Origin of the sequence: Pseudomonas sp. WAC2, from assembly GCF_030403525.1 — a bacterium.
Lineage (GTDB): Bacteria > Pseudomonadota > Gammaproteobacteria > Pseudomonadales > Pseudomonadaceae > Chryseomonas > Chryseomonas luteola.
Window position 1 is genome coordinate 57672 of the sequence record NZ_JAUEPD010000013.1, and the last position, 56974, is coordinate 114645.

The 56974-nt window shown below is 53.9% G+C and carries 53 protein-coding genes and 2 pseudogenes (1 of these 55 running past the window's edge); 22 read left to right on the forward strand and 33 right to left on the reverse strand.

The window, feature by feature from the left end; all coding sequences use genetic code 11:
- Positions 1 to 267: 267 nt before the first annotated feature.
- On the reverse strand, positions 268 to 2658 hold the full coding sequence (locus QWJ10_RS22440) for a TonB-dependent siderophore receptor (protein ID WP_289929716.1): 2391 nt from the start codon (positions 2656 to 2658) through the stop codon (positions 268 to 270).
- Between the two features lie 221 nt (positions 2659 to 2879).
- Here QWJ10_RS22440 and QWJ10_RS22445 point away from each other — a divergent pair, with 221 nt between their 5' ends.
- Together QWJ10_RS22445 and QWJ10_RS22450 are read left to right on the forward strand one after the other, a co-directional pair.
- Complete coding sequence (locus tag QWJ10_RS22445; protein ID WP_289929717.1) at positions 2880 to 3089, forward strand: hypothetical protein; 210 nt, start codon at positions 2880 to 2882, stop codon at positions 3087 to 3089.
- A 75-nt stretch (positions 3090 to 3164) separates the two neighbouring features.
- Positions 3165 to 3320, forward strand: a complete 156-nt coding sequence (locus QWJ10_RS22450; protein ID WP_159435118.1) for a hypothetical protein — start codon at positions 3165 to 3167, stop codon at positions 3318 to 3320.
- Positions 3321 to 3403: 83 nt separating this feature from the next.
- Here QWJ10_RS22450 and QWJ10_RS22455 read toward each other — a convergent pair whose 3' ends face one another.
- The 3 genes from QWJ10_RS22455 to QWJ10_RS22465 form a co-directional block, all read right to left on the reverse strand.
- Positions 3404 to 4024 (reverse strand): LysE family translocator, encoded by a 621-nt coding sequence (locus tag QWJ10_RS22455; protein WP_289929718.1) that lies wholly within the window; start codon positions 4022 to 4024, stop codon positions 3404 to 3406.
- Positions 4025 to 4213: 189 nt separating this feature from the next.
- On the reverse strand, positions 4214 to 4801 hold the full coding sequence (locus QWJ10_RS22460) for a glutathione S-transferase (RefSeq protein WP_289929719.1): 588 nt from the start codon (positions 4799 to 4801) through the stop codon (positions 4214 to 4216).
- Positions 4801 to 5226: a VOC family protein gene (locus QWJ10_RS22465; RefSeq protein ID WP_289929720.1), complete on the reverse strand. Its 426-nt coding sequence runs from the start codon at positions 5224 to 5226 to the stop codon at positions 4801 to 4803. The genes QWJ10_RS22460 and QWJ10_RS22465 overlap by 1 nt, the downstream gene beginning before the upstream one ends.
- A gap of 113 nt (positions 5227 to 5339) precedes the next feature.
- On the opposite strand from QWJ10_RS22465, the gene QWJ10_RS22470 reads away from it, so the two are divergent.
- The 3 genes from QWJ10_RS22470 to QWJ10_RS22480 all read left to right on the forward strand — a co-directional run bounded on the left by QWJ10_RS22470 (position 5340) and on the right by QWJ10_RS22480 (position 11265).
- Positions 5340 to 6248: a LysR family transcriptional regulator gene (locus tag QWJ10_RS22470; protein WP_289929721.1), complete on the forward strand. Its 909-nt coding sequence runs from the start codon at positions 5340 to 5342 to the stop codon at positions 6246 to 6248.
- Between the two features lie 817 nt (positions 6249 to 7065).
- Positions 7066 to 10113, forward strand: a complete 3048-nt coding sequence (locus tag QWJ10_RS22475; protein ID WP_289929722.1) for an ATP-binding protein — start codon at positions 7066 to 7068, stop codon at positions 10111 to 10113.
- A 489-nt stretch (positions 10114 to 10602) separates the two neighbouring features.
- A complete protein-coding gene (locus QWJ10_RS22480; protein ID WP_289929723.1) occupies positions 10603 to 11265 on the forward strand; it encodes an HAD-IA family hydrolase in 663 nt (220 codons plus the stop codon).
- A gap of 86 nt (positions 11266 to 11351) precedes the next feature.
- On the opposite strand, the gene QWJ10_RS22485 is transcribed toward QWJ10_RS22480, so the two are convergent.
- The 6 genes from QWJ10_RS22485 to QWJ10_RS22510 all read right to left on the reverse strand — a co-directional run bounded on the left by QWJ10_RS22485 (position 11352) and on the right by QWJ10_RS22510 (position 17907).
- On the reverse strand, positions 11352 to 11507 hold the full coding sequence (locus tag QWJ10_RS22485; protein WP_289929724.1) for a hypothetical protein: 156 nt from the start codon (positions 11505 to 11507) through the stop codon (positions 11352 to 11354).
- A gap of 87 nt (positions 11508 to 11594) precedes the next feature.
- Positions 11595 to 12236, reverse strand: a complete 642-nt coding sequence (locus tag QWJ10_RS22490; RefSeq protein ID WP_354669642.1) for a glycoside hydrolase family 3 C-terminal domain-containing protein — start codon at positions 12234 to 12236, stop codon at positions 11595 to 11597.
- A gap of 35 nt (positions 12237 to 12271) precedes the next feature.
- On the reverse strand, positions 12272 to 13570 hold the full coding sequence (locus QWJ10_RS22495; protein WP_289929725.1) for a glycoside hydrolase family 3 protein: 1299 nt from the start codon (positions 13568 to 13570) through the stop codon (positions 12272 to 12274).
- A gap of 391 nt (positions 13571 to 13961) precedes the next feature.
- Positions 13962 to 15596 (reverse strand): APC family permease, encoded by a 1635-nt coding sequence (locus QWJ10_RS22500; protein ID WP_289929726.1) that lies wholly within the window; start codon positions 15594 to 15596, stop codon positions 13962 to 13964.
- 84 nt (positions 15597 to 15680) lie between these two features.
- Positions 15681 to 16937, reverse strand: a complete 1257-nt coding sequence (locus QWJ10_RS22505) for an FAD-dependent oxidoreductase (protein ID WP_289929727.1) — start codon at positions 16935 to 16937, stop codon at positions 15681 to 15683.
- A 7-nt stretch (positions 16938 to 16944) separates the two neighbouring features.
- On the reverse strand, positions 16945 to 17907 hold the full coding sequence (locus QWJ10_RS22510) for an ornithine cyclodeaminase family protein (protein ID WP_289929728.1): 963 nt from the start codon (positions 17905 to 17907) through the stop codon (positions 16945 to 16947).
- A gap of 105 nt (positions 17908 to 18012) precedes the next feature.
- Between QWJ10_RS22510 and QWJ10_RS22515 the strand changes: the two genes are divergently transcribed.
- A complete protein-coding gene (locus QWJ10_RS22515; protein ID WP_010798642.1) occupies positions 18013 to 18789 on the forward strand; it encodes an AraC family transcriptional regulator in 777 nt (258 codons plus the stop codon).
- 352 nt (positions 18790 to 19141) lie between these two features.
- Here QWJ10_RS22515 and QWJ10_RS22520 read toward each other — a convergent pair whose 3' ends face one another.
- The gene (locus QWJ10_RS22520) at positions 19142 to 20452 is read right to left on the reverse strand and encodes a methyl-accepting chemotaxis protein (RefSeq protein WP_289929729.1); all 1311 of its coding nucleotides are present in this window, start codon (positions 20450 to 20452) and stop codon (positions 19142 to 19144) included.
- Between the two features lie 324 nt (positions 20453 to 20776).
- On the opposite strand from QWJ10_RS22520, the gene QWJ10_RS22525 reads away from it, so the two are divergent.
- The gene (locus tag QWJ10_RS22525) at positions 20777 to 21154 is read left to right on the forward strand and encodes a VOC family protein (RefSeq protein ID WP_286786822.1); all 378 of its coding nucleotides are present in this window, start codon (positions 20777 to 20779) and stop codon (positions 21152 to 21154) included.
- A 99-nt stretch (positions 21155 to 21253) separates the two neighbouring features.
- Here QWJ10_RS22525 and QWJ10_RS22530 read toward each other — a convergent pair.
- Positions 21254 to 21400, reverse strand: a pseudogene (locus QWJ10_RS22530) (carboxymuconolactone decarboxylase family protein); the annotation flags it as partial.
- Between QWJ10_RS22530 and QWJ10_RS22535 the strand changes: the two are divergent.
- Positions 21398 to 21786: pseudogene (locus QWJ10_RS22535) on the forward strand (nitroreductase family protein); the annotation flags it as partial. The pseudogenes QWJ10_RS22530 and QWJ10_RS22535 sit on opposite strands and share 3 nt — an antisense overlap.
- Positions 21787 to 21872: 86 nt before the next feature.
- On the opposite strand, the gene QWJ10_RS22540 reads toward QWJ10_RS22535, so the two are convergent.
- The 8 genes from QWJ10_RS22540 to QWJ10_RS22575 all read right to left on the reverse strand — a co-directional run bounded on the left by QWJ10_RS22540 (position 21873) and on the right by QWJ10_RS22575 (position 29985).
- A complete protein-coding gene (locus QWJ10_RS22540; protein WP_289929730.1) occupies positions 21873 to 22634 on the reverse strand; it encodes a ParA family protein in 762 nt (253 codons plus the stop codon).
- 92 nt (positions 22635 to 22726) lie between these two features.
- The gene (locus tag QWJ10_RS22545) at positions 22727 to 22906 is read right to left on the reverse strand and encodes a hypothetical protein (RefSeq protein WP_010798655.1); all 180 of its coding nucleotides are present in this window, start codon (positions 22904 to 22906) and stop codon (positions 22727 to 22729) included.
- A 412-nt stretch (positions 22907 to 23318) separates the two neighbouring features.
- Positions 23319 to 26411 carry an error-prone DNA polymerase gene (locus tag QWJ10_RS22550; protein WP_289929732.1) on the reverse strand — a complete coding sequence of 1031 codons (3093 nt, stop codon included), beginning with the start codon at positions 26409 to 26411 and terminating at the stop codon, positions 23319 to 23321.
- Positions 26387 to 27802, reverse strand: a complete 1416-nt coding sequence (locus tag QWJ10_RS22555; RefSeq protein WP_289929733.1) for a DNA polymerase Y family protein — start codon at positions 27800 to 27802, stop codon at positions 26387 to 26389. Before QWJ10_RS22555 ends, QWJ10_RS22550 begins: the two co-directional genes overlap by 25 nt.
- A 10-nt stretch (positions 27803 to 27812) precedes the next feature.
- Positions 27813 to 28430 (reverse strand): translesion DNA synthesis-associated protein ImuA, encoded by a 618-nt coding sequence (gene imuA / locus QWJ10_RS22560; protein WP_289929734.1) that lies wholly within the window; start codon positions 28428 to 28430, stop codon positions 27813 to 27815.
- Positions 28427 to 28780: a hypothetical protein gene (locus QWJ10_RS22565; RefSeq protein WP_010798659.1), complete on the reverse strand. Its 354-nt coding sequence runs from the start codon at positions 28778 to 28780 to the stop codon at positions 28427 to 28429. Before QWJ10_RS22565 ends, imuA begins: the two co-directional genes overlap by 4 nt.
- A complete protein-coding gene (locus QWJ10_RS22570) occupies positions 28764 to 28952 on the reverse strand; it encodes a hypothetical protein (protein ID WP_010798660.1) in 189 nt (62 codons plus the stop codon). The genes QWJ10_RS22565 and QWJ10_RS22570 overlap by 17 nt, the downstream gene beginning before the upstream one ends.
- A 154-nt stretch (positions 28953 to 29106) precedes the next feature.
- On the reverse strand, positions 29107 to 29985 hold the full coding sequence (locus QWJ10_RS22575) for a LysR substrate-binding domain-containing protein (protein WP_289929736.1): 879 nt from the start codon (positions 29983 to 29985) through the stop codon (positions 29107 to 29109).
- A 156-nt stretch (positions 29986 to 30141) separates the two neighbouring features.
- Between QWJ10_RS22575 and QWJ10_RS22580 the strand changes: the two genes are divergently transcribed.
- The 3 genes from QWJ10_RS22580 (at position 30142) to QWJ10_RS22590 (ending at position 32109) form a co-directional block, all read left to right on the forward strand.
- Positions 30142 to 31230 (forward strand): NADH:flavin oxidoreductase, encoded by a 1089-nt coding sequence (locus QWJ10_RS22580; protein WP_289929737.1) that lies wholly within the window; start codon positions 30142 to 30144, stop codon positions 31228 to 31230.
- A gap of 313 nt (positions 31231 to 31543) precedes the next feature.
- A complete protein-coding gene (locus QWJ10_RS22585) occupies positions 31544 to 31918 on the forward strand; it encodes a hypothetical protein (protein WP_289929738.1) in 375 nt (124 codons plus the stop codon).
- On the forward strand, positions 31915 to 32109 hold the full coding sequence (locus tag QWJ10_RS22590) for a helix-turn-helix transcriptional regulator (protein WP_289929739.1): 195 nt from the start codon (positions 31915 to 31917) through the stop codon (positions 32107 to 32109). The genes QWJ10_RS22585 and QWJ10_RS22590 overlap by 4 nt, the downstream gene beginning before the upstream one ends.
- A gap of 1379 nt (positions 32110 to 33488) precedes the next feature.
- On the opposite strand, the gene QWJ10_RS22600 is transcribed toward QWJ10_RS22590, so the two are convergent.
- Positions 33489 to 33980 (reverse strand): ATP-binding protein, encoded by a 492-nt coding sequence (locus QWJ10_RS22600; RefSeq protein ID WP_289929741.1) that lies wholly within the window; start codon positions 33978 to 33980, stop codon positions 33489 to 33491.
- A 170-nt stretch (positions 33981 to 34150) separates the two neighbouring features.
- Here QWJ10_RS22600 and QWJ10_RS22605 point away from each other — a divergent pair, with 170 nt between their 5' ends.
- The gene (locus QWJ10_RS22605) at positions 34151 to 35194 is read left to right on the forward strand and encodes an IS110 family transposase (RefSeq protein WP_289929742.1); all 1044 of its coding nucleotides are present in this window, start codon (positions 34151 to 34153) and stop codon (positions 35192 to 35194) included.
- A 260-nt stretch (positions 35195 to 35454) separates the two neighbouring features.
- Here QWJ10_RS22605 and QWJ10_RS22610 read toward each other — a convergent pair whose 3' ends face one another.
- From QWJ10_RS22610 to QWJ10_RS22635, 6 genes are all read right to left on the reverse strand, one after another.
- A complete protein-coding gene (locus tag QWJ10_RS22610) occupies positions 35455 to 35805 on the reverse strand; it encodes a hypothetical protein (protein WP_289929743.1) in 351 nt (116 codons plus the stop codon).
- Positions 35806 to 35849: 44 nt separating this feature from the next.
- Positions 35850 to 36272 carry a hypothetical protein gene (locus QWJ10_RS22615; RefSeq protein WP_289929744.1) on the reverse strand — a complete coding sequence of 141 codons (423 nt, stop codon included), beginning with the start codon at positions 36270 to 36272 and terminating at the stop codon, positions 35850 to 35852.
- A 14-nt stretch (positions 36273 to 36286) separates the two neighbouring features.
- A complete protein-coding gene (locus QWJ10_RS22620; protein ID WP_289929745.1) occupies positions 36287 to 36619 on the reverse strand; it encodes a hypothetical protein in 333 nt (110 codons plus the stop codon).
- Positions 36620 to 36698: 79 nt separating this feature from the next.
- Positions 36699 to 37727 (reverse strand): restriction endonuclease, encoded by a 1029-nt coding sequence (locus tag QWJ10_RS22625; RefSeq protein WP_289929746.1) that lies wholly within the window; start codon positions 37725 to 37727, stop codon positions 36699 to 36701.
- A gap of 412 nt (positions 37728 to 38139) precedes the next feature.
- A complete protein-coding gene (locus QWJ10_RS22630; RefSeq protein ID WP_289929747.1) occupies positions 38140 to 38406 on the reverse strand; it encodes a hypothetical protein in 267 nt (88 codons plus the stop codon).
- Positions 38407 to 38481: 75 nt separating this feature from the next.
- Positions 38482 to 39198, reverse strand: a complete 717-nt coding sequence (locus QWJ10_RS22635) for a hypothetical protein (RefSeq protein WP_289929748.1) — start codon at positions 39196 to 39198, stop codon at positions 38482 to 38484.
- 540 nt (positions 39199 to 39738) lie between these two features.
- Here QWJ10_RS22635 and QWJ10_RS22640 point away from each other — a divergent pair.
- Genes QWJ10_RS22640 through QWJ10_RS22650 form a run of 3 tightly spaced genes read left to right on the forward strand, consistent with a single transcriptional unit; the run spans position 39739 to position 45416 of the window.
- The gene (locus tag QWJ10_RS22640) at positions 39739 to 40890 is read left to right on the forward strand and encodes an efflux RND transporter periplasmic adaptor subunit (protein WP_289929749.1); all 1152 of its coding nucleotides are present in this window, start codon (positions 39739 to 39741) and stop codon (positions 40888 to 40890) included.
- Between the two features lie 3 nt (positions 40891 to 40893).
- The gene (locus QWJ10_RS22645; RefSeq protein ID WP_289929751.1) at positions 40894 to 44028 is read left to right on the forward strand and encodes an efflux RND transporter permease subunit; all 3135 of its coding nucleotides are present in this window, start codon (positions 40894 to 40896) and stop codon (positions 44026 to 44028) included.
- Positions 44025 to 45416: an efflux transporter outer membrane subunit gene (locus tag QWJ10_RS22650; protein WP_289929752.1), complete on the forward strand. Its 1392-nt coding sequence runs from the start codon at positions 44025 to 44027 to the stop codon at positions 45414 to 45416. Before QWJ10_RS22645 ends, QWJ10_RS22650 begins: the two co-directional genes overlap by 4 nt.
- A gap of 51 nt (positions 45417 to 45467) precedes the next feature.
- Here the strand turns inward: QWJ10_RS22650 and QWJ10_RS22655 are convergent, their stop codons facing one another.
- The 3 genes from QWJ10_RS22655 to QWJ10_RS22665 all read right to left on the reverse strand — a co-directional run bounded on the left by QWJ10_RS22655 (position 45468) and on the right by QWJ10_RS22665 (position 47984).
- Positions 45468 to 46124, reverse strand: a complete 657-nt coding sequence (locus QWJ10_RS22655) for a response regulator transcription factor (RefSeq protein WP_289929754.1) — start codon at positions 46122 to 46124, stop codon at positions 45468 to 45470.
- Entirely contained in the window at positions 46124 to 47587 is a 1464-nt protein-coding gene (locus QWJ10_RS22660; RefSeq protein WP_289929755.1) for an ATP-binding protein, read from the reverse strand. Before QWJ10_RS22660 ends, QWJ10_RS22655 begins: the two co-directional genes overlap by 1 nt.
- A gap of 211 nt (positions 47588 to 47798) precedes the next feature.
- The gene (locus QWJ10_RS22665; RefSeq protein ID WP_289929756.1) at positions 47799 to 47984 is read right to left on the reverse strand and encodes a hypothetical protein; all 186 of its coding nucleotides are present in this window, start codon (positions 47982 to 47984) and stop codon (positions 47799 to 47801) included.
- Between QWJ10_RS22665 and QWJ10_RS22670 the strand changes: the two genes are divergently transcribed.
- Positions 47970 to 48302, forward strand: a complete 333-nt coding sequence (locus tag QWJ10_RS22670) for an STN domain-containing protein (protein ID WP_289929758.1) — start codon at positions 47970 to 47972, stop codon at positions 48300 to 48302. The two genes, QWJ10_RS22665 and QWJ10_RS22670, sit on opposite strands and share 15 nt — an antisense overlap.
- Positions 48303 to 48417: 115 nt before the next feature.
- On the opposite strand, the gene pgm is transcribed toward QWJ10_RS22670, so the two are convergent.
- The 3 genes from pgm to QWJ10_RS22685 all read right to left on the reverse strand — a co-directional run bounded on the left by pgm (position 48418) and on the right by QWJ10_RS22685 (position 50756).
- Positions 48418 to 50082 (reverse strand): phosphoglucomutase (alpha-D-glucose-1,6-bisphosphate-dependent), encoded by a 1665-nt coding sequence (gene pgm, locus QWJ10_RS22675; RefSeq protein ID WP_289929760.1) that lies wholly within the window; start codon positions 50080 to 50082, stop codon positions 48418 to 48420.
- Between the two features lie 238 nt (positions 50083 to 50320).
- Entirely contained in the window at positions 50321 to 50467 is a 147-nt protein-coding gene (locus QWJ10_RS22680; protein ID WP_010798681.1) for a hypothetical protein, read from the reverse strand.
- 94 nt (positions 50468 to 50561) lie between these two features.
- Complete coding sequence (locus tag QWJ10_RS22685) at positions 50562 to 50756, reverse strand: hypothetical protein (RefSeq protein WP_010798682.1); 195 nt, start codon at positions 50754 to 50756, stop codon at positions 50562 to 50564.
- 174 nt (positions 50757 to 50930) lie between these two features.
- Here QWJ10_RS22685 and QWJ10_RS22690 point away from each other — a divergent pair, with 174 nt between their 5' ends.
- From QWJ10_RS22690 to QWJ10_RS22715, 6 genes are all read left to right on the forward strand, one after another.
- Positions 50931 to 51122, forward strand: a complete 192-nt coding sequence (locus QWJ10_RS22690; protein ID WP_010798683.1) for a hypothetical protein — start codon at positions 50931 to 50933, stop codon at positions 51120 to 51122.
- A gap of 202 nt (positions 51123 to 51324) precedes the next feature.
- On the forward strand, positions 51325 to 52575 hold the full coding sequence (locus tag QWJ10_RS22695) for a M20/M25/M40 family metallo-hydrolase (RefSeq protein ID WP_289929762.1): 1251 nt from the start codon (positions 51325 to 51327) through the stop codon (positions 52573 to 52575).
- Positions 52576 to 52757: 182 nt separating this feature from the next.
- Positions 52758 to 52970 (forward strand): DUF2934 domain-containing protein, encoded by a 213-nt coding sequence (locus QWJ10_RS22700; RefSeq protein WP_010798685.1) that lies wholly within the window; start codon positions 52758 to 52760, stop codon positions 52968 to 52970.
- A gap of 522 nt (positions 52971 to 53492) precedes the next feature.
- On the forward strand, positions 53493 to 54959 hold the full coding sequence (locus QWJ10_RS22705) for a family 43 glycosylhydrolase (RefSeq protein WP_289929764.1): 1467 nt from the start codon (positions 53493 to 53495) through the stop codon (positions 54957 to 54959).
- Positions 54960 to 55150: 191 nt separating this feature from the next.
- Complete coding sequence (locus QWJ10_RS22710) at positions 55151 to 55345, forward strand: hypothetical protein (RefSeq protein ID WP_019366898.1); 195 nt, start codon at positions 55151 to 55153, stop codon at positions 55343 to 55345.
- 1049 nt (positions 55346 to 56394) lie between these two features.
- Positions 56395 to 56974: the 5' portion of a GNAT family N-acetyltransferase gene (locus tag QWJ10_RS22715; protein WP_289929766.1), read on the forward strand. It continues 278 nt past the right edge of the window; 580 of the gene's 858 nt are visible here — the first part of the coding sequence; its start codon is at positions 56395 to 56397; the stop codon falls past the right edge of the window.

Sequence of the window (56974 nt, forward strand, 5' to 3'; positions counted from 1 at the left end):
CTATCCCCTCATCAGGACATTGTCAGCCCTGACAACTCAGCTGCAGCCTACCGGTAGGACCTGTCGACGCATATTGGGCGACCATGTATATGAACCTTTACGCTCAAGTAGTTGGCCAGATGGCAGGCAATATCTGTTTCTTGGTCTTCAAGGTAGGTGACTCTGCCAGCTCATTACAGGTGACCTATAGCTTTCTGTCCTGATCTTGTGTCAGCCGTCGAACCGTCAGGGTGGCTGGAGACTCCTCTCCAGCCACCTCGAGATGCGTTACAAGCTCCACCTCAAACTGAACATGACGTTACGCGGGTCACCATAGACACCTGTACCGCTGGAGTTAGGTATGCCTTGCCAGTACTTTTCGTCGAACACATTGTTCAGGTTTACCTGTCCATCCCAGTGCTCATTGAACTGGTAGCCCGCCATAAGCCCGACCACGGCATATGAATCCTGAACAGCGTGACCGGTCCCAACACGGTTATAGGTTTTGCTTTGAGCGAGCACATCAGCGCCAATGCGCCAGTCGCTCAGCGCTCCGGTCAAGCGATAGGTAGTAGCCGCTTTAAACAGATGCTTGGGTTGCTCAGGGGCAAACAAGGTACCCTTATTATAGGTTTGATCTTTCACGTATTGGCTGAGCACCAAGGTGTAGGAGGCCGAAATGTCCCAGTTGGGCGTCAAGGCACCTGACAGCTCGGTATCGATACCACGACTGCGCACCTCCCCTGCCGCTTCATAGCAGGTGCGGTTCTGGTTTCGGCAAAGCGCGGGCTGATCTGGTACTGCGTAGGCCCGGTTCTGCTGGGTCATATCGAACACCGCGATAGAGGCATTCAGATTACCGTCCAGGTACTCGCCCTTCAGGCCGATCTCGTAGCTTTCCCCCGTCATCGGCTCAAGCGTGGATCCACCCAAGTCCTGCTCGGTCTGTGGCTTGAAAATTTCGGTGTAACTGGCATAGACCGAATAGGTGTCATTCAAGTCATAGATGATGCCCGCATAGGGCGTCACCTCTCGGGTTACCGTGTAATCCCCGGTATCGCTCGCACGGTTATCGTAGTCGTACCACGTCACGCGGCTACCCAGGATAACGTGCAGCGGATCAATGGGATTAAACCGGGCGACACCGTAAACAGCTTTTTCCGTTGCCGTATTTTTGCTTGAATAGGGAAGCCGGTCGCTCAGGCTGGGCTTGACAATGACACCGGGATCAAAGTTGTAGATATCAACCGGCGTTGCTGTCGGCCAGTACCCTCCTTTTTGATCAAACCGCTCTTGCCGGCGGCTGGCGCCCAATGCCAGTTCATGCTCGCGTCCAAACAACGTGAATGGGCCGGATACGGTTGCGTCCAGGTTAGTCTGTACATCCTTGCTGTGGTATTGACCGGAAGACTGTGTGTAGGCATTACCCACCGGGGGATTAAGGTAACTGGAGAAGGTATTCGATTCCGCCCAGATTCGAGCAGCTGCCAGCCTGGCACTCCAGCCGTTGTCGAAACGGTGGGTGACATCGGTGAAGGCGGTAATGTTATCCCGATCCCAATATGCCCAGTCGTTACTAAGAAAGGTCGACCGCGAAAGGTGCAGGTTTTCTCCATTGGGGCCAGCGGGCAGACTTCCCCAGTCCGATACGGCATCGTCGCGCTGTTTAGAGGCTCCCAGAGTCCAGGTGGTGGCGTCGCTGAGATCGGCTTCGAGGATGCCATAAAAGGTCTGACGCTGCTTTTCCCGCTCATCAACGAAACTGCCGTCGTCTTCGTAGGCTGCGACCACGCGCCCACGCAACGTACCACTTTCGTTCAGCTTGTTAGATGCGTCCAGCTGGGTACGATAACGGTCCCAGCTGCCAGCACTGGTGGTAATACTAACCTGCGGAACAGCGGTGGGACGCTTGCGCACTAGATTCAGTGTCGCTGAAGGGCTGCCAGCGCCAGTCATCAGGCCTGTAGCACCGCGCACGACTTCCACGCGGTCATAGATGGCAAGATCAGCGCCGCTGATGGTATCGAGCGTAAACGTGCTAATGCTAGTGGGCAAGCCATCGTACATCAGGTTGTCGATGGTGAATCCACGCGCGAGAAACTGCTGGCGGTCTCCACCGAGTTTACGCAGTTGTATGCCGGGTGCATATTTGACGATGTCATTGAGTTCATTAAGGGCCTGGTCGTCGATACGCTGGCGCGTCATTACACTTACCGATTGAGGCGTCTCGCGTATCGACAGGGGCAACTTGGTAGACGTACTCATGCTACCTGTCGTGTAGGAGCCGGACCCTTCTGTTGCAGCCATATCGCTGGTAATACTGCCTGAGCCCTCTGCGACTACCTGAGTGATACCCAGCTGCGCCACTTCCTCACCCGCAGCCGATCCTGCCTCGGCGATAGTCAGCACGTTACCCTGAATACTGCCTACCAAATCACTCCCGGCCAACAGCGCCTGTAGTGCCACTGCAGGCTCCATCTGGCCCCGTACGGCAGGCGCTGTCCCGGCCACTGCTGCCGAAGTATAGGAAACCTGAAGACCACTGGCCTGGCCCAGTTGTCTCAACGCATTTGCCAAGGGCTGGGACGCAAGATCAACTGTGATCGGGGCGGCAAGTACTGTACCGGTAGTCAACAGCGAAACGGTGAACACCAACGGCCGCAGAGGAAACGCTTTCATTATTCAGAAGTCCTTGAAAAGTGCGAGCACCGCTATACCAGGCCGAACGATGTCGATCTGGGACGTTTTGTACATATGAAAAACGGCGTACAGGCAAAACTGGCAAGATGCTATAAAAGCGACCTATTAATGTAAATGATAAATATTAACAATTAATAATCAATTACAGACATGTGACGGATGCCATGGTGACTTCATGTTGTCCATGTAATGGAAAACGCTTGAAAAATCGCTATCGACATTGGATCAACGTCATGATGACCAATGCAAAACGGCATGAATGCGTATGGTTTGAAGTAACGGAAGGATTATTCTGGCCGCAGGCGGGCGAGTTGCCGGTTATATCCGCTGGTGCGAGATTGGCTTGTGACTCCAATCAGATAGAGGAACGGCAGTTGGACCTTAACGATGCCACAACAAAGCCGGTTTGAGATAAATGCCAAGCGCCTGTCGACGCAACGCCTGACCTTGTCTTTGTTTCGCTCGTTGTCTCTGCCCTGATAATTATGGAATGTTGGCAGGTATGGACAGGCTACAACGAAGCGCTTGAGCAAGCCGAAGCCAATACATTCAACCTGACTCGCTCGATTGCGCAGCATGCAGAAAACAGTATCAAAGAAGTCGATACCCTGATCATAGGTGCCTCTGCTTTGTTTCAGTAGCTTAGAACACAATAGACGAGATCTAGCCTCAAGATAGAAAGGCTACCTAGTAAGCCGCTCTGCATCGTTAAAATTAGAGACCTTCAGCGCTTGCTGAGCGCCAGGCGGGCGGCAAAGAGGAGGAAAACGCCCCCAGTGAGTCGGTCCATCCACTGGATCACTTTTTCACGACGTAAAATCTGGGCCAATGGACGAGTCGCACCGATCAACGCCATGGACCAGATGAATCCAATCACCACGTGAATGCTTACCAGGCCAAAGGTCCAGAGGATCAAGGGGTGTCCCTGCGGAATGAATTGAGGCAGGAAGGAGACGTAGAAAATTCCAACTTTGGGATTCAATACGTTGCCCAGCATCCCTTTGAGAAACCATTTCGTGTTCTGCACGCGGGTAGTGTCGTTGGCGACCATTGAGTTGCGGGGCCGCACCATCATGTTCAAGCCCAGCCAGCACAGGTAGGCAGCGCCACAATACTTGAGCACATCATAAGCCAGCTCGGATACGGCAATTAAAGCCCCAAGGCCAAAGGCAACGGCGGCGCCCCAGATCAAACACCCCGCATTGATGCCCAGTGCCGCCCGGATGGCCTGCGCTCTTCCCTCAACAGCCGCTGTGCGTAACACCAGGGCAGTATCAAGCCCTGGCGTTAATGTAAGTAAGGTAGCAGCCAGGGTAAACGCAACGACGTTATCAATGATGGGCATGGCTCAAAGAACGGTAGAGATGAAAACCAAACCTTAGCGCGTTTTAGCGTAACCCGACCATACCGCACGTGGAGTAATTCCTTTTCGGGAGCGCAACACCTCCATCATTGCGGTGTGTAGCGCCCCTGCCTGACTAACCGATCCTCAAAGGCAAACTCCTACCTCATAGGTGCCACGCTCATAGATTGATCAAGGCTTTTGCAAATAGCCGGGCAGCGCTTCCAGCCGCCTCATCCACCGTGCGACATAATTATAAGGCTCTAGATCCACATCGCCTTCTGGCGCCAGCACGACGTAAGGATAGACCGCGCAATCTGCGATGGTTGGGCGGCCCATTGCAAGCCAGTCGTTGTGTTCCAGATGCTTGTCGAGTAGCGAGAGCGTTACCACCGCTTTCTCAAGCGCCTGCGATTTATCCAGGTCGTAGCCAAATTTCTGCACCAGCCGTGCAGCACATACGCTGTGCTGCACTTCATTGGCAGCAAACGAGAGCCACTGAACGATCTCGGCTTGGCCTTGCGGATGCGCTGGCCACCATGCCAAACCACCATATACACCCGCCAGATAGACCAGAATGGCCTGCGAGTCTCTGACGACCTGCTTGCCGTCTTCCAGGATAGGTAACTGGCCCAACGGATTCAGCTCCGACAGCGGCGGCTGCTTGTGTGCTCCGCTCAGAAAATCCACTGGCACACGTTCAAGCTCGATATTGGCCAATGACGCAAAAAGCCTCACCTTGTAGCAGTTTCCGGAAGCCTCCAGATCATACAGTTTCATCATGCATCCTTTTTAACAAGCTGATTGAACTCGAGAACGTTACCATCGGGATCGCGGATAAACAGCGCGACGCGTCTAGGACCAATAGGATGCGGCCCTTCCGTAATCATGATCCCCTGCTCGTTCAACCAACTCTGGAGTGCCTCAAGGTCATCTACAATAAAGGCAGGATGAGTCATACCCGGCAGCTTTATCGGTTCATCCAGTAAAACATTGTGAGCATGGGGTATACGGGTCCCGTTAAAGATCAGGTTTATACGAACCCCATCAGGGCTGAGCATCTCATTGGCCTCATACCGAGGAAAATGTGCGCTCTCCATAAATCCGAGGGCCTGATAAAACGATATCGCTCGGTTTTTATCACTGACACGAATCCCGATGTGGTCGTATGAGAGAATTCGTGCAGGACTTGGTTGCTGGTTCATAGGTTGCACTCCGGTTGACCTCAGGCGTTCTAGTTTCTGTTGATCCATCCGTTTCACCTATGCCGTGAACCTGAGAAGACTTATGCAGTAATTGCACAGATAAAGGCGCAGCAATGGACAAGCTCAAGGCGATGGCCAATTTCATTCGGATAGTGGAAAACGGCAGCCTGAGTTCAGCGGCAGAGGCAACCGGCCAGTCGGTGGCGTCGCTTGTACGCTCACTGGCGGCCCTGGAGCGTCATCTGGGGGTTCGGCTATTGAACCGCAGTACGCGCCGTATGGCCCTTACCGTCGAGGGTGAGGAGTATCTTGCCTGGAGTCAGCGAATGCTGGCTGATGTCGACGACATGGAGCAGCGTCTGGAAGCTCGCGATGGCGTAGTTAGAGGTGTGCTCCGGCTAACGGCGCCTGTCGAATTCGGACAACGCTACGTTGCACCTGTCCTAAACGACTTTCTTAAGGAGCATGAAGAAGCAAGCGCCGAACTGACGTTAAGCGACGAGATCCTCCCGCTGCTGGATGAGCGCCTCGATCTTGCCCTGCGGATCGGCCACCTTCGTGACTCAGCCATGATCGCACGAAGAATAGGAGGTACCCGCCTCGTTACCTGTGCCAGCCCTGATTACCTTCGCGCCTCACCTGTCATTGATAACCCAGGCTCATTGCGTGAACATGCTTGCATCCTGTTGTCATCACAAGGCCGGCACTGGTACTACCGGCACAACGGAAAGGAGCTGGCCGAATCCATCACACCTCGGCTGGTCTGCAACCAGGTTAGAGCAGCCACCCTCGCCTGCCTGCAAGGCTTGGGTATCACACGGCTGATGCATTATCAGGTTGCCGATGAGCTTGCTGAGGGTCGTTTGATCAGAGTCCTCGAATCGTTCGAACCTGCGGACTTGCCCATTCATCTGGTCTATCCGCACGCCCTGCAGCTTTCGCCCCGTGTGCGCGCCTTCGTGGACTGGGCTTGCCCGCAGCTGGAAAAACGTACACCTGATCCGCGGGTACGCCGCCTGTAAAAACCAGGCGGCCTCAGGTTTTCACACTTTCAAACACGCAGAATCAGAGGCATAACATAACGCTACCCGCTCAAGCGATACGCCTTGTTGTCCATACACTATTGAGTTTGGAGCTCGGCCTTGCAAAAAGGACAGAGCCAGGCAAGCGAGTCGCTCTCCGGATGAAGCGAATAAATACAAGCCCGGAGCTCACCGCACTCTTCGCACTCGACACGACGGTTCAGTTGGTCATCGTCATCATCAGGCATGCCAGACATAAGAACATCCATTTAATATGAGTCGGTTGTTACTAGAGGCAGACAGCATGGAATTCAGGACGGCCTCATGTCCTGAAGGCTTTTCTAGAGCCAATCAAGCCAGCCGACACTAGTAAAAAGGTAAAACGCGTAAAAGGGAATAGCCGTTTGCCACCTTGATACTGCGCTTATCAAGCCAAGCCGTCTATTACCAAGAGGTATTAAGGAAGGTATAAGGCGGGGCTCAAGGCTGCGAAGATTGAAATGCTGTGCAAGCTACCAGTGGCCATCCACCCCGCAAATGGTTTTCATCTAGGTAATAGACTCCTGCTCGACTAGCTTTCCCTTCTATTGCATGCTCCGCTGCCTGTTTCCATCGCACCCCTTAGTAAAGAATGGCCGCCTGCGCTTCAGAAAAAAGGAGTCGTGTGTTTCTACCTCTTCGAATAGTTTGTACATGGCCGGATGATCAAAAGCACCGGCCGCTGCGCTAGATGTCGTATCATAAAAGGGCTTCGTCTAGTCAGCCTTGGCTGGAATGCTCGTGCGCAGCAGGCTTTACCTTTGTTGAGGATCTACCCTTGGCTTTACCCGGCAAGCCCACCCCCAAGGTTCGTCTACGCAGACGTCTTCTGACGCTTTCATTGGCAGGCATTGCGCCAATTGCGCTGATTGCCGGGCTTGGTCTGGTGGCCATCATTCATGAGCAGAAGTCGATAGCCGAGCAGCGGAGCCTCGAGGCCACGCGCCTGACAGCAACGGCAGTAGACGTTGAAATTAACCGCTCGCTGGACCTGCTACAAACCCTTTCGCAGTCCCCTTTTCTCGATGATGGCAACCTCGACAGCTATCAGGAATTGGTCCGACGCGTCGTCCCGCTGGTGCCCGGTTGGAAAACTGTCATTATTGCTACACCGGATGGTCAGGTACTGAGGAGGATTGCCGCCCATCATGTGAGCGCAGACGGCCCGTTGGCAGAACCGGAAAGTTTTATGCAGGTCGTAAGCACTCTCAAACCTGCGATCGGCCAGTTGGCGGCAGGCCCCTCAGGCACATTGGCCATCCCGCTGCGTATGCCGGTCATGCGCAATGGCAAGCTGGTTTATGTCTTAACGGCGGTGCTCAAGCCTGAGGTGATCTTTAACGTTATCAACCTTCGACGTCTGCCCAGCGATTGGGTCGCCACCGTAGTCGATGCCAATGGACGCCGCATTGCGCGTACGCGCGACCATGAGAAAACCTTGGGCAAACCTGCTGCCCCTTCACTGATGGCAATGGTCAAGCAAAACACAAACGAAGGCAGCGGGCTGACACAGACGGTAGAAGGTATAAGGGTATATTCCGCCTATGTGCATTTGAAGCAGAGCGGATGGTTTGTCGCGACGGGCATTCCCGCACACGATATTGCCAAGGGAGCCCTCAAGGCGTTTGCCATTTATGGTGGAGGCCTTCTGTTGTCCCTGATTGTCGCGCTGTTGGCTACACGATACGCCTCGCGCCGCATCAATGACCCGATGCGCGCCTTGCGGCATGCTGCATTGGCCATGGGTCAGGGCCAGGCACCTCATCTACCGGAAACCGAGATTCGGGAGATCGATGACGTGGCCCAGGCGCTGATCACATCGGCGACGGCACGCCAGGAGAGCGAGCACCAACGTGACCTTTTAGTATCACGCCTGCAAAAAGCCCAGACGGCTCTCTCACAGCAAGTCGAAGATTTGGAAGGACTCTATGCGCTCAGTCAAAGCCTGCTGCAGTTATCGTCGCTGTACGACCAATTAAGTGCGATTCTGAACTTGGTCTGCGAGCTGCTGAACGCACCTGGAGGGTTCATCGGCTTGGAAGGTACAGCACCAGCGCCCGATCGGCTGGTCAGTAAAGGAATATCAAATGCTGCCCTACCGGTGTCATGTCTCCATGATCAGGTGCAGGGCAACCTGGTAGAGCACTCAAGCCGGCTGCGCGCTGAGGGTTTCAGAACGCATCACGATGTAACGATACGGCGTGATGGTCAGGACACACTGGGCTGGCTAACGGTGCTGTTCAGAGAGACCCATGAGCTTTCACCACGGGAGATTCGGCTGGTCGAGATCTGCGCAGCGACGGCTGCCCTCTTTATAGATCGCGCCAGCCAGCAGGAAAAAGCCCGGCGCTCCGAACAGCAACTTCATGTAGCGCTTAACTCTTCAGCTATTCCCTTCGCCATTCTCTCTCCTGCTACAGAGGCACAAACATCGGTTGAAGACTTCACCCTGGTCTATATCAATGACGCTGGGGCGACGGCCCTACGCTCCCGTGCAGCGGCGCTTACAGACAAGCCTGTCAGCAAGGTGCTGTCTGGTTGGGCGCAGGGCGACATCTATCATGCGCTGCGTGAAACAATGATCAGCGGCGAGCCTAGATCGCTCGAGTCGCTGGTACAAACGAGCACCTGCGAAGGCTGGTTCCATATTGTAGCCACGCCGTTCCAGAACAATATTGCCGTCTGGTTTGCCGATATCAGTGAGCGCAAACTTCAGGAGCAGCAGCTTCGCGAGGCTGATCGTCAGAAAGACGAGTTCCTGGCGACATTGGCCCATGAATTGAGAAACCCACTGGCGCCTATTCGTCAGGCAGTCAGCCTGCTGGAAACAGGCCAAATCAGCGAAGAGCAGCGCCGGTGGAGCCAGGACGTCATCAAGCGTCAGGTGACCCATATGGGGATGCTATTGGACGATCTGCTTGATGTTTCCCGGATAACCCGCGGCAAGATCGAACTGCGTAAGCAGCCCACGCAGCTAGCCTCTGTGCTACGTGCCGCCGTCGAAACGACTAAGCCTCTATTCGAGACGAAGGGGCACACGCTGACTGTCGAGCTCCCTTCAGACTCTGTCGCTCTGAATGTGGACCCGTTACGACTGGAACAGATTCTGATCAACCTGTTGAGCAACGCAGCCAAATATACGCCCCAGAAAGGTCGGATTACGGTTACCACAGCCCTTAATGGCAACGAGGCACACATCACTGTTTCGGATAATGGGATTGGTATTGAGCCTGACGCCCTGGCCTCCCTGTTCGAGATGTTTGTACAGGTTCCCAGATCCAGCGAAGAAACCAATAGCGGATTGGGTATTGGATTGGCACTGGCTCAATCCCTGGCTCAACTGCATGACGGCACGCTTACTGTTGCTAGTGAGGGCTCAGGCAAGGGCGCCTGCTTCACCCTCAGCCTGCCTTATGATGAGACCCTGGAGGCACCGCACGACGTCGTCTCATCGCCTGCCGTCTCGACAGCGGACCATCGCCGCATCGTAGTTGCCGATGACAACCCTGACATAGCGGAAACCATGGCCGAGCTACTGCGCCTGGAAGACCATGAGGTGTCATTGGCCTACAACGGCTTTCAGGCACTGGAGCTGTTCAAAACGCTCAAGCCCGACGTGATGCTGCTGGATGTAGGTATGCCCGGCATGACGGGGCATCAGGTCGCTCAGGCTATTCGGGCATTGCCGGAGGGCAGACGCACGCTGCTTATCGCGATCACAGGATGGGGACAGGATCAGGACAAGGAAAAGGCCCTGCAGGCCGGCTTCGACTACCACTTTACCAAGCCGGTAAGCATTGCCGATATTTATGCCCTGCTCCAATAGCCAAACGTTATCTGGAAAGAACGCATGGCTCATAGCATGACACTTTCAAACCCTGCTCTGGAGCACCGGCGGGCCATATCGCATCGAAGGGTCACCATCGACGAGATGCTCAATGGCGTTGCTCTGGGTTGTCATGAAGAAGACTAATGGCTGTGCCATCGCAGAAGCCTGGGGTGACCTGTATTACCTGGAGCGGTCAGCGAAGGTACAGATACGTGCAATGAGCACAGGCAGGTAGGCTCCTTGCTCGCGTGGCCCTGCGATCATACGTAAGACCGCCGAGCAGATGCGCGAAGGCGACCTGGAAAGCGCTCGTCTGCACCTTGCCAGCATCAAACAGATGCTGGATCGTCATGAACCGGACTATGCAACGTAGCACCAGCAGAGGCCGGCTCCGGCGATGCAGATCGGAACACATCTACTGACGCACCGGGGACGGGTTCGGTACTATGCGGTACGCCACTCATTCACTTATCCCGAGAGCTACGGATGACATTGCCCACGCGACCCTATTCTGCCTTTCTTTTTGATATGGATGGCACACTGCTGACCAGCATCGCCTCCGCTGAGCGTGCCTGGACGCAGTGGGCATTGGGTCATGGCCTTGAACCGGCTGACCTTATTGCCGTCATGCATGGCGTACGCGCCGTGGAAACCGTTCGCCGTTTTGCGCCACCCGGCGCGGACATTGAGGCAGAGACGCGGGCCATTACCGAGGCCGAGATAGCCGACACCTCGGATGTAAGGGAAATTGCGGGAGCGGCAGCCTTTCTTGCCAGCCTGCCGGAAGGCCGCTGGGCACTAGTGACCTCAGCCTCACGTCGTCTGGCTGAAGCACGCCTTGCCGCTGCGGGTATGGCGCTGCCTGCCGTCATCATTTCGTCTGAGGACGTTGAGCATGGCAAGCCCGCCCCTGACTGCTTCCTGGCAGGCGCCAAAGCCCTTGGGGTCGATATCAGTGAGTGTCTGGTATTTGAGGATACTCATGCAGGCATTACAGCGGCGCAGGCTGCTGGCGCCGATGTAGTGGTCATTACGGCCACTCACAAAACACCACTGGATGTCGCCCATCCTAGCCTTGCGCACTACGCGGACGTGCATATCGAGCATGAGGCGGAAGGCCGGTTCCGGCTGGTTACGGCGAGCAATTGAGATAACGGGGCACGCCTCCAGATATTACTGTCAGGCCCACCCGTAACTGGCAGGCGCGCCGCAGCACAGGCTACGGCGCTTACCTCTTAGGGTGCCAGATAACGCTCGTCGAGCCGTACGCGCACCTTGTGCGGACGATCCATCGCATTAGCGCCTGCACTTACGTTGTAACTCCCTGCATGGATATGCCAGCTGTTGAACCGCTCATCGAACCGGGCAACCAGGCGCGGATCAACCATCACTTTTACCCGCTTGGTATGCCCTGGCTTGAGCTCAGCGCGATCCCAGCCTACCAGGCGACTCGTGAATCCGTTTTTCCTGGATGGGTTTTAGATATAGAACTGCGGCGTATCGATACCCTTAACCCGCCCACGGTTGGTGATGTCCATGCTCAGCACCAGCTTGCTGCCACGTGTTTCGGCATTGAGGTTACTGTATTTGAACTGGGTATAGGACAGTCCATAGCCGAACGGAAATAGCGGCTTCTTGCCCTCTCGCTCATACCATTTGTAGCCCACGTCAGCACCTTCAATGTTGTAGTTCTCTGAGAAAAACTCATCAGGTACTACAAAGGGACTGGAGGTTGTAGTTGAAGGGTCACGCATGGTAGGCCGTGGCAGTTGGCTTTCATCCTGGGGAAAGGTAACCGGCAAGCGGCCAGACGGGTTGACACTACCAAACAGGACACCCGCAATGGCCTCACCGCCTTTGGCTCCGGAATACCAGGCCTCCAGTACTGCTGGCACTCGGTTGAGCCAAGGCATCTTTACGGGTCCGCCTGTCTCAAGCACAACGGTTGCTCTTGGGTTGGCCTTAGCAACCACCTCAATTAAGGCATCCTGATTATCAGGCAGGCTTAAATCAGGAACATCGACTCCCTCGGTTGCCCATTGCTGAGCGAAGACGATAACGGCATCTGCGCCTTTGGCCAGTCTGGCAGCCCGCTGAATATCCTCTCCGCTGTCATACACAACCTGGGCGCGCGGCGCTTCAGCCTGAATAGCCTTTAAAGGTGATGAGGGATGATAGACCTGGCTGACATAATCAGAGCCCGCTGGCAGAACCAGGCTTCCGATGGTGTCACCTGGGCAGAGCCGCCACCTGATAAAACACCGGCATCCGCATGGCTACCTATCACAACGATACGTCTTAACGTACGTGAGAGCGGTAACTGATTACGGTCGTTTTTCAGAAGTACGATACCCTGCTCTGCCGTCGCCTTGGCCACCTTGGCATGAGCCTTGAAGTTTATGTCGATCAGCTTGGGCGGATGGTCAACGGCGCCCACAGCAAACAGGCTGCGCACCACGCGCATGGCCATATCATCCAGCCGCTCCTGGGATACACGTCCTTCCTGCACAGCCTTCTTCAAAGGCTCGCCAAAGTAGATGACTGGGTCCAAATTTTCACCGGACTCCTGATCCAGTCCTGCAAGTGCTGCTTTCTCAGTACTGGCAGTAGCGCCCCAGTCGGACATGACCCAGCCCTTGTACTTCCAGTCACCCTTCAAGACCTGATTGATGAGAAAGGCATTTTCCGAGGTATAGGTGCCATTGTATTGGTTATAGGAAGTCATCACCGAGCCTGGCTGACCTTTTTCGATAGCCAGCTCGAAGGCCAGGAGATCGGACTCACGTGCGGCCCCTTCCTTGATATCGGAGCTCACCGCCACGCGACCGGTCTCCTGGGCATTCAAGGCATAGTGCTTGATCGTCGAGACAACGTGCTTACTCTGTATCCCTTTGATGGAGTAGCCTCCCATGATGCCTGCCAGTAGAGGATCCTCTCCCAGATTCTCGAAATTACGACCACTGCGAGGTTCCCGAACCAGATTGACGCCGCCAGCCAACATGACGTTAATACCCTTGGCGTGCGCTTCGGTGCCGATAACCTTGCCACCTCGGTAAGCCAAATCAGGGTCAAACGTAGCAGCCAGCATCATGCTGGAAGGCAAGGCTGTAGCGTTATCGTTTGGGCGGATGTTTGAAGGGTTAGCCACCCCCATGCTGGCGTCACTTTCCTGCAATGCAGGGATGCCAAGGCGAGGGACGCCGGGAGCATAGCCTGCCGAGCCGACAGCTCCGTCTGGCTTGGGTGTATTGCCGATTGGAAACGGAAAGCCCACTTGGGTGTGCAAGAGCGAAATCTTTTCGTCGATGGTCATCGCCTTGACAGCTGCCTCAGCACGACGGTCTGCTGAATCTTTATGGTCAGTTGAGTAGGCCGCCCAACCATGCTCAACGTTAAATAAAGCAGCACCCACTATTGCAAGCGAAAAACAACTACGCAGGTTTGTTATTTTCATGTCTTATCCCGAGCCGAGCGATTACCTTCTTATTGAATGTGCTTGGGATGTATCACTGCTCAAAGACCTATCCTAAATACGTTTGTCCGGAGCGTAATGAATGGGATATAGGGAATAGATGACGATGACGCCGAGCCCTCACTGATCCTTGAATTCAATCCTTCTTCTCTGTCCTTGATCGATACTCAACCGGTCGGCTCAGCTTACGTTTCTTTAACACACCGCTCTTCCGTCTAGAGGCTGAAAGACCCTCCTCCTTCTAGCCGAGGAGAGCCGGCCGGCATGACCAACCGGGAGACAAAGGACAGGATAACCAGGCGATCAAATCCATGATGCTGCTTATAACGCTCAGGCAATACAGGTGCGATACCTTACAGAGGCTCAGCATCAACTACCGTAACGGCATAACAGGAATATTCTTAGCCGGGCCGTGTTCTTCGACGACTGCCGCGCCCGCATTCGATTCATCGCTGTCCAGGCCCACTAGATGCGAAGGCACTCCGCTAGCGGCGCCCCAGTAGTAGATGACCAGCGCAAACAAGGCTATGACTGCGATGTCGTAGGGATGGGCCAGCCAACCAGTGCCACCAAAGCTTCCCTGGTAGGAAAGGCCAATCATTCCAGCATAAAACGCAACCAACCAGGCCGTGCTCTTTATCTGCTGCTTCAGGCTTACGTCACGAGTCGGCGCCCACTTTCCACAGAACACATAGATCAGCGCCATTACCATTTGCAGCCCCAGCAGCCAGACTATGGTACTCCAGGCGGACCAGTAAACGATAAGCGCCGCAACCATGAACGAAACCGGCCCGATTACTCCGAACGCCCGGACCTTGAAAGGACGTGGCAAGTCAGGCGCGTTACGGCGTAAGGCTGCCACTGAAAGTGGTGCGATGGCATAGCTCAGAACCAGCGCTGCCGATACCACATTGATCATGGCCTCCCAGGAGGGAAACGGCAGTGTCCAGAGCAGCGATAGCCCGAATGTCAACCACAGCGCTGGTCGAGGAATGCCCGACTCGGTGTCGACCCTGGTAAAGAGCTTAAACAGTGTTCCGCTCTTGGCCCAAGCATAAACGACCCTGGGAGAGGCGTTCATATAGATATTTCCGCATCCAGTGGGTGAAATTACCGCATCACATACCACCAGAAAAGCCAGCCAGCCCATGCCAAGCAGAATCGCAATATCCCTGAAGGGAAGACTCATTTCCTGGCTGACCGCTTGCCATCCCTTGCTTAACAGTTCGGCAGGAACACTTCCCAGAAAGGCTATCTGCAACAAGACATAGATCAACGTAGAAAACAGAACCGACAGGATCAGTGCAATCGGTATGGTTTTCTGCGGATTATTCACTTCGCTTGCAACCGAGATGATCGGTGTCAGGCCCAGATAAGCAAAAATGATCCCACCTGCCGAAACCGCCATTTCAATCCCTGAAAGCCCAAAAGGCACAAACCCTTGTGTGCTAAAGTTCTCAGGTTTGAAAAACGCAAACAGCACCACGATTACCGCCAGCGGCACAAAGAACTTGAACACACTGATAAAGTTGTTCGCTCTTGCAAACGTCTTGACGCTTGAATAGTTGAGCTTGAAGAAGAGACATAATAACGCGAATTGAACCAGCCATCCGAGTAGTGTTGGACTACCCCCTTGCACCTGGGTGAGGCTGGGAAACCAGGCAGACGCATATTGGCGCGCAGCAACGACTTCGATGGCTACAAGGCTCGTGAAAGCAATCACCGTGATCGAGCCCATGAGGTACCCCATCAGCGGTCCGTGGGAATATACCGGATACCGGATGATCCCTCCGGTTCTTGGCAGAGCAGCACCCAGCTCACAATAGACAATGCCCAGCAGCAGCACAGCAAAGCCACCAATAAGCCAAGACAGAATTCCGGCCGGCCCTGCGATGGAGGACACGTGACTGGCCGCAAAGAGCCAGCCGGAGCCAAAGGTTCCGCCCAACCCTATGAGGGTCAGATCGACAAGTGACAGGTTCCGCTTGAATCTACCCTGAGAAGGCATAGTTATTACCCTTTATAAGTTTTATAGGCAGGTGTTGAAACGCAACGGTGTTATGGTTGCGAGGGCGGCCGATCCGCTGGCCGCTTAGAATCGAGTTATTCGAAAGGGCTTGAGGTTGAGGTCACAAGGCATACCCATCAGCCGCTGACTAAGCAACCGCCCCGTAATGGCAGCCTGGGTAAGACCCAAATGCTGGTTACCAAATGCAAACCCGAGATGGGCATGATCCGGATGTACATCGATGACCGGAAGCGAATCAGGAAGCGTAGGCCGCTTGCCCATCCACTCACTGGCCTGATTGATCAACTCGCTACGGTGTGGAAATAACTGACGGGCATGATGGCGTAATGTTTCGAATCGAGCCGGCTGGGCCGGCAAGGTCAGCCCGCCCAGCTCGCTGATACCGACAACTCTGAAACCGCTATTTAGCGGACTTAAAAACACCCGACGATCAACCGAACAGACTGGGCGATTCAGAAAAGTTTCAGAGCTTTGCACGCTCAGGTGATAGCCCCGTTCAGCCATCAGCGGGACGCTCATGCTTAGCGTTTTTAGCAGTTCACCGCTGCTTGCGCCGGCACAAAGGGCCACCTTGGAGAACATTCGGGTTTCCAGGCCAAGCTGAAGCTCGATACGGTGAGCATCAACTACCCGTATCGCAGCGACTGGCTGCTGCATAAACACGCCGCCTGCTGAGGTATAGGCCTCAAACAGCGCCGCACCCAACCAGGCGGGATCACGTACACGGTAGGCTTCGGGAAAATGCAGGGCATGGCTCATACGGCCCGCTAGATTAGGCTCCATATCGTCCAATTGCTGTCTCTCGATTAGCTCTACAGGCTGATCCCATGCCTGCAGGTGCTTAACCTCGCGGCGAGCAGCCGATAGGCCCGCAGCCGACTCCCAGGCCAGCAAATAGCCGCACCTCACCAAAAAATCGGATTGCCCAATGGAGGAAAGGCACGCTTGCCAAGCCGGTACTGCCTGGCGATTCAAGTCGGCCAGGGCTGTTCGGGAAGCATTGACCATGGCGGGACCGGCTGCCCGAGTAAAACGTGCAAGCCAGGGCAAACTGGCAGGAAGGTTCGCCTTGGGAATAACTAATGGCCCATGCCTGTCCAGCAGCAGACGTGGCGCACTTTTGAGTGTGCCCCAAGTGGATAATGGATCAATCGACTCCGTCGCAAGAAACCCGGCATTTCCCCAAGATGCGCCCTCACCCGGCCTGCCAGCATCTATTAACGTGACCTTACGGCCCTGCCGTTGCAGCGCTAGCGCCGTGCAAAGTCCAACCAGGCCAGCCCCAATAACTGCACAGCGCAACGAATCTAAAGCCTCCATGATGCGCCTACCTGTTTGCCGATGAACGTTCATAGGCCAGTATGGCGGCAGCCAAGTCCTCCACAGAGGCGCCGACAGACTTGAACAATGTCATTGCAGCATTAGGACTCTCCAACGCAGCGCGCCCCTTGTGCTTACCGTTACAGAGGTCGCTGAATTCGGCTTGAATGGACTGCGGTGTGATAACGCCTTGTTTGATGGGAGTGATCAAATCACCCGTTTCGGAAAGTGTACCTTCGCGCGTATCGACAAAAATTGCACAGCGGCGAACCACATCATCATCTGCCTCACGCATCTGAGGAGTAAAGCTGCCCACCAGATCCACATGCACCCCGGGGCTCAACCATTCGCCCTTGATCACAGGCTCATTAGCAAGCGTTGCACAACTAATGATGTCGGCGGCTACGGCAGCCTGCGCAAGTTCATCCGGCCGTACTGCTTGCGCTACTATTCCCTGCTGGATGAGTTCCTGGGCAAAACGCTCGGCAGAAACCTCGTTTCGATCGTAAATTCTGACCTGCTCGATCTGCCTTACCGAGAGATGGGCAGGAACAAGATAATGTCCCATACGCCCAGCCCCAACCATCAGCAGTGTTTTCGAGTCGGGCCGGGAAAGATACGTTGATGCCAGTGCCGAAGCTGCTGCGGTGCGGCGTGCCGTCAGTTCATTTCCGTCGAACTGACCTAGCGGGAGACCTGTCTTGCCACAGCTGAGCAGGTAATGGCTACTCAAGCCCGGCTTGCCTCGAGCGTTGTTACCAGGAAAGACATTGACCTGCTTGACGCCCACATACTCACCTTCGATCCAGGCGGGCATCAGCAACAGCATGGCAGCAGGATCTCCAGGTACTTCGATACGGTGATGATGGCGCACCGGCGAGTGGGTCGTACGCGTGAAGATTCGGGAAAGGGCCTCGATAAGCGCAGGCCAAGGCAAGGCCTCAGCCACCTGTTTTGCGTCTAGATACATAGTAGGTGCTCGACATCAAACGAGCCCCCAGCCTAGTATGCTAATGCAAGCCTATGTTGACCCAGATTATGACAGCCTTGTCTCAAACTATTAGGTTTACGCGCTGTGCAGACTTCCTTCCGAACTAATCTCATTGCGACCAGCCATGGCGTCCATACCCATAGCTATCCCCAGATACTGATTGGTCAACAAGGAGTTATGCATTGTGAGCTGCCTGCCAACAGCGGAGAGGTCGCGCGTGGCGCCATTGGCCTCTTGCCCTGCGATACCGAACACCGGTATCGCGGTGCCTCCGAGCGGTGCCAGTTGCTGGTAATCGACCTCAACGTCGAAGACGCCTTCATCAAGGCCTTTGAGGAGGCCTGCACGGTCTCTATCGAATCGCGACTGCTGAGCGAGCCTGCTCTACTGCCTCCAAGTCCGGGTGTGCTAAATCTGCTAAGCTGGACGGACTATCAGGTTCGCCACCTGAACAGCCATACCATGCCGGTACTTCAATATCAGTTGATCTCGGCTTTTCTAGGAGAATTGATACTACAGGGAGCATATACACCCGTTGCCTCTCTGAAATCAGGCAGGCTCGAAAAAGCCCGCCTTGATGATTATATAGATCATCATATGCATCGGCTTATAGAGAACGAAGAACTGGCCAACCTTTGCCATGTCAGCACAAGCCATCTGTATGTGTTGATCAAACAGCTCTCAGGCCTGAGCCCTCAGCAATACATAGCTGCCCGACGCATGCTCAAGGCACAACAGCTGATCAACGAACGAAAGTTTAATTTGATTACTATTGCTCACCGGGTGGGCTTCTCGGACGGCGCCAGTTTCAGCCGGGCCTTTCGCCGCCATTTTGGCCATGCTCCCAGCGCAGCGAATTAATGTAGCAAGGGGCTTTAAAACTGATCTGAGTCAAACATCCAATGTTAGCCAAGACTCCTACAATTAATCCGGCCTTTCCTGTGCGACAGACTTTTTCTGCTAAAGCGAGGCTATTTTGTAGGCAACAAAAAACCCGCCGAAGCGGGTTTTTGCTGACCGTGCTCGATATCCGTATCAAGCTGCCATCCTGGCTTGGTCATCATCCTTGACCTGACTGAGCGCGTCCTGCGCTCCATCCAATATGTGTAGATTAGGACATGACTTAGCTGAGTAATAGCGCTGCTTTTCCCACGCTTGTGTAAGCCTTTTGCTATAGATAAAGCAGCTTGGCCCTACACCAGACTTATACCGACTAGAGCTCGCTGGCAAACCGTTTGACTGCTCCCACGACCTGTTTTGCCCCATCCTGAATCTCGACGATCGCCGTACCGGCCTGTGCAGCCAGATCCAGTCCCCGCGCGGCCTGTTCACGGCTACTGGCCATGCTACGTACGGCGGTTTCGGTCATCTTCTGATTTTGCTGCACGACGTCTACAATTTCTTCAGTCGCCGAGCTGGTACGCCCTGCCAGTTGCCGTACCTCGTCAGCGACCACGGCAAAGCCTCGCCCCTGCTCGCCGGCACGAGCGGCTTCGATTGCGGCATTGAGCGCCAGCAGATTGGTTTGTGCAGCAATGCCACTAATCGTCTGGACGATGGAGTTGATCACCAGTGACTGACGGTCCAGCGCTTCGATCCCCTCGGCAGCAGCTTGCATTTCAACCGAAATCTGCTGCATGGTTTCGACGGCATTATTCACGACCGCAGCGCCCCGCTGAGCGATGATGTCTGTTTGCCTGGAGATATCAAAGGCTATTCCGGCCGCTTCGCGCACCTCGGCCTCCCGAAGTACCTGATCCGTCACGACTGTTGCGAATTTCACGACCTTGTAAAGCCGGTTATGTGAGTCATAGACCGGGTTGTACGTGGCCTCGAGCCAGACTTCGACACCATGGCTATCGACTCGCCTGAAGCGGCCGGCAACAAATTCCCCCCGGTTCAGCTTGGCCCAGAACGCCTCATACTCTGCAGAGGATGCTTCTTGCTGTGTGCAGAAAATACGGTGGTGCTTACCTGCTATCTGCGGCTCTGAATACCCCATCGTCCTGAGGAACAAGTCGTTGGCTTTGATCACCGTACCGTCAAGGTTGAATTCAATGACTGCAGTAGAGCGCAGCAACGCATTGATAAAATGCTCGTTCTCCTTGGCTAGTTCGATGGTTTTGGTCACTTCCTTGCCAAAGCCCTGGATATAGGAAAGCTTATTCTCTTGGTCGCGGACAGGTTGCCAATGGATGTTTAGCCAAGCGAGCGCGCCATCCTTGCGGATATAGCGATATTCGTCACTGACCGGGAGCCCTTTGGCAACGGCTGCACGAAAGTTTTGGAAGCATGGCAGCGTCTTCACATAGGGAGGCACAATATCTGCCATTGGACGTCCTATCACCTGGTCAGCCGAGTAGCCCAGCGTCTGAAGAAATTTGCTGTTGGCACTCTGAATACGGAACTCAGGATCAAGGGTTAAGGCAACCATGGAATCGTTCATTCCTTTGACGATCTGACGTAACGCTGTCAGCTCTTCGGCCTGGACTTGCAAGTCCTTTTTCAAGCGAGCATTGAACATGATGCACCGGCTAAACCAAGAAAGGGTCGATGGTTAACGGCAGGGCTGGAGTATTTCTTGAGTAGCCAAAGGCAACTTTTTTCTTAATATCCAAGGTACATCAAATCGCTCTAGCTGAATGCTTTCAGCATAGAACTCATGAGCAACGGCGGCTAACTTGGTTATCTGTTTACTTTGCTCAAATGTGTCTTTCAAGTATGTACATATATATGGGCTGGTATTATAGCTTGATAAGTCTATTGAATGCGCCGTTGTTGGACGAGGCCACAGCAAAGGCTCTATAAATCGCACCATTGTCAGCGTCCAATGCACAAGAGACAGGCCATGCAGATCGACAGGATCGACCACCTTGTTTTGACCGTTCGCAACCTTGAGCGGACCTGTGACTTCTATACTCGTGTGCTGGGCATGGACGTCATCACATTTGGCGAAGGACGTAAGGCCTTGGCGTTTGGCGAGCAGAAATTCAACCTGCATGAAGCGGGAAAGGAGTTCGAACCCAAAGCCGAGAAGCCGACACCGGGTGCCGTCGACATTTGCCTGATTACCCGTATGCCTATTGAGGATGTCGTGACCCATCTGCATTCGACAGGCGTTACAGTGATTGACGGACCGGTACGGCGTACCGGTGCCACCGGAGCAATCGTCTCGGTTTATTTTCGGGACCCGGACGGTAACCTAATCGAGGTATCGAATTATTAGTTATCGTCAAAGGTAACTTTTACAAACGCATCCGGCAGCGAATCGATATCGTCAAAATTCGATCAGCGGCCAGGAGTGCTGCAAGGAGATCCGCTTTCGCTACACGGAAGTCTTGGCCGCGTATGCATCCATTACACGGGCTAAATACACCATAGCCGCACCCGCATTGATTGCTACCGCTACGCCCAGCGCTTCGGCAATTTCTTCTTTACTGGCGTCTTTCTTAATAGCGGCATCGGTGTAGACAGTACCGAAGAGCATCTTGGCGCTATCCTGGAGCAGGAGGAGCGCGCTGGTCGCTTCCGGTCTGAAGAAGCCAAGGCCACACAGGACAAGAGCCGTCGTCATTACGTGAGTCTGCATCGCTACGACCAGAAGGATTTGCAGCATTGGATGGAAAAACAGACCTACCTGGCCTTGGGAACGCTATTGCTGGGTGCTGCCAGTCTGGGTGTCGACGCCACCCCATGGAAGGTTTTGACTCTCGCAAGCTGGATGAAGAGCTCGGCCTTCGTGAACAGGGCTTCACGAGTCTGGTTCTGGTAAGCCTTGGCTATCGAGCCGATTCGGATTTCAACGCGAGCCTGCCCAAGTCACGCTTGCCAGCTGAGCGCCTGTTCACTTACGTGTGAACAAGCCAGGCGCCAGACAAAGAAACTGTTTGGCGCCTACCCTTTTGGATACAGGCATGAGCAGCTTGCCTTGATCATATATGCCGCTATCGCTCCAGCCAGTCGAACAACGCCTTGTATTGTTGGGTCAACTTATGGCCAGGGTCCAGATGGATAAGCGGCTTGCTCTGCTGGTGGGACTCTTTCATCTTGACCGACCCCATAAGGTACGTCGGGATAATCGGCATGTCCGTCTTTTCCAGTTCACCTAACAGCGCTCGAGGAACACCGGCATTGGCCTGGAACTGATTGACGACGATACCTTCCACACGCAAACGATCACTGAAGTCCTCCCTGATCTCTTCAATATCAAGAAAGAGCTCACGTAACGCATTAAGCGAAAACGTATCGCAATCAAAAGGAATAAGGCAGCGGTCAGCTGCAATCAAGGCCGATACACTATAAAAATTCAAAGCCGGTGGTGTATCGAGATAGATACGATCGTACTCCTCGATCAACTTCTCGAGGTATTTTCCCAGCTTCTGGATCTTATATTTGGCTTCGAGCTTCATCTGAATATCTTCCAGCTCGCGGGAAGCCGTTATGATGCTCAGATTATGAAAGGGCGTCTCGAGAATAGAAGCCTTGGCTTTCTTGGCGGAATCAGAAACCGTTTGCTTGAAGAAGTCGGCAATACCGGCCGGAATCTCGTCGCCTATAAAGCCTGTCAGATAATGAGTGGAATTGGCCTGTGGGTCCAGGTCAATCAGAAGTGTGCGAAAGCCCTCAGCTGCGCTGATGGCGGCGAGGTTGCAGGCAATACTGGTCTTGCCCACGCCTCCCTTTTTGTTGAAAACCGCTCTGATCATTTGCTTTGAAAACTGCTCCTTGCATGGTAAGACGGTAGTGAGCACAACACGTTTAAAGCGGCACTCCTTAACCGGAGTCCCGCTTCCGCGTTTTACACTGCCTCGGCCAGACTTTCCCTGGTCAGCCGGACGTCTTGCAGCGCATCAATGCGTGTCGAAAGCGTCTGAGCAAAAGCATCGGCTTCATATTCCGTATAGAACTTGACCGGAATATTATTCAGCCAAACAACCCATGTGGATTCAGCTTGTACTTTTTCTATGCGTATATCCATTTCACATGCTCTAAGCTTTAAAGAAATCGACTTCTCGTTTTTGCGCCTACCTTTTAACCTTCAAGAAATAGATTGTCTATATTTCTATAATAAATAAGTAAGCAAAGCTTAATATTCAGTTGTTTTATTACACTATTATTTCAATAGCATTAAAATTAAGTTTCATTGCGTCTTTATGAGATCATAGTGCTATCAACATAGCTATTATAACGCCTTGCTTGATTGGCTTCTGGCACGCCCTTACGTGTATCAGCATTCACACTGACGCATTGGGTTAAAAAGGTTGTGCCAGACCCGGTTTGCAACTAGGCGGACGGCTCTCGTATAAAAAATACGACAGTGCTCAAGGTCAGCTAGGCAAGCGCGACGATAGGCTTCAGACCCAACCGCACCTTACCCGCAGTTAACCTCACTATTTGAAATCCCGGCTCCGGGTATCCAGTCCGTCAAGCAGCTCGCTCAGGTCTGTAAGACGACCCGCAATGAGATGAAGCACTCCTTCTTTTCGCTCAACCGTACCATCGATACGCAGCAGCCTCGACTGCAGCAGTTCGCGTCGCTGCCGCTCGGCAAGGTCACGCCATACGACCACATTGACCATTCCATACTCATCTTCAAGCGTTACAAAGGTGACGCCACTGGCAGTACCAGGGCGCTGCCGACCCACAACGAGGCCGGCAATGCGCGAGAGCTGCCCATGATATCGCTCGGCAAGTTCGCGCGAATCAAGCAGCCGGCGAGTCCTGAGCTCAGCCCTAAGCAGTGCTAATGGATGTGGCCCCAGCGTAGTACCTGTAGCGGCGTAGTCGGTATACAGATCGTCTGCCACAGTAGGCTCTGGTAATTTGACGTGTTCCTCGCTCACCACTGCGCCCTCTGTGAAGAGAGGCAACTGCGGCTCGATAGCTGCCATATTCCAGCGGGCCTGATAGCGATGCCCCGCCAGGCTTTTGAGCGCGCCAGCGTCTGCCAGACATTCACGCGCTCTGGCATCGAGCCCTGCTCGCAGACAGAGATCGGCCACACTCAAAAACGGCTGTACCGCACAGGCTTTTTCAATAGCGCGTCCGGCTGATTCCGAAAGCCCTCGAATCATTCGCAAGCCTAATCGGATTGCAGGCTGGTCGGTGTCTGCCTGCTCCAGACTACAGTCCCAATGGCTGTGACAGACGTCGATTGGACGCGTTTCAATACCGTGTCGCCGGGCATCCTGTAACACCTGATCAGGGCTATAAAACCCCATGGGCCAGCTATTGATCAAGGCACAGGCAAAAGCGGCCGGCTCATGGCATTTCAACCAGCAACTGGCATACGTCAGTAACGCAAAGCTGGCTGCATGGGATTCAGGAAATCCATAACTGCCAAAGCCCTGAATCTGCCGAAAAACACGTTCGGCAAACTCCAGGGTATAGTCATTGGCAAGCATCCGCTCGGTCAATCTTTGCCGATGCGGCTCAAGGCCGCCGTGGCGCTTCCAGGCAGCCATGGAGCGACGCAATTGATCGGCCTCGCCAGGCGTGTAGTCTGCAGCCACAATTGCCAGCTCCATGACCTGCTCCTGAAACAGTGGAACCCCCAAGGTACGCTCGAATACACGCTTCAGGCGGGAGGGATAAGCGATAGGCTCCTCGCCGTTACGGCGGCGCAGATAGGGATGGACCATATCACCCTGGATAGGCCCGGGACGAACAATTGCCACCTCGATGACCAGATCATAAAACGTTTGTGGTTTGAGCCGTGGCAGCATAGCCATCTGGGCCCGTGACTCGATCTGAAAAGTGCCAAGAGTGTCTGCACGACTGATCATGGCATAGGTCTTTCGGTCTTCCTGGGGAATGGTGGCCAGGGTAAGTTCACGTCCCTTATAGTGCCCAATCAGATCGAAGCAGCGGCGTAGCGCGCTAAGCATGCCCAGCGCCAAGATATCTACTTTTAGCAGCCCCATGGCGTCCAGATCGTCCTTGTCCCACTGAATAACGGTACGCTCGGCCATCGCTGCATTTTCTACAGGTACAAGCGTCTCCAGTGATTGCTCCGAAATGACGAATCCACCTGGGTGCTGCGAGAGATGCCGTGGAAAGCCAATCAACTCACCGGCCAAGACGAGCACTCGCTTGAGCAACAGGCTCTCCGGGTCAAAGCCGGCCTCCTGCAGGCGATCCGGAGGCGGTATGCGATCGCTCCAGCGACCGCAGCATTCAGCCAGGGCATTGATCTGATCCGCCGGCAAGCCCAGCGCCTTGGCCACGTCACGCACGGCGCCAGCCGCGTGGTAGGTATTGACCACCGCCGTCAGGGCTGCACGTGTGCGCCCGTAACGTTGAAAGACATACTGGATGACCTCTTCACGGCGTTCGTGCTCGAAGTCCACATCGATGTCTGGCGGCTCGTTTCGCTCATGGGAAATAAACCGCTCGAACAGTAAATTGATTCGCGTCGGGTCAAGCTCGGTAATCCCCAGGGCAAAGCATACCGCCGAGTTGGCTGCTGAGCCCCGACCCTGACAGAGAATGCCTTGCTCTCGTGCAAAGCGGACGATGTCATGCACGGTCAGAAAATAACTCTCGTACCGCTTCTGGCAGATCAGCTCAAGTTCACGATCCAGCTGTTTCGTAACAGTGTCCGGCGCACCTTCCGGCCACCGCCAGATACTGCCCTGCTCTACCAACCTGCGTAGCCAGCTAGTGGGCGTATGCCCCTGGGGCACCACCTCCGAAGGATAGTGATACTGTAGTTCGGTAAGCCTGAAACGACAGCGCCGGGTAATCTTCACCGACTCGGCCAGCAACGCTGCCGGATAGCACTCAAACAGTGTTTCCAGCGTACGCAGGTGGCGTTCGCCATTGGGGAACAATCGCTGCCCAGCTTCGGCGACCGTTACATGATGCCGAATGGCGGTCATGGTGTCCTGCAAGGCCCGTCGACCTCGTGCGTGCATATGCACATCGCCACAGGCGACCAGAGGCAAATCCAGGGCGGCGCCTAGCGCCTGAAGCCTTACCCATCTTTCGGCATCATCCGGACCATAATGTCGCTCGACACCTACCCATAGGCGCCCGGGAAAGCACTCGCTCAACCAGCTGCCCTGCGCATTATCGTCTGTGTCAGGCAGCCAGATCGCCAGAAGTCCCAAGCAGTGATCGGTAAGGTCCTCCTTGAATAGACGATAACGGCCCTTTTCGGCACGGCGCCTCGCTCGGGTAATCAGTCGGCACAGATGTTGGTAGCCGATTAGGTCTTCCACCAGCAGCACAACCTTAGGACCTTCACTGATACAGAATTCAGCACCCACAATCAGAGGTAGGCCATGTGCTTGTGCGGCTTGCCAGGCGCGTACGATACCGGCAAGCGTGCACTCATCCGTAATGGCCAGCGCCTCATATCCCAGGCGTTTGGCCCGTTCAAATAACTCATCGGCACTGGAGGCGCCTCGCTGAAAACTGAAATGGGATAAACAGTGCAGCTCCGCATAACCAGTGCTCATGCAAACCACCCATGCAACCACCAACCCGGCCGCTGTGCGATTGCCTGATAAGCCCAGGCCAGGCGGCCATTGGGAAGCTCCACCAGATAGTAGTCCCGGCGTATATCGCTGCCGTCCCACCAGCCAGACTCGATCCGCTCGGGACCGGCCAGAATATGGGGTGCCGCCTCGCCCAGTGGAATAGGCTCACGTAACAGCCACGCCGGGCGCTTCCCTTGCGCAAGCATCTGTAGATCACATGATTTGGCATCCTGGCGCCAGGATGCCTCCGGCCGATGATCCCCCTGGCCGCCTACCGCATAGACGGCCGAATCACCAAGGCGTGTTCTGAGGCGTTCGCGTAACTGCTCCCACGATAGCGTCTGCTGCGGTCGCGGTTCAAACAAACTACGGTGCTCCGGTACAAAGGCTGGAAGTTGCTCCGCGACCAGCCGCAACGCCAGAATGGGCGCCGTGACCTGCTGGATTTCCAGCCGCCCACGGGCATATTCAAACAACAGGCCCGCATCCCGTTCGGGTGTCAGGAGTCCTACCGTGATCAGGCTATCCGGTTGCGCACGGTGCTCCAGATACAGCATGAAGCGCTGCACACCACTGTCCCTCCCGGCCAGGTACATGGCCAGATCCAGCGTCAGGCGACGTAACGGAAACAGGAGTTGCTGGTTCGACTCCACTTCAAAGTTAAACTCTACCCGCGTATCAAAGGTATCAGGCGGCCGGTAGAAGCCCAGCGCCAATGGCCTTCTACCCAGTAACAGATCGAGTTGGTTCAGCAAACCGGCGGGAAAGCGCCTGGCTATTTCGGCTCTGGGCAGATCCATTACCTGCCTGAGTCGTCTGAACCCCATACGGCCAAGCGATTGCACCAGAGCGTTATCCAGACCAGCCCGGTCCAGTGGCAAGGGGCCGAGCCTTTGCCGCAACTCCGTATCGTTCGCGATAACCAGGTCATCCGAGACATTGGCCATGATGCGCGCGGATACAGGATTGGGCGCCAGGGTAATACGATGGCTGAAGCCGAGCGCCGCCAACTCGTCACGTAGGCGCCTGGAAAACGCAGGCCAGGGGCCAAACAACGGCATGCTCGATTCAACTTCAAGCAGAAGCGCTCGTGGATAATGCAGACTCACCTGGGCACTGAAGCCATATGCCCAGGCAGCCAGAAGATTCTGGTTGCGCTCGATATCGTCCAGATCGTATTCGGCTGTTGCAAAGCCTGGGCATAAGGTTTGTGCAGCAGCGAGGGTCAACCCTGGCGCCAGCCCCAACGCCCTGGCACGGGCATTGACTGCACGCAGGACGCGCCGTTGTGGCGTACCTCCGAGCAAGACCAGGGGTTCGGTACATTCGGGACGGTGACGCAGCACACCGTCCAGCGCCAGTTGTGGCAGCAGGATACACGCCCATTTCATAGCGGCCCCCTTAGCGCCAGGCAGCCGCAGGAAGAGGAAGTGCTATCGGTTGACCGCCACGGCACTTGAGGATGCGCAGCTGTAGCGGGCTGGGCTCTATCACCAGCCGTAGAGCAGCAGGTGATGGATTGGCAGCCTCTTCAAGGCTGCGGTAGACAAATGCCAATGTCTGTCCGGTCTCGGCCGCCACTTGTAGCCTGCGTAGCGCCTTGTCATCCGCACGTTCCGGCCAGCACAGTACCGCACCACAACTGCCCGAGCGAAGGCATTGCTCTGCAGCCCATAAGGTTTCCCGCCCCTTGGCTTCGACGATACTTACCAAGCCCATATCGACCCCAGCGGCGATCCAGGCCTGGGGATAGGGCACGTAAGGGGGTGCAATCAAGGTGACTCGCTCACCGCTTTGCGTCAGCCGGGCAAGCGTAGGCCAAAGCAGCTTGATATCCCCTATTCCGGTATAGGGCAACAGGATCTCAGTCAAGGCAGCCTCAGGCCAGCCGCCAAAAGGCAATCGCTCATCCAGCTCCGCATATCCGGTTGGCTGAGTGCCTATTCTGACCTGAACGCCGTGGCCCTTCCAGACCCGACGACTATCAAGCAGGCCCTCGAGCGCTACCACATTGCTCATGGCATGCCTCCCGCTTTGCGCAGGGCATGGGTCAGCTGGAGATTGTCTCCGGCCAGCGGCTTGAGCAGTAGCCTGAGCAAAGCCAGGCGCGCATGCCGAACCGAATTAAATGCCTTAAAGCGGGAGATGTGCCGATGGGCCTTGACCAGACCGTTGTAAGTATCAACGAGGACTGGTTTGTTATATGGCTTGCCTTGCAGGTGATTGGCCTGCTGGGCTTTTGCTAGAACGCCACGTAACCTATCCAACGTCTCGTTGAGTAAGTGATCATAACGAAGCAGTGATGATTGTGGTCGGAACAGAATGACTTGCAGATCAAGCGAGTCGATCGTTTCACTGAGCTTGTCCATGTGGCCCTACCTTGAGCACGACAACGTTTTCAGCATCCTTGCAAGCCGCTGGTTGGAATGTGCTCTCGGAAAGCCTGTGCGCCAGATGAAGATAATCTTCCTGCGCCATCCAACAGACAGGGTCGATCTGTTTTTCAGGGCTGAGTCGTCGTAAAAGGGCAAGCATGAACATGGGTGAGACCTCCTTTGCTATTACTGTATAAATAAACAGTAATAAGACAAACGGTATCTCGCAATCTTGACTCCGACGAACGGTATATCAAAAGGCTTTTATTTAGCACGCATTCTTCTTACCTCATCACTGAACCCATACCATGCTCTACCCTTCAAAAACTGTTCAGACGATTTCCAAGCAACTCCAGGAAGACCTTTACCCTAAGTGGGATATAACGCCGCGTCGGTAGCAGCGCCCAGATAGACAGCGCCTGCGGCTGTACATCATCCAGGCTGACCTCTATCAACGAACCGGCTGCCAGCGCTTCATGCACATCCCAATAGGTCAGCTGCGCCAGACCCAACCCCTGAAGGCAGGCAGTACGAATACCTTCAAGGCTGCTGCTGGAAAGCCGCCCCTCCACCCGAATCGAGCGCACCTGCTGCCCTGCCATGAAAGGCCAGTGCTGAAGGCCGTTCAACAGGAGACAGGCGTGACGGGACAATTCACTTGAGTTAACAGGCGTGCCGTTGAGCCGCAGGTATTGTGGGGAGGCACATAACACACGTGGATTGACTGCCAGCTGACGTGCGATCAGGTTCGAGTCTCGCAAAGGTGCAATGCGAATGGCTACATCGATACCGCTCCCCACGATATCGACAATGTTATCACTCAGATTCAAATCCACCTTCAAGGCAGGATGCTCTGCCAAGAGCTGGGGTAATAGAGGCGCAATCACCGTGCGGCCAAAAACCGCTGGCGCGGTGATCTTCAGCACACCGCGAGCAGCAGAGGCCTCTGGAGAAAGCGTAGCACGTGCAGCTTCCTCAGCCTCCAGCATGGTCTGGGCATACGGTAAAAACGCCTCGCCTTCGGGCGTCAGCGATACGGAGCGGGTCGTGCGGTGAATCAGCCGAACCCGCAACTCACGCTCCAATGCCGCCAGTCGACGTGAAACGGACATAGGAGTCATGCCGAGGCGGCGGGCCGCACCTGACAAACTCCCCGCCGCTGCAATGGCTGCCAGGACGCCAACATCTTTCATATCCATAGACTTTAACGCCTACCGTTATACCGGTTACTCACTTGTGCAGACTACAGAAGCACTCAAGATCTCGCTATCGTAACCACACGACCCCTCTTCAAGCCTATCGATAAAGGCTTGGCAAACTTCTCTTTGCATTAAAGCCTTTGGAGACATCATCCCATGGTCAAGACACTTTTCACCCATTTCGATATAAACGGCGTATCGTTAAACAACCGCCTCGCCGTGGCGCCCATGACACGTGTCAGTGCCAATGAGGACGGGACCCCGAACGACACCATGAATCGTTACTACGAGCGCTTTGCACGTGGTGGGTTTGGGTTGATCATCACGGAAGGCTTGTATACCGATCAGGCTTACGCCCAGGGTTATGCGTATCAGCCTGGGATGAGCGATGACGAGCAAGCCCAGGCCTGGAAACCTCTTGTGGATACCCTGCATGCCCAGGGCAGCAAGGTCTTTGCCCAACTCATGCATGCCGGTGCGTTGACTCAAGGTAATCGTTTTCGCAACGACACCCTCGCTCCCTCGGCCCTCCAACCCAAGGGCGAGCAGATGACGTTCTACTGTGGCCAAGGCCCTTATCCCCTGCCAAAGGCAATGACCGAAGCAGACATCGCTGATGTCATCAGCAGCTTTGCCCAGGCAGCCAAGCGGGCGGTGGAGGTTGCGGGATTCGATGGCATAGAGATCCATGGCGCTAATGGCTACCTGCTCGATCAGTTCTTTACCGACTACACCAACACGCGTGATGACCGCTGGGGTGGCGATATTCGCCAGCGTCTCTCGCTGAGTCTTGAAGTATATAAAGCGGTTCGCTCTGCAGTTGGGGCTAACGTGCCCGTGGGAATTCGTATCTCCCAAGGCAAGGTGAACGACTTCGAGCATAAATGGAAAGAAGGCGAAGCCGGTGCAGAAATCGTGTTTGGTGCATTGGCCGAAGCGGATATCGACTTCATCCACGTGACCGAGCACGAAGCATGGCAGCCCGCCTTTGGCGAAGGGCCCAGCCTTGCAGCCCTGGCACGCCGCTATGCACCCGGTGTTACAGTCATTGCCAACGGCAAACTGCATGACCCGGAGCGGGCAGTACAGGCGCTGGAAGACGGCGCCGATCTGATTGCCATTGGACGCGGTGCGCTGGCCAACCCCGACTGGCCGCAAAAAGTGGAGAATGCACAGGCACTGGCCGAATTCGATCCTAGCCTGCTAGGCCCGATTGCCCATATCAAAGAATCCGAAACGCTTTGATATCCAAGTCTATTACTTCTCTACCAAAGTAATATTCAATCGATACAGCCACCCAAACGGCCAGACATTTGTCTGGCCGTTTTGCTTCAGCTCTACGTGCTACCGCCTTACGCTACTGGACAACAGCTCGCCCTTAACCCTTATTTTTCTGCCTTAAATGTCAACGCGATCAGGCTCTTCGCCTCTTAATGTATCTTCCCATAAGGTCCTTGTAGCCGGGCCAATCAAAATCCGGTTATTTATGTAAAGCTTGCTTTATATATCTCATAAGGTGGTCAATGATGGAAAGTAGGCTTTACATCAGGAGCATTACATGTCCCGGTATCACTATGAGTTAGGCGCTGCACTTCTTCTTTATAGTACCGTTCTGGTCGCATCCCTGATCCTGCTGCGGCATCTTGAAGGTGCCAGCCTGGCAGTACAGACAGTGGTTTCGTTATTGCCCATCGCCCCGGCCGGGTTGATGTGTTGGGCGATCGTCCGGCAGCTTCGCCGCCTTGATGAGATGCACCTGCGCATCCAACTTGAAGCGCTCGGCTTTGCCTTTGCAGCTTCCGCCCTGCTGACCTTCAGTTATGGGTTTCTTGAAAACGTAGGTTTTCCCCATATCAGCTGGCACATGGTGTGGCCAATCATGGGACTCATGTGGATGATAGGTCTAAGAATAGCGATGCTACGTTACCGATGAAAAACAGACTCAAGGAGCTGCGCGCTGAACGTAACTGGTCCCAGGCCGATCTCGCCTCGCAGCTCGACGTTTCCCGACAAACCATCAACGCCATCGAAAACGGCCGCTATGACCCTAGTCTGCAACTGGCCTTTCAGATATCACGAATTTTTGCCTTGCCTATCGAGGCAATCTTTGATGATGAACAATAAGGGTTACTAATACATTCACTTAGTATGGCTCTACCGCCTCTGCCCGAACGACTTCCACATATTTCGAGCGCAGCTGGCTATTGAATTTAATCTAAGACTAACGCCTATCTGGCTCGCTATACGCAGGATCATGTGATGCGGTAGCTCAAAATTCTTGTGCGATTTGAGCGACGTTTATGCTGTCTAGTTGATACATAACTGGCAGGCTTTAGTAGGCCCCGTCACCCATTCAGAAAGGGGCTGGTTGGATAAAGGTTGTGTCTGCAAATACTGTAATTGCACCAAAGTCTCCTTCGAGAGTATAGCGACCCTTACAGCATGAAACTGACTCTATTTCCCCAAAAGTGGCGAAACCATCCACTGTGTTAAGTCCTGTCCTTAAAGACAATGCGTAAAACCGAATCTTTATCTTTGAGGTATCCCGATTATGAGAAAAGACAGCCACTCTTTCATTAGCCGGAGTAAGTACCGTAAGTTGTACAAACAACTCGCCAGCCTCTAAATTAATCCCAAGAAGCTGGCCCTCTTCTAGCTCTGTTAGCTCCATACAACTCTCACACTGTTTGGTAAGGCTGGACTTTAGCCAAGCCCGAGTAAGCAGAATCAAGTGAGCTTAACCATTTATTAGATCGCGAGACAACTGCCCACAGACTCTTTTAGAATATCTACGAGCTCAGGGTCCATATATCTGTACTCATCTGGAATTTCCAGTACATGAATAGGTTTATGATCCAATAGACGAGTAAAATCCGCTACTAACCTGCTCTTATGCTTCTGCTCCATCACAATAATGATATCCGCCCAGCGTATATCCGCAGGACCTACTGTTTTCCGAGCATTTGGGCTTGTACCTGCAGACCGAACACTGATGCCTGGATGCTTACGCCAGACTGTTTCAGCTGTAGGACTTCGCCACTGATTACGACTACAGATAAATAATATATTCTTCATAAGTCAATTAATTTATAAAAATTGTTTGTCATCATGAGTCTTACGTATTTTATTTACTGGATAGAAACTTCTAGTGTTTAGCTCTTATAAGTTATTCAAGCTGCTATATTAGCCTCCGACTCTTCTCGGACCTTATTTTACTTTTTAGAATAGGCATCGTCTTTATACTTTAAAATTAGTGTTATTCAAATAGATAATCAAAGGATAGCTGCTAGAGCTCTAGCAATAAGCTTGCTTGCGAACAATATCAGAGTGGTTCAGCTTCTTTTACTTCCAGCGATGCATTGTTTGGAATTTTTGTCATTCATTGGCGATAAACGCGACTTGTTCTGGGGTAGCCAAAGATCAATTCTGCCTTTTGCGATTTTGTCATCCAGATCAGTCGGGTCCATGTGACCTGCATTTGACGTTAGGTTAAGAAGCGGGTTTTAGCTCGCCCCAAGCCGAACCACGTTGAACTGCTCCTCCGGTGTTGGCGGCGCGAAGTAGGCCAGTAGGGCATTAAACGTGGCGTCATCTTGCAGCGGGTCACCGCCATTAATGGACCGGCGTTCCCTAAGCTGCCGTCTGCATGTCTCGTCCGATACATCAAGGTAGTGCAGTTGATGGTGGGCACCTGAGCTTTCAATGAGTTCCCGGAACCAGGCCCGCTGATTCACAGTATTGCCGGGAAAGTCCAAGACAACAGACATACCCTGACGTAGCAGCGCACAGATATGGCCAGCCAAGGCGTTCTTGATGCGGCTAGACAGCGTCATGTAGCTGCCTAGATCGGTGACCTCGCCGGGATAAAGACCACGCAGCAGATCGTCTTCCGATAGGAGAGCTGCACCCGAGGACTCTGCGAGCGATTTGGCAAAAGTGGACTTGCCAGCGCCCATTTTTCCGCACATGAGGTGAAGGGTTGCTCTCTTAGTCATTAAAAATCTCCTAAGTGCACCTAACGTTTGGTTAGGGGAACTTTAGCCCGCCCCAGCAAGCGAAGCGAAGCGAAGCGAAGCGAAGCGAACGGTTTGAGGGCTGTAATGGACTCTCCCTGCACCACATTTCTTCTATAACACAGTGGTGACTGTTCGCTGGGAGAGGTGCAATGAAACGCATAGCGGTTGATTTGGCCAAGTCCGTTTACCAGGTTGCCGAGAGTGTTCAGGTCGGTCGGGTGGATCGGCGCAAGCGGCTCGACTCCAGGGCATTTGCGCAATATGTACAGGAGCAGCTCGAGCCTGTCGAGTGGGTGATGGAAGCCTGTGGCACCGCTCACCATTGGGGCCGGTTGATGCAGGAGAAAGGGCATAGTGTCGTGCTCTTACACCCTCGTTACGTGCGTCCGTATCGGCGACGCAACAAGACAGACCGCAACGACTGTGACGCCATTCTGGAAGCAGCGCGCTGCCAGGAAATCCGCCCGGTTCCGGTCAAGAGTATGCAGCAACAGCAGGTGCAGCAACTCCACAAGCTGCGCGAGGGCTGGAAGAAATCCCGTGTTCAACGCATCAACCTGTTGCGCGGCATCCTGCGTGAGGCAGGGGTTGACGCACCGAACGGCATCAAGCCTTTTCTGCGCCAGGCGTGCGAGCTGATCGAGCGGGCCGAAGTACGTGCCTTGCGCGGAGCGCTGCAAGTAGTGCTGGCTGAAATCAATCTCTATGAACAGTCGATGCGCGAGTGCGAGGAGCAACTGGCACGCTGGCATGCCGATGACGAAATAGTCCATAAGCTCGACGAAGTCAGTGGTATTGGCCTGCTGACAGCCAGTGCGTTGAAGACCGTTGTTGGCAAGCCTGAACGTTTCGCCAGCGGCCGACACCTCAGCGCCTGGCTGGGCATGACGCCGAACGAATACAGCAGTGGGGAGCGTCGCAGGCTTGGACGGATCAGCTGCAAAGGAAACGTCTACGTCCGCACTTTGCTGATTCATGGTGCGCGAGCCGCGTTATTGGCAGCTAAACGCTGCAAGGCGCGAACACTTGAGCGGCTGACTCATCTGCAGCGTTGGGCCTTGGACACCGCTGAACGCATCGGCCATAACAAGGCCGCCGTGGCATTAGCCAACAAGCTGGTAAGAATCTGCTGGGCGGTGTGGTGCCATGAACGACAGTTCAGCGGTAACTGGCACAGCATAAAGCCTGCCTGACGGCGAGGCTAACAATGAAGTGAGTTTCTAGTGGTTGTGGTGAGAAGCGAGACTGTCGGAACAGGCGAGTCCTGCAGCAGAGCAAGGTCGATAACTATGATGATCTTTGTGATCGCTTGAACGCTTGGCCCCTGCTGCGCGAACTACAGAATGGCCAGGGTAGTGCCCAGTAAAGGCCGGATATACGAATGCAACCGCGCTGACGACAGGATCGAAAAAGCCATCCTCACTGCTTGTGGGGAGACTCCATATACGCATTGTTATGTGTGCTGCATGGCGAGTCCCGAGGTTAGCCATTGTAAATAATCAGCAACACTTAGTCCTGCAAAGTGGATGGCCGCTAGTGAACCTATAAAAGCTAAGAATACGGAGCTCAGAGGCTTGGCAAGCTTGATTTTATTTACTCTATTTTCAGCATCTTGGCCTGCTTCGCCTAATGATTTGAAAGTCAGAATAAGTGAGATGGCACCAAGAGCTACGCCCATTGAAGCTGAAAGTAAGCTCCCGGTATGCGATGCAAAATATACGGCTCTGTATATCAATAGGCCGGACGCTGTAAGTGCGAGAAAAGCACCAAGAACCAACAAGCCTGCGATTACTTTATTTCTCATTTTCTGTCCTGGATATTATGGTCATTTGGCAAATAACGTTTGACTTAAGCGGCGCCGTCAGGCGTCCGCTTGAAGGAGGGGTTAGGCATCGGACTGCCTCTCCGAAAGTAGGATGCGTAGAAGTCATCGGCGTCTTCCCAGTTTTCCTCGAACGCCTCCAAGTAGTGCCGGTAGATCGGCTCTGTGCGCCAGTCGTTGCGCTCAACGGCTGCCCTACATCTGCGCTCGTATTCGCTCTTGACCGCACTCCATCGGAGAGCGTGCATGCAAACTTCAATGAACTCTGTGGGAGCGTAGGCTGGCATTTCCAGAAAGAGGTTCTCAAACTCGGCTTGGAGATGCGGATGTTTAGCTATTACCTCCAGCGCCTCAGACGCAAACGGAAGTACATCAGGCGCGTTGAACGAAGCGCTCAGCTTGACATCGGCTTGCTTTGCTAGCCGGATGACCTGCTCGGTGGGACTCATACGATGCCTAACGATTAAGCTAAAGGGCGGGCTTTAGCCCGTCCCAGCGAGTGAAACGAGCGATTTGAGCGACTTGTTAGAGGATTACCTGCGTAACCTGATTTTTCGAGTTGTTTATCTGTGGCTGAGCTGAAGCTAACAAAACTAACAGCGCTGCACTCCATGCAAAGATTAGCTGGCTGCATAGTGAAACTCATATTTTTAGGCTCTAGAAAAATAGTACCGTTTTCCAGGCAAACCAAAGCAACATGCTCGCAGTTAGGGCAGGAAATAAATTCTGGGCTTCCTTGGCCGCAACAAGGGCAGACTTTACCTTTGAGAAACCAGCTCGGAGCTGCGATTTTCATGCAAGCCTCTAACGTTTGAATTCAGCGGACGGCAAAATGCGCAGCATTTTGACGATCCGCTGGAATGAGTAGTTAGAACTCATCTGGGCAGTGTCAGTAAGAAGTTATCGGCAATTTCAAAAAGGCAGTCTGTGGGGTCTTCGCCGCGCTCCTTCATGTGAAGCATCTCGCATACCTTCTCGTCGTTTACGATAAGCATCAGCTTGCCCTGTTCGCGCATGGCTCCCTGTGTCATTGTAATCGCATGAGGCTCTGCACCGACTCTGGTCATGATAATTGCCATGCGCCGGAGACCGCGTTCCAAAAGGTACTTCTCAGTGGTGAGGATTTGCCCTTGTTTTATTCTTCCAGAATAGTTCTTGAACTCGAAAAGCACATAACGACTATCGAGGTGGTCGATGACAAATTTCCAGAACTCGGTAGTCGGCCTCACTCGACATACATAGTCGTAGCGATTTAGTCCGTCATCGGTTCGCTTTTGAGAATGCCAGCCATGAAGATCGTTCGGGAAGAGGTACTTGAGAATTTTTTCGCATACCTTTTCGTACTGTGCCCAGGACACCTTTCCCTTTTTAATGCTTTTGAGTTCCTGACATAGTTCAGTTCCTCTCGTGTCGCGAACTTGAGATGGTACGCCCCCAAGGGGTTTACTGCTTCGCATTGGATCATCACGTGTTAGCCGTGTCGCCTGAGGCTCGCTTGGGCTAGCCTCTAACAGCGCATCCAATTCCTCCGCAAGTTCGGGATGCGAATTGCACCAGATTCTCAGATCAACCTGATCTACAAAGGTGATACTGAATTTTTGCTCAAGTGACTCTCTTAGCTCTGCTGGAAGAATGCAAGAAACTACTAGCATCCCTTTTTGAACCCGTGCTGCTACCCCATTACTCGCCACGCGGACAGCAGCAGCATCAATGAGGGAAGGCTGAGCGCGCGCCGTGCGGTAGTACTTAATCTCAATTGCCCAGCGCTCATTTCCAAAGTCAGCCAGTAGGTCGAACCCCCTATCCCCCCTGATGTTGTTTTTCGTGACGCTAAAGTTGTTCGCCTCCAAGATGCGGCGAACGAGATCTTCAAATAACTGCCATGTCGGTACTGACGGATTCATATTTATGAGTTCTAACACCTGAGTTAAGCCGCGCCGCGAAGCGGCGTCGGCTTGGACGAATTGTTAGGCGCCACGACCGTAATGGTGTCGCCTGACTGCATCTCGATCGCGACGCCACCGCCAGCGAGTTCCTTAGCAGCCAGGACTGAACAAGACGGCCCCCACGGTTGCGTGGCCGGGACAACGAGTTCGGTGACTCCGGAAAGCGTAAGGGAAAACGGCTCTAGGTGCGACGGCGCTCCCGCAAAGTCAATGCGACAGGTACGCGCTTCCCAGTCGAGGCAGATGCCGACCAGAGTTGCATCGTGGAAATCAGTGGCTGACAAATCCATTTTCGTGACGCCTAACGATTAAGCTAAGGGGCCGGCTTTAGCCGGTCCCAGTGAGCGAAGCGAACGGTTTGAACCTGTTGTTAGGGTTGTCCAACAGCGCCTCCCCAGTTTGCATATAGCGTTTCATTGGATAGTACCCAATTCTTAAAGTGCTCAATTGCCTCGGGTAGCGAAGCGAAAGACACCAGGTCGAATTTTCCACCACGCTCAAAGTAGAAGCACTCGATCTCATCGCCATAGTTGAGAATGCAAAAGCAACAGTCTTGGGGTGTTTCGTTGATGCGGATTTGCCCCATGCGGATTCCGGCAGATTTAAGCTCGGTGGCTAGGTTTGCGAATGGCGGCATGGGAACCCTAACGATTAAGCTAAAGGGCTGGCTTCGCCAGTCCCAGTGAACGAAGTGAGCGATTTCAGCGCATTGTTAGGGCTTACGCTTACACAGTACAGCATTAAGCAAACTCCCAATTTCAACGACCAATTCTGAACAGCGTTGATACTCGTCCTTAAGAAACTCATCAGCGGAGACCTGCGGATAGCAGAAGCTTTCGTAGGAAAATGCAGGAAATATGAGTAAATGCGGCTCCTTGCGCTTGCCCGTCCAGTCTTCGCTTAGTGATGGGAAGACAATACTTCTGTGTTTTGCTTGGTTTGACAGCGCCGATAGATGGACGAAATTACCGCCCTTAATAAATTCGATCAAAAGATCACCGAGAATTACTAGCTCTATGTTGGCTTTTAATAGCTTACTTACAGAAGCAGCCCCTATATTGCGAGATTTTAGCGCAGCGGAGCTGATATTAAGTCCTAGTGAGTAATAAATAGCATGAGCCAAAATATCAGGTAGTGCATGCATGCTTTGAATGCACGCAGTTAGATGTGCACCAACCTCACGAACGAAAATATTAAATTCTTCCCACGCTTTGCCCCTGTCACCGAATGCGACTTCTAGCAGGGAAGTTTCTTGCAACTCTGATCGTATATAAATGTCAGTCTTTGAGCGGGCATCTTGGTAGTGAATTCGGGCATATACCTGGCGATCAACGACAGACTGAATGCACGGCTTTGCCAGCTCAAGCTGGTGCCGCCCGTACAGTCTAGCAATGTGCTCGCGCGTTTCCTCAAGATTCCAACGATCCATATTGACCCTAACTATTATTAGACGTCACGTGACGCATAACACGCTGAACACATCTGACGCATAACCTTCCTTGTCATTTCTATTTTCCTTTCTAAAACGGCCTTTCCGAGGAGCAGTGACGGTATAAGCGCGTTATACATCATCCACAGGGCGGCACGGCTGCGGGAACAAATCGAGCTCAGACATTAGTCGATTCGCATGGAGCGCGTCTATTACAGGTAGGTTTAATTTTCAAGCAGAAGAAACGAGATCCAGTTCATGCCCTTCGCTTACACTGATGTCTATGCCAGCACTTCATGTCATAAGCATGTAGCGTCTAAGGCCAATGCCTGCTTTTCGGTTTTCCTCAAAGCGCCAGCAAGGTATCAACCAGCCGCTCGCCTATAGGTAAGTCATGCCTACTGGCGGTGTGAACTGTTTTTTAAAAGCCTGAGGGTAGACTTAAGGCGGAGGCCAAATCATCCATAAGGCGGGTGTCCGCCCTCTTCTCAGCCGCTACCTTGGCGCACATTTTTAGTTTGGAAAAGTGTGCGTCTACACATGAAATCGAAAGCCTTTCTGTATCTGGCTGTGCTGTGGCTAGCCGCCTGCAAACCTGAAGCGCCTGCCCAGCCACCTGCAGCACCGCCGGTTGAGGTGGCGGTGGTAACGCTGAAGTCACAACCTGTCCCCCTGGTTGCCGAGCTTAACGGCAGAACCGTGGCCCATATGGAGGCTGAGGTTCGCCCACAGGTGTCAGGCATCATTACACAGCGTACCTTTGAAGAAGGAACACTCGTCAAGGCTGGGCAGGTTCTCTACCGCATCGAACAGGCGCCCTACCGTGCCTCGCTCAACCAGGCCAAGGCCTCGCTGGCTAATGCCCAGGCCACGTTGCAGGCCGCCAAGCTTAAAGCCGAACGCTACAACGACTTGATCAAGATCGAGGCCGTCTCCCAGCAGGAGGCAGACGATGCCAAGGCCAGCTATCAGCAAGCTCTGGCTACCATTGCCGAGCGCAAGGCGGCGGTTGAGTCTGCACAAATCGATCTGAATTTCACGCAGATCACGGCGCCTATTGCTGGACGGATTAGCAAGAGCAGCATCACCCCAGGTGCTCTGGTAACAGCTAATCAGGAGACCGCGTTGGCAGTTATCCGTACGCTGGACCCTATCTATGTGGACATCACTCAATCCAGCGCCGCGCTGCTCAGGCTCAAAAAGGCCTTGGGCAATGGCGTCGCCGCTGGCAGCACCGATGTCAGCCTTCGCCTGGAGGACGGCTCGCTCTATCAGCACGCAGGAGTACTGAAGTTTGCAGAGGTTGCCGTGGATCAGGAGACCGGCTCTGTCACGCTTCGCGCGCTTTTCCCTAACGCTGAAGGTCTTCTTCTGCCTGGCATGTATGTGAGAGCCCTCTTGCAAGAGGCTGTTGCGCCTCAGGGACTCCTTGCGCCTCAACGAGGCATTACCCGAGATGCGAAAGGCAATGGCATGGCCCTGGTTGTAAACGCCAACAACACGGTTGAAGCACGTGAAGTGGTTACAACCCAGGCTATTGGTAGCAGCTGGCTGATTCAAAGCGGGCTGGCGGAAGGCGATCGTCTCATCGTTGAAGGCACCGGCAAGGTCAAGGCGGGGGCGACGGTACATGCGGTTGAGTTCAAACCGGCAGGTTCCGGTGAGGCTCGCGCCACGCAGCAGGGACAGTAACCGATGTTTGCACATTTCTTTATCAAGCGACCGGTCTTCGCCTGGGTCATCAGCATCGTCATCATGCTTTTTGGCCTCTTGGCGATACGTACTCTTCCCATCGCCCAATACCCGGATGTGGCGCCTCCCGCTATTTCGGTCAGTGCCTCCTATTCTGGCGCCTCGGCCGAGACCATGGAGAACAGCGTTACGCAAATCCTTGAGCAGCAGCTCAAGGGGCTGGATGGCCTTCAGTCATTTTCCTCCAGCAGCAGCTCTACAGGGCGAACCAGCATTACTGTCACCTTCAACCAGGGGGTTAACCCTGATAACGCTCAAATTCAGGTCCAGAACAAGGTCCAGCAGGCGCTTACACGTCTTCCCTCCGAGGTACAGCGGCAAGGCGTCTCGGTGACCAAGGCACAGAATGATTTCCTGCTGATTATGGCCCTGTATGACGACACGGATCGTTCATCCTCTACTGATATTTCCGACTATATGGCCAGCAACCTGCAGGACCCTATCTCACGGGTTCCTGGTGTAGGCGATGTACAGATTTTTGGCTCTGAATATGCCATGCGCATATGGCTTGATCCTTCGAAGCTGGCTACCTATGGATTGATGCCCTCTGACATCACTGCCGCTGTGCAGGCACAGAACACTCAAGTTTCTGCTGGACAGATTGGCGGATTGCCTTCTCCACCGGATCAGGAGCTCAACGCCACCGTCACCGCACAATCGCGACTGCGTACACCCCAGCAGTTCCAGGACATCATCCTAAAGAGCGATTCGTCAGGCGCGCATGTACACCTGGGCGATGTAGCTCGGGTGGAGCTGGGCAGTGAGAGTTACGGCATTGTCACTCGCTTGAACGGCCATCCTGCCGCGGGGCTTGCGGTAAAGCTTGCGCCGGGAAGCAATGCGCTTTCCACAGCCGAAGGTGTAAAGGCGCTGGCGCAGGAGCTGTCCAGCAACTTCCCTGAGGGCTATCACCTGGAGTTCCCGCTCGACAGCACGGAATTCATCAAGCTTTCGGTTCATGAAGTCATCAAGACACTCTTCGAAGCCATTGCCCTTGTTGTCGTGGTGATGTTCATTTTCCTGCAGAGCTGGCGCGCGACCCTTATCCCGGCGATTTCCGTTCCGGTGGTGCTGTTAGGCACATTCGGCGTGCTATGGATTGCAGGATATTCCATCAATACGCTGACCCTGTTTGGCGTGGTGCTGTCCATTGGTCTTCTGGTAGACGACACCATTGTGGTGGTGGAAAACGTTGAGCGCTTGATGACGGAGCGCAAGCTGTCTGCCCTTGACGCCACCATGGAGTCGATGACGGAGATCAACAGTGCGTTGATCGGGATTGCCATGGTGCTGTCTGCCGTTTTTCTACCCATGGCTTTCTTTGGCGGGTCGACAGGGGTTATCTATCGGCAGTTTTCCATCACTATCGTAGCGTCTATGGTGCTGTCGGTGTTTATTGCACTGACCCTCACACCCGCCCTGTGCGCAACATTGCTCAAGCCAGCCGAGCATCGGGCGCACTCTGGTTTCTTTGGCTGGTTCAACCGCACCTTCAACAAGAACCTCAACCGCTATGAGCATGGAGTAACGGGCGTACTCAAACGCCCGGTACGGTTCATACTCATTTATGGGTGCCTGGGCGCCGTACTGGTCGTGCTGTATATGCGTTTACCCAGCGGCTTTCTGCCTACCGAAGACCAGGGCTCGAACATGGTGCAGTTTACCTTGCCGGTCGGAGCCTCCCAGAAGCGCAGTCTGGAGGTTGGCAAGACCATTGAGCGCCATTATCTGGAAGCCGAAAAGGACAACACCAAAGCAATTTTTACCATTGTCGGATTTGGCTTTGGCGGAAGCGGCCAGAATACGGGCCTTGCGTTTGTTGCCCTTAAAGATTGGAGCGAGCGCACCGATGAGAAAGATCGGGCCGATAGTATTTCCAATCGCGCCATGGCCACCTTTTACCGTTCCCGCGATGCGCAGATCTACGCCCTGACGCCACCTGCGATCCAGGGCCTGGGCCAATCGTCTGGCTTCACGTTCCAGCTACAGGCATCAGCCACAACGGACCGTGTTCAGCTCCTGGGCTTTCGTAATCAGCTGTTAGGGCTGGCCGCAGCAGAGCCGTCCCTGGCAGCCGTTCGCCCAAGCGGCCTGGAAGAAACTCCACAGCTCAAAATCGACATTGATCAATCCAAGGCGGTTTCCAGCGGGCTAGCGTTGAGCGATATCAACTCGACGTTAAGTGCCGCCTGGGGCAGTACCTATATCAATGACTTTATCGACCGGGGTCGCGTCAAGCGGGTATACATGCAGGGTGACGCCCCGTTTCGCTCGCAGCCTGATGATTTGTACCAGTGGTATGTGCGTGGTCAGTCTAACGCGATGACACCTTTCTCGGCCTTTGCCACTACGCATTGGGAGCGCGGCCCGGACAACCTTGAACGCTTCAACGGCCTTGCCTCATACGCGATTCAGGGTCAGGGTGCTCCGGGTGTCAGCTCGGGTGAAGCCATGGACACCATGGAGCATTTGGCCAACCAGTTGCCCCAGGGGACGACCTTTGCCTGGAGCGACCTGTCCTATCAGGAGCGCGAATCCAGCGGGCAGGCTATTCGCCTTTATGCCCTGTCCATCCTGATTGTTTTCCTCTGCCTGGCAGCCCTCTACAACAGCTGGTCGATTCCCTTCTCGGTGCTCATGGTCATTCCGCTGGGTATTGTCGGCACCATTCTCGCGGCTACCTTGCGAGGGCTGGAAAACGATGTGTTTTTCCAGGTTGCGCTCATTACCACCATCGGCCTGGCTTCCAAGAACGCTATTCTGATCGTCGAGTTTGCCGAGGCGGCCGAGCAGCGTGGGCTTTCTATCTGGAATGCGGCGCTTGAGGGTGCTCGCTTGAGACTTCGCCCGATCGTTATGACCTCGCTGGCCTTCATGGCAGGTGTGCTGCCTCTGGCCGTTGCTACCGGTGCAGGTGCCAACAGCCGCATCTCCATTGGCACCGGCATCATTGGCGGTACGCTCACCGCAACAGTGCTTGCGATCTTTTTCGTACCGCTGTTCTTTGTGCTCGTCCGCGGCCTCGCTATCCGCTTCCAGAAGAGCAAGACCCCATCCACTTCGCAGGAGACACCATGATGCACCTGAGATGTTTAGCGCTGCTCATGCCGATGGCTCTGCTTGGCTGCACTCTCGCTCCCACTTATGAGCGCCCCGCCGCCCCGGTTCCTTCGACGTGGCCGCAGGGAACTGGCTACACGCCCTCTGTACAAGCCTTTGTGCCAACCACTTGGGAAGCGCTTGTGCTGGATGCCGATCTACGATCCGTTATAACGCTTGCGCTAGCCAATAACCGGGACCTGCGCAAAGCGGCGGCCAATATCGAGTCGGCTCGGGCGCAGTATCGTCTGCAGCGCTCCGAACTCTGGCCCCAGTTAAACGCCAGCGCCAATGCTTCACGTTCACGCACTCAGGTTGAGACGTTGGGCCAAAAACAGACCGTCTACAGCAAAAGCGTTTCGGCAAGCGTTGGGCTTAGCGCCTATGAGCTGGATTTGTTTGGACGCGTGCGGAGCCTGTCCGAATCAGCGCAGCAGAGTTTGCTGGCTACAGAAGAGGCTTCCCGCGCCACCTATATCAGTTTGATCGCGGAAACAGCCAATGCCTACCTGACACTTGCATCTGACAGGGCACAACTCAGGATCTCGGAAGAAACACTGGAAAGTGCCGGCCGCACGGTCAACCTGATCCAGGGGAGACTCTCGGCAGGCATCGCCTCCCGCGTAGACTTGCGACAGGCCCAGACGATCTATGAACAGGCACGCGCGGATATTGCTAACTACCGGACGCTTGTTGCTCAGGACCGCAATGCACTGGAATTGTTGGTCGGGCAGACACTGGATGATGCGGTGCTACCCCAACCCTTGGAAGCAGATAAACCATTGTTTGCCGAGGTCTCGCCTGGGTTGTCTTCCAACGTCCTGCTCAAGCGCCCGGATGTGCTTCAGGCCGAACACAATCTGCTGGCCGCCAACGCCAACATTGGTGCGGCCCGGGCGGCATTTTTCCCGCAGTTGAGCCTTACCTCCTCCGTAGGCCTGAGCAGTCATGGATTGTCATCGCTGTTTTCAAGCGCCAACAAAATCTGGTCATTCATGCCCTCTGTTAGCGTCCCGATCTTCACCGGCGGCGCCAATACAGCCAATCTGAACTACAGCAAGGCCCAGCGGGACTATTACGTCGCTGACTATGAGCAAAGCATCCAGACCGCTTTTCGTGAGGTGGCTGACGCGCTGGCCAGGCGCGGCACCCTGGAGGAACAGCTTTCTGCGCAGGCGGCCCTGCTGGAGGCTGCCAGCGAAAGCTATCAGCTCTCCGATGCACGCTATAGACGGGGCATTGACACCTTTCTGAATGCGCTTGATGCGCAACGTACGCTCTACAACGCCCAGAAATCGCTGATCAATGCCCGTCAAATCGCGGAGGAAAATCGCATCGAGTTGTACAGAGTGTTGGGTGGTATCTAATAAACAAAGGCCCGGCCGAATACCGGGCTGGGCCTTTACTAAACTGCGCTTTCAGGACCCATGATGCGTCATCAATCCTTGCTTCCAGGCGAAGGCAACGGCTTCTGTACGGTCAGCCAGGTCGAGTTTGGAGAGCAGGCTGCTAATATGGGACTTCACTGTTTTCTCACTGATATTCAGTGCAGTAGCAATGCGCACGTTACTGCCCCCAGAGGCAAGCTCGCGAAGCACGTCAAGTTCACGCTCGGTCAGCTCCTTGAAGGGATCGACCTTGGGCTCGCGAATTCCCCTGACCACTTTGAGAAGCTTCGACGCGATAAAGGGATGAATAATGACCTCACCTCGCGCGATCCGGCGGATCATATCAATCAGCTCATCACCCAACATCGTCTTGACCAGAAAGGACTGAGCACCCGCCTCGATGGCAGCAAAGGCCAACTCATCCTCTTCGGTAGAACTCAGGACAGCTATCTGGCTACCCGGACTTACCTCCAGCAGTCGCTTGATGGTCTCCACACCGCTCAACCCTGGCATCATCAAATCCAGCAAGACAAGCTCAGGCTTGGACGCCTGGGCGAGCTCAATCGCTGTCTGCCCATCTCCCGCCTCGCCTATCACATCGAACTCGCCGGTAATGTCGAGCAGACTGCGGATGCCCTGTCTGACAATGGCATGGTCATCAACCAGCAACACGGTGGTTTTCATCATTACCCTTCTGTGGGTTTAAAGGAGATTTCAACGGTGGTTCCCTGGCCGGGCTCGCTGCGAATATCAATACGCCCTTCCGACAGCCAATGAGCTCTTTGACGCATATTGCTCAGACCCATTCCCGAGCTGGTGTGCCCCGGATGAAAGCCTTGACCATCGTCCTCAATTTTAAGGACAAACCGCTCTCCCTGACGAACGAGGGATATCCATAGTTGCGAGGCGTTGGCATGTCGAAGCGTGTTGGCTGCCCCTTCACTGGTAATCAAGAGCAGCTCAGTTGCAACCGCATCCTCCTCATTCAACCTGTGCATTACCTCTTCCTGAATATCGACAGACCATTGGATGGCGCTGCCCTCAAGCAGGTTTGCCAGGTTCTGCTTCAAGGCGCTATCCAGGCCTAGTTCGGCCACTGTAGGTGCCGAGAGGCGATGGATAACATCGCTCATGTCTCGTTGAAGATGCTCAACAAGCTTGAGTGATGAGTTGACCAGCTTGGCCTGCTCGGCATAGGTACTGCACAGACGGCGTAACAGACTAAGCTGTAGCCCAAGGGCGAAGCACCGTTGCTTGGCGGTATCGTGCAGCTCACGGGCCAACCGATTGCGCTCATCTTGGGCAGCAATAGCCTGCTTGACCTCAATCACGCCTGCCACTGCATCAGCCATATGATCGAACCGCTGGGCCAGCCGGCCAAACTCATCATGCCCTTCGTCATTGATACGAATATCGAGTTGGCCCTGAGCCCAGGTATTGGCTACCTGCTCGGCATGACGAATCCTATTCAGCAGGAAGAAAGCCAGCAGCAGTGCGGTGCAACAATTACTGATCAGCATGTAGGGCCAAAGCCAACCAAACTGACGGCTCGTATCCGCCCAGAAGGCTTTCCATGGATCAAACCCTTCCATACCCAGAACAAGCCTATCCGCCTCTTGTGGGAGCTGAACAACCGCCGTGCTAAACCAGATATCACTGGTCGTACGCGGCTCATCGCTTTCAACCTTGATACTGTTACCCTGGCGGCTAACTGTCTGCATTCTGGCTTGAAGCGGCTCCGTCAGTTTGGCGGGGTAATGACATTGCAGCCCTTGCTCATTGCGGTACAGCGCTGCAAGACGCCCTTCCCCAAGAGACTGGCTAAAACTATTACCAGCCTTGCCTGTTAATACACCAGAACCAAAGACACGATGAACCAACAATTCAAGCAGTGCCTGGCAGCGTTCAGGCGTAGCGGCGGCTTGCAGCAGCTCAGCCACCACCCTGCCCTCTACCGCAACACGGTCGTGCAATTTATCTTCACTTAGCGCCTCTTTAAGCTCAACCTGACTTTTCCAGGTACCGAAGCCGATGATTGCAACTGTAGAAGAACCAGAGATCACGAACAGACTGACAAAAAATTTGATGAATAGTCCGCCTAGCCATCGCTTGGGCGTGAATAACAAGGCGAGCCTGGAAAGAATAAGCAAGGAGGGCGTGAATCCTGATCATCGGGTTATATGATCATTTTGCCATGAACCCTTCGGCAACGCCTGCAGCCTATCTGCCGGATTATGAAGACTAAGATCGGAAAGCCCACCCCTCTATGGCCTGATACGTCAGGCCTTACCGTCAAATGTGGAACGAATAAGACTCTGTGTTTCTCTTTTGCTGCCGCAGGTAATCATGAAGACTCTGCTGTTAGGATTGATGATTCTCGGCCTTACGTGCCAAGCCGCAGAGGCGACCTGTCAGCGAAATGCCACTGACTTTAGCTATCTCTCTTAGCGGCTGGATGAAGCGATACAGCAGCTTGCCCATAGCACCGGCTGCCCTGTTACTGTAGACCTTGCCCGTTTCGCCGACCGTAAAGTGCCTGCGCTTCATGGTCGCTATACGCCTGAAGAAGCCTTATGGCAGCTGATCAAGGGAACGGGGCTTGAGGGTTACCCTACGGCTGATGGGTTGGAAGCGAACCCTCGGGAACAGGATGCCGTCGGGGTCAAGGCAAAGGCTGTACGTAACCTCATCAATGCTAACAACGGCTCGATTACCAAGGCCAAACAGAAGCATTACGAACAGCAAATCAAGGAAGTAGAAACCAGCTCAGCGGACCTGGCTCGCCAGCAGGGTTTTATCAGTGCCGGGGAGCGCAGCTCATTTCATCGCAGCCTGGACGAGATGCTCAACGAACTGAAGCGCTAGGTCATCTAGCCTATCCAGGTCGCTTTGAGAGCAGGCGGCTGACTTCTGTTGCAGACACCTGCTGGCCTATAAGAAAAGAAGGCTGCCTAGGGCTTTTTACCCAGGCAGCCCTTGATCAACCAGCCAGTACGCTATCAACTAACGCTTTGGCTTCTTCCTGGATACGCTTGAGATGCGTCTCCCCTTCAAAGCTTTCAGCATAGATCTTGTAAACGTCTTCCGTACCGGAAGGACGTGCGGCAAACCAGCCGTTTTCAGTCACAACTTTGAGGCCGCCGATTGCTGCACCATTGCCAGGCGCCTCGGTCAGGATCTGTGTAATCGGCTGACCGGCCAGCTCGCTGGCAGTTACCTGTGAAGCGGAGAGCTTACCAAGCTTGGCTTTCTGCTCGCGATCAGCTGCAGCATCGATACGCTGATACACCGGCGAGCCAAACCGCTCGGTCAGTGCCTGATAGCGCTCACCAGGGTCCTTGCCGGTAACCGCCGTAATTTCCGCCGCCAGCAGTCCCAGGATGATGCCGTCCTTATCGGTCGACCACGCACCACCAGTCTTGCGCAGGAACGATGCGCCCGCGGACTCCTCACCACCAAAACCAAGGCTTCCGTCCATGAGGCCATCCACGAACCACTTGAAGCCCACTGGCACCTCGACGACCTTCCGATCGATACCCTGAGCCACACGGTCGATCATGGAAGACGACACCAGCGTTTTACCGATACCCGCGTGAGCGCTCCACTCGGGACGGTGAGTAAAGAGGTATTCGATCGCTACCGCCAAGTAATGGTTGGGATTGAGCAGCCCGGTCGAACGCGACACGATACCGTGGCGGTCATGGTCGGTATCACAGGCGAAGGACACATCGAAACGGTCCTTGTTTTCAATCAATCCAGCCATCGCATGAGGCGAGCTGCAGTCCATACGGATCTTGCCATCCCAATCCAGGCGCATGAAGCGGAAGGTAGGATCGATACGGGTCGACAGGACCTCAAGCGGCAAACCAAAACGCTCGGCAATGCGCGTCCAGTAGTGCACGCCTGCCCCGCCCAGAGGATCCACGCCAAACTTAAGGCCCGAATGCTTGATGGCTTCGATATCGATGACCTGCTCAAGGCCACCGACATAGCTTTCGATAAAGTCGAATCGCTGCGTCGTTGGCGCTTTCAACGCACGGGCATAGTCCATGCGCTCCACGCCCTTCAGTCCTGCCTTGAGCAGCGCATTCGCACGCTCCTGAATCCACTTGGTTACGTTGGTATCGGCCGGACCACCGTTGGTGGGGTTGTATTTGAATCCACCATCGGCAGGCGGATTGTGTGAAGGCGTAATGACAATACCGTCAGCCAGGCCGCTGGTGCGGCCTTTGTTGTATTCGAGAATGGCATTGGAGATGGCGGGCGTTGGCGTATAACCGGGCTCGCCCTGGGTCTCAGCACAGCCTGCATCGATACGGGTCTCAACACCATTGGCAGCCAGCACTTCCAGTGCTGAAACAAAGGCAGGTTCGGACAGCGCATGGGTATCCATGCCGACAAAGAGCGGACCATTTACGCCCTGCTCTTTTCGGTAATCACAAATAGCCTGGGTAGTTGCCAGGATGTGCCACTCATTGAAGCTGACCTTCAGCGATGAACCGCGATGCCCGGATGTACCAAATGAAACCTGCTGCGCCGGATCATCAGGGTTGGGCCGTTCACTGTAATAGCGCGACACCAGGCGCGGTAGGTTGACCAGGGTATGCTCATCGGGCAGGCGTCCTGCGTTAAGGTCGATGCTCATCTGACGTTCCTTTGATGGATTGAAATTACTGCCTCAAGTAAACCATGCGGCGATTCAAGAAGCATTCGAAAGCGGTATGACACTGGTGGGTGTCATTCATTCGCGCTTCGACCCAAGCACTACCACCCAGGGTTCCCTTTTCGTTTCGCTTATGTGCTGCGGTGCTCGGAAATAAGCAGTGAAAACGGCTCGCCAAAAGAAAACCCGGCATTAGCCGGGTTTTCGATAACTGTTTGCGTTACAGCGGATGATCTACCTCATCATCGCCAAGCGGATTATCAGGAATGATATCGGGACGCAGTGGATCGAATACGTCACTGCCAATGCCCGCATCGTCCGGCACCACAGGATCGGAGCCTTGTGCATCTAAGGGCGCATTGCTCATACAGATCTCCTCCATTTATAGCCATTAGCACCAAGCTTTGGAGGTATAAATCCACCCGTTGTTTATACCGGTCATCCGAACCTTTTGCAGCAGATTAAAGGTGGGTATAGATGTAACGGGCCGTCATCACAAGCGCTGTCACTCCAACCATAATCCCGATAAGACCAGACAATGCCAGTGCCGAAAAATGATAGAGATGACCCGGTGCACTGGCCATGATCAGTATCGCCGAAACACTGATCAACGAAACGATAGGCCCCACAGTCAGATAGCGTTTGAACACTGCCATGAACATGCCTCCCCAAGCAGCTCTGCAGACAGGCATCGTTGATAACACGGAATTATGAAGGCTATAAGTCATCACCAGACGGTTTGCCACTCGCGCCGGTCATCAAACGACGAAAGGTATAAAGTTTTTCTGATTTCGACCGACAACGCAGCCACATCAATCAAGTAGATCCCTATGAAAAAGGTCAGCCAAACCTTGCGGACTCAAGCGTCCATCATCGAGGCCTATTGCGTTTTGGAAGAGAAAGCTCGTCAGCATCCCGAGCTACGCGTATTCCTGCCTGAACTGCTTGATCTAAACGAACAAGCCTGCACGCTCATTGAGCGCTATATGGCCAAGGCAGCCGTTAAAGCCGCCACTGAATGAATCCAGCAATCCAGCGGATGCGTTTGGGCGCGAGCCTGACATACGTGCTCACTGGCATAGCACAGGACAAAGGCTCACGAATGATGCCATTGAAGTCAAAATCGTAGCGACCTTGAGCCGCCGGTTATGGCTTACACGAAGCGAAATGCAGGCTGCCAGGGAGCGTCTATAGTGTCTGGGCACATAACAAAAAGGACGCCTCATGACTGTTATGCTCCGCCGCGCCACGTACTCTCTTTCATTGGCAATCGCTTTTGCCTTTTCTACCGTTTCCACCGTACAGGCTGAACCGAATCACCCCGTTCAATCCCATGCCGAACAGTACAAGGAAGAAGCACTCAAGCTACTCGAGCAACTGGTAAATATTGATTCGGGCTCGGGTTATGCACCTGGTCTGATACAGGTAGGTCAGATTGCAGCTGATCAGTTGAAACAGCTGGGCGCTACGATCGAGACTGTTCCAAACTCTCCACCTGATAAAAGTCATCATATCGTTGCCACGCTTAAAGGCACAGGCAAGGCCAAAATCTTGTTGATGGCACATATGGATACCGTTTTCAAAGAGGGCTCAGCCAAGGAGCGGCCTTTCCATATAAAGGATGGGCGAGCCTACGGACCCGGCGTGATGGACGATAAGGGCGGAATCGTAGCGGGCATCTATGCGCTCAAAATATTGAAAGACCTCAACTTCAAGGATTACGCTCAAATTACCTTTTTGCTCGATGCCAGCGAGGAAACCGGTTCCGATGCTGCTACTCAGCTGATTCAACGGGTGGCCAGGGAGCATGACGTTACCCTTAATCTAGAGCCAGGCCGGCCTGCCGATGGCCTCGTGGCTTGGCGAAAAGGAAGCGCGACCGCAACCGTTGACGTTACCGGTAAGGCCGCTCATGCGGGCGTAGCGCCGGAGCTCGGCCGAAACGCTGCCATGGAAATCTCGCATCAGGTCCTCCAGCTTGGCAAACTGGGCGATGTCGAGAAGAAAACCACAGTCAATTTTACTGTAATCGACGCTGGCGATCGCACGAATGTCATACCTGACAGAGCGACTGCCAAGGCAGACGTTCGTGTAGCCGTTCCAGAGGAGTTTGATCGGGTCGAGCAAGACATGGCGCGCATCTCCGCCAACAAGCTGATCCAGGACACCGAGGTCAAAACTCATCTGCATCGGGGCTTGCCGCCTATGCCTCAAACCGCCGAAACGGATAGGCTCGTGTCGATGGCTCAAAACATCTACGGTGAAATTGGCCGCAAGCTTACGATCGAGGGCAGCGGTGGCGCAGCTGACGCCAGCCTTGCTGCAGGTGTGGGCGTACCAACGCTGGATGGCTTTGGCATCGTAGGCGGCAATATCCATACGCCAGAAGAGTACGCCGAGGTGGAAAGCGTCGCGCCGAGACTTTATCTACTGGCAAGAATGATCATGGAGCTGGCGCAGCGTGATAAAGGTTAAGTCTCTCAATGAAAAGGACTTTTCATCGGACGTATACAGCACGTGAGGAACGATAAGGAAGACTGGGCATCCCTTCTTATAGTCCTGTTGCAATCATGCAGGTAGATACTCAAGGCCTACGGCCTCTAAGTCAGAAAGCTCGGCGCCAGACTGCTGAGCCACATCCGATAGGAGGATGAGCGATGGATGATCTGGAACAACGCATACGTCAACGCGCCTACGAAATCTGGGAAGCCGCAGGCCGTCCGGATGGACAGGGATTTGAGCACTGGTTTCAAGCCCAGAGAGAAGTCGACTACGACACCGCAGGGGATCCGCTGTCGGGCGGAATAGAAACCAGCGTGGCGCAGCCCATGCCAAAGCCAAAGCGAAGCCGCACCAAGAAGACAGCCTGACCACAGGTCTTTGCCACTACGTAAAACGGCCAATCCTATTGGCCGTTTTATTTTAGTCGGCCTCAAATGCCTAGAGCGCTATCCACCCTACTCTTATTGGCGTTAGCCGAAAACATGTTCTGTAAGAGTGACTTCGATGAAGTAGCCTTCAGCCTGATCGCGTCATTACGTCATTAATAAATCGGTACACCTCTTTGATTCCGCAAAGGCCGCCTCGCCTGATCAACCAAGCTGCCAAACCGCCTATTCATCATAACATTAGCTCGCCACCACTAGACGTATGAGCGATGTAGGCTATAAATAATCGGGCGATCCCGGTAATAGTCATACCATTATCATGGCTTGCGCTTGAGCTATCTCTGCTGTCGGGCTTGGCGACCCTGCCTTATGAGGTCACCCGTCTTGCAGGGTTCGGCTTGAGGAGCTGCAGTTATGGGCCGTTTTCTTCAGCCTCTAAATCTGTGGCTCACACTGCTCGATAACAACCTGTGTTCTTGCTAATAACAACAACGGAGAAACACCATGGTTCTAGAACTGTGTGCTCAGGTAAGGCGTCTCAAGCGCAACCTTACCAATGCCGCCTGGTTTTCCCTCGCGGTCGCTGTAACAGTATTGATCAACCCGGCCTCCTCTTTGGCGGCAACCCAGTACGACAATCCCATCATTACGCAACGAGCCGATCCGTCTGTTTATAAACATACCGACGGGTATTACTACATGACTTATAGCGTACCGGAGTACAACCGGATCGCACTCAGGCGCGCCAGGACCATTGCCGGTCTTGCAAAGGCCCAGGAACAGGTCATCTGGACCAAGCACGACAGTGGTGAGATGAGTACCCACGTCTGGGCACCCTGGATCGATTACAACAACGGTTCCTGGTACGTCTATTTCGCTGCCGCTCAGGAAGGCACCCCGTTCAATCACCGCATTTATGCACTGTCCAACAATGCAGCCAATCCGGTAACAGGCTCAGGCTGGATCGAGCGTGGTCAGATCAAGACAAACTGGGAGTCATTCAGTATCGATACGACTACCTTTGTGCATGCAGGCAAACGTTACATCGTCTGGGCCCAGAAAGACCCGAACATCGAAGGTAACAGCAATCTCTACATTGCCGAGCTGGATGGCCCGTTGGCTATTAAAGGCAAACAGGTAATGCTATCGCAACCTGAATACGACTGGGAGAAGGTAGGTTTCTGGGTCAACGAAGCGCCTGCTGTCATGGAACATAATGGCAAGGTGTTCATTGCCTATTCGGGCAGTGCTACCGATGCGAACTACAACATGGGCCTGCTTTCCGCACCAGCCACGGCGGATCTACTCGATCCTAGCGTATGGACCAAATCACCTGTTCCTGTCTTCAAGAGTAGCGAGCGTAACGGGATCTACGGCACAGGCAGCAATACCTTCACAACCGACCGGGATGGCACCATCCTTCACATCTATAATGCTCGCAACTACAAGGGCATCGTAGGCGATCCGCTGTACGATCCCAACAGGGCCATTTATGTGCAACCGCTCAGCTGGGATTCAAACGGCAATCCAGTCTTTGGTGTTCCAACAGGCGCAGACAAGCCAGTGACGCTGGTCAACCAAAACAGCAGCAAGTGCTTGAATGTAAAAAACGCTAGCCTGGAGGCAGGTATACGAGTCGAACAGACCTCGTGTGATCACACACAAAATGCTCAACGCTGGCATATGATCAACCTGAAGAATGGCTTCTATGAGGTGCTGAGCGTCAACAGCGGCAAAGTGCTTACCGCACCGGCCTCGGTCAACGACTCCCCCCTCTCACAGGAGACATGGCAAAACCTTCATACGCAGCAGTGGCAAATGTTGCCTGGCGCATCAACCTGGTTCCGCTTGGTCAACCGGTCGAGCGGCAAGGTGCTGAATGTACCCGGATGCAAAGTTGGCGATGGCGTTGACGTCGATCAGAGCCAGTGGATGAAGAACGGCTGCCAGCACTGGTCAGCTGTACCCTGAGCAGAACTTTTCAAGGCATAGACATGGACGTCTTGCCCTATAGCCTGCTTCTTTCCTGGTTAGCAGATACGCTGACCACATGCGTGTTCATGCTTTCGCTACCGTTATACGCCGACCGTTAGTCAGTTTTCATTCAAGGTCTTATCCGTTTACACCGATAACGATAAGAGACCAGATGAAGGAGACTGAACATGGCAATCCCGATAACCGGAGCCAGCCCAACAGAAGTCATTGAGCGCGCCCGGCAACTGGGCCTCAGCAAATGGCCAATCCGCGCCGGCCGCACAAAAGAAGGCCACTGGGTACATCATTACTCCATCACCTCCGACGAGCTGATTGCCCATATAGACAGTTTGCTTGTCAGACAATGGAAGAAAAATACATAACTATAAAGGCTTACACTACATTGTTTCGTACAGCCTTGTTCTAAATATTTAAATCAATTTTATATCAGTTAACAGCGTTTTTTAAAAAAACCAAGCCGCCTCTAATAGGCTTACACCCTTATTAATTAGCCTTTGAAAGGTTATTCACACTCTCTGGCAGTCTCTTAAACGCACCAACAGCTCGCAATCAGCAAAAATATATTGTTTACCAATAGATCACAGGCAATCCTACTTATTGCTTATCAAGCTAAACATGGCTGTATTGTTTATCTAAAAAGCAGCCTATGGTAATCCGCCATCGTCTTATATGGCTTTCCCGATCCTCCTGACTTTTGGGGTATCGGTATTACCCTCTATGACTCCCAGGGGCATCTGGCCGGACTCATGCTTGGGCGCAACAAGGAGATAGCACTGCGCATGCGGTGCCTACAGTCATTACCGGCATGCTCAGCAAGGAATTGGCTGCTACTATCTTCGTGAATGGTCGCGTGACTTCCCGCCGTTCCGAGGGTCAGCTACATGCGCTCGCCGTTACGAGCAGAGAACGGCTGCAGGCTTGGCCTTAAATCAAGATCTTTACTGATCCAGCTAACTTATCAGCTTCAACTACACGCTCATTGCTGGCCCAAATTTACAGGGTGCAGCAATCTCCAGATTACATTGACCTACAAAAGCGTCAATTGCTGGCACAGGTTTATCTGGAACCTCGCCAAAGTGATAAAAAATATAAAGCAAGTCGCATAGAACGGAATACTTAATTAGGCTGCGAACCTTTAAAGGCATTCCCTATTAATTAATGGTTTGCCTGATTAGTCCATAATTGCTCTGGCGAGACCACTGCTTTTCTGAAGCGCGAACATTGACACGGCCATTTAATTTTGACGGGATCTTTCAATACCCTTTTGAACGAACCACATCGGTTATCCAGATATATCTGGAGATGAGCCTCTATCTCACCCTATTTAGCATTTCGTCATTGGATAGGCATCGGCTGTAGACTGGTCCAGTGACAATGTCTATGACTGACCGAGCCGGAGAACTTTAAGCCCATGTCGATTGCTGAGGTTCCGATTCGATTTCGCCCAATGGTAACGGAAGACCTGATACATGCCCATGAATTGTCACGTGCCGTAGGTTGGCCCCATCGCCTGCAGGACTGGCAGTGGATACATCAGGTCAGCCAGGGAATAGTGGCAGAAGACGCACATGGCATATTGGGTACAGCGCTCTGCTGCCTTCAAGGCGATTACATCAGCCTCGGCCCGGTCATCGTTGATATGCGGCGACAAGGCCAAGGACTGGGCCGTAAATTGGTCGATCAGGTATTGAACCATACAAGCCCACGCACTCCTCTCCTAGTTGCAACACCACAAGGAGCGCCCCTTTATGCCAGCCAGGGCTTTATTACCTACGAACATATTCATCAACACCAAACCGCGAGCGCACCAGCCCTCCCTCATCATGAGCTACCAGTCGGGCATACGCTGCACGAGATAACATCACAACATTTTCCTCAACTCATTGAATTAGCTTCCAGCGCAACCGGAATGAGCCGTGACCTAGTGCTTGCGGCTTTATTAAAGATCAGTCAGTACGTAATAGGTATTGAGCGGGATAGGCAGCAGGTCG

What these genes read in the sequence shown, in the direction of transcription:
- QWJ10_RS22440 (WP_289929716.1), bottom strand. Translation starts at nt 2,658, where the DNA reads ATGAAAGCGTTTCCTCTGCGGCCGTTGGTGTTCACCGTTTCGCTGTTG.
- QWJ10_RS22450 (WP_159435118.1), top strand. Translation starts at nt 3,165, where the DNA reads ATGGAATGTTGGCAGGTATGGACAGGCTACAACGAAGCGCTTGAGCAA.
- QWJ10_RS22455 (WP_289929718.1), bottom strand. Translation starts at nt 4,024, where the DNA reads ATGCCCATCATTGATAACGTCGTTGCGTTTACCCTGGCTGCTACCTTA.
- QWJ10_RS22460 (WP_289929719.1), bottom strand. Translation starts at nt 4,801, where the DNA reads ATGAAACTGTATGATCTGGAGGCTTCCGGAAACTGCTACAAGGTGAGG.
- QWJ10_RS22465 (WP_289929720.1), bottom strand. Translation starts at nt 5,226, where the DNA reads ATGAACCAGCAACCAAGTCCTGCACGAATTCTCTCATACGACCACATC.
- QWJ10_RS22470 (WP_289929721.1), top strand. Translation starts at nt 5,340, where the DNA reads ATGGACAAGCTCAAGGCGATGGCCAATTTCATTCGGATAGTGGAAAAC.
- QWJ10_RS22480 (WP_289929723.1), top strand. Translation starts at nt 10,603, where the DNA reads ATGACATTGCCCACGCGACCCTATTCTGCCTTTCTTTTTGATATGGAT.
- QWJ10_RS22495 (WP_289929725.1), bottom strand. Translation starts at nt 13,570, where the DNA reads ATGAAAATAACAAACCTGCGTAGTTGTTTTTCGCTTGCAATAGTGGGT.
- QWJ10_RS22500 (WP_289929726.1), bottom strand. Translation starts at nt 15,596, where the DNA reads ATGCCTTCTCAGGGTAGATTCAAGCGGAACCTGTCACTTGTCGATCTG.
- QWJ10_RS22505 (WP_289929727.1), bottom strand. Translation starts at nt 16,937, where the DNA reads ATGGAGGCTTTAGATTCGTTGCGCTGTGCAGTTATTGGGGCTGGCCTG.
- QWJ10_RS22510 (WP_289929728.1), bottom strand. Translation starts at nt 17,907, where the DNA reads ATGTATCTAGACGCAAAACAGGTGGCTGAGGCCTTGCCTTGGCCTGCG.
- QWJ10_RS22520 (WP_289929729.1), bottom strand. Translation starts at nt 20,452, where the DNA reads ATGTTCAATGCTCGCTTGAAAAAGGACTTGCAAGTCCAGGCCGAAGAG.
- QWJ10_RS22525 (WP_286786822.1), top strand. Translation starts at nt 20,777, where the DNA reads ATGCAGATCGACAGGATCGACCACCTTGTTTTGACCGTTCGCAACCTT.
- QWJ10_RS22540 (WP_289929730.1), bottom strand. Translation starts at nt 22,634, where the DNA reads ATGATCAGAGCGGTTTTCAACAAAAAGGGAGGCGTGGGCAAGACCAGT.
- QWJ10_RS22545 (WP_010798655.1), bottom strand. Translation starts at nt 22,906, where the DNA reads ATGGATATACGCATAGAAAAAGTACAAGCTGAATCCACATGGGTTGTT.
- QWJ10_RS22555 (WP_289929733.1), bottom strand. Translation starts at nt 27,802, where the DNA reads ATGAAATGGGCGTGTATCCTGCTGCCACAACTGGCGCTGGACGGTGTG.
- imuA (WP_289929734.1), bottom strand. Translation starts at nt 28,430, where the DNA reads ATGAGCAATGTGGTAGCGCTCGAGGGCCTGCTTGATAGTCGTCGGGTC.
- QWJ10_RS22565 (WP_010798659.1), bottom strand. Translation starts at nt 28,780, where the DNA reads ATGGACAAGCTCAGTGAAACGATCGACTCGCTTGATCTGCAAGTCATT.
- QWJ10_RS22570 (WP_010798660.1), bottom strand. Translation starts at nt 28,952, where the DNA reads ATGTTCATGCTTGCCCTTTTACGACGACTCAGCCCTGAAAAACAGATC.
- QWJ10_RS22575 (WP_289929736.1), bottom strand. Translation starts at nt 29,985, where the DNA reads ATGGATATGAAAGATGTTGGCGTCCTGGCAGCCATTGCAGCGGCGGGG.
- QWJ10_RS22580 (WP_289929737.1), top strand. Translation starts at nt 30,142, where the DNA reads ATGGTCAAGACACTTTTCACCCATTTCGATATAAACGGCGTATCGTTA.
- QWJ10_RS22585 (WP_289929738.1), top strand. Translation starts at nt 31,544, where the DNA reads ATGTCCCGGTATCACTATGAGTTAGGCGCTGCACTTCTTCTTTATAGT.
- QWJ10_RS22590 (WP_289929739.1), top strand. Translation starts at nt 31,915, where the DNA reads ATGAAAAACAGACTCAAGGAGCTGCGCGCTGAACGTAACTGGTCCCAG.
- QWJ10_RS22600 (WP_289929741.1), bottom strand. Translation starts at nt 33,980, where the DNA reads ATGACTAAGAGAGCAACCCTTCACCTCATGTGCGGAAAAATGGGCGCT.
- QWJ10_RS22605 (WP_289929742.1), top strand. Translation starts at nt 34,151, where the DNA reads ATGAAACGCATAGCGGTTGATTTGGCCAAGTCCGTTTACCAGGTTGCC.
- QWJ10_RS22610 (WP_289929743.1), bottom strand. Translation starts at nt 35,805, where the DNA reads ATGAGAAATAAAGTAATCGCAGGCTTGTTGGTTCTTGGTGCTTTTCTC.
- QWJ10_RS22615 (WP_289929744.1), bottom strand. Translation starts at nt 36,272, where the DNA reads ATGAGTCCCACCGAGCAGGTCATCCGGCTAGCAAAGCAAGCCGATGTC.
- QWJ10_RS22620 (WP_289929745.1), bottom strand. Translation starts at nt 36,619, where the DNA reads ATGAAAATCGCAGCTCCGAGCTGGTTTCTCAAAGGTAAAGTCTGCCCT.
- QWJ10_RS22625 (WP_289929746.1), bottom strand. Translation starts at nt 37,727, where the DNA reads ATGAATCCGTCAGTACCGACATGGCAGTTATTTGAAGATCTCGTTCGC.
- QWJ10_RS22630 (WP_289929747.1), bottom strand. Translation starts at nt 38,406, where the DNA reads ATGCCGCCATTCGCAAACCTAGCCACCGAGCTTAAATCTGCCGGAATC.
- QWJ10_RS22635 (WP_289929748.1), bottom strand. Translation starts at nt 39,198, where the DNA reads ATGGATCGTTGGAATCTTGAGGAAACGCGCGAGCACATTGCTAGACTG.
- QWJ10_RS22640 (WP_289929749.1), top strand. Translation starts at nt 39,739, where the DNA reads ATGAAATCGAAAGCCTTTCTGTATCTGGCTGTGCTGTGGCTAGCCGCC.
- QWJ10_RS22645 (WP_289929751.1), top strand. Translation starts at nt 40,894, where the DNA reads ATGTTTGCACATTTCTTTATCAAGCGACCGGTCTTCGCCTGGGTCATC.
- QWJ10_RS22650 (WP_289929752.1), top strand. Translation starts at nt 44,025, where the DNA reads ATGATGCACCTGAGATGTTTAGCGCTGCTCATGCCGATGGCTCTGCTT.
- QWJ10_RS22655 (WP_289929754.1), bottom strand. Translation starts at nt 46,124, where the DNA reads ATGATGAAAACCACCGTGTTGCTGGTTGATGACCATGCCATTGTCAGA.
- QWJ10_RS22665 (WP_289929756.1), bottom strand. Translation starts at nt 47,984, where the DNA reads ATGAAGCGCAGGCACTTTACGGTCGGCGAAACGGGCAAGGTCTACAGT.
- pgm (WP_289929760.1), bottom strand. Translation starts at nt 50,082, where the DNA reads ATGAGCATCGACCTTAACGCAGGACGCCTGCCCGATGAGCATACCCTG.
- QWJ10_RS22680 (WP_010798681.1), bottom strand. Translation starts at nt 50,467, where the DNA reads ATGAGCAATGCGCCCTTAGATGCACAAGGCTCCGATCCTGTGGTGCCG.
- QWJ10_RS22685 (WP_010798682.1), bottom strand. Translation starts at nt 50,756, where the DNA reads ATGGCAGTGTTCAAACGCTATCTGACTGTGGGGCCTATCGTTTCGTTG.
- QWJ10_RS22690 (WP_010798683.1), top strand. Translation starts at nt 50,931, where the DNA reads ATGAAAAAGGTCAGCCAAACCTTGCGGACTCAAGCGTCCATCATCGAG.
- QWJ10_RS22695 (WP_289929762.1), top strand. Translation starts at nt 51,325, where the DNA reads ATGACTGTTATGCTCCGCCGCGCCACGTACTCTCTTTCATTGGCAATC.
- QWJ10_RS22700 (WP_010798685.1), top strand. Translation starts at nt 52,758, where the DNA reads ATGGATGATCTGGAACAACGCATACGTCAACGCGCCTACGAAATCTGG.
- QWJ10_RS22705 (WP_289929764.1), top strand. Translation starts at nt 53,493, where the DNA reads ATGGTTCTAGAACTGTGTGCTCAGGTAAGGCGTCTCAAGCGCAACCTT.
- QWJ10_RS22710 (WP_019366898.1), top strand. Translation starts at nt 55,151, where the DNA reads ATGGCAATCCCGATAACCGGAGCCAGCCCAACAGAAGTCATTGAGCGC.